Below are 55,515 nucleotides of genomic sequence, written 5' to 3'. Positions count from 1 at the left end.
GTCCAGCCCGATGATCTGAGCACGGATCCCCCGATACACCTTGTGACGCTCAGTCTGACCCATGCTGCGACTCACCATTCCCTCAGTCTACGTCGCCCGACGCCCGTCATAGTCTGCATCGCAACCCTCTCCCCTCGACTTGACATCACTTGATGCAGGTCACACCATACTTGAATACAAGTTCTTGGATACAAGTTGGCGGCAGGCCGTCGAGCAGGCAGTGTCCGGCGCACGGGACCGGAACGAAGCCGTCTGAGGACCGGACCGCGACACCACGACCCGACGGAGGCACCGAGTGAAGGCTGCAGTCGCCCACGGAGCGCAGGATCTGCGCATCGACGATCACCCACGCCCGACACCGGCACCCGACGAGGTGCTGGTGGCGGTCGAATGGGGCGGCATCTGCGGCTCCGACATCGCCTATGTCGGTTCAGGAGTCTCAGGGACCGCGCAGCTTCGTCAGCCGCTGGTCCTGGGCCACGAGGTGGCCGGCCGTGTCGTGGAATGCGGCTCCTCGGCTCCCGCCGACCTGGACGGACGTCCGGTCGCGGTCCTGCCCGCCTCGATCCCGGAGCCCGCGCCGGAGGGACAGACCGCCCCGCGCCGGCACCTGGACCCGCGCTCCCGGTATCTCGGCTCGGCGGCCCATTCCCCGCACACCGACGGAGGCTTCCGCGAGCTTCTCGCGATCCCGGCGGCACAGGCTCTCCCGCTGCCGGAGGGCGTCAGCACGCGGCGCGGCGCATTGGCCGAACCGCTCGCCGTGGCGCTCCACGCGGTGAACCGCGCCGGAACGCCCCTCCACGACGCCCGCCCGGGATCCGACGTCATCGTCAACGGCTGCGGCCCCATCGGGCTGCTGATCATCGCCGCCCTCGCCCACCGCGGAGCAGGCCACCGGATCATCGCCACGGACATCTCGACGCACGGGTTGACCCAGGCGACGCGCCTCGGCGCCGACGAGACCGTCGACCTCTCGCAGACAGCCCTGTCGCACGAGGCGCCGGTCGTCTTCGAAGCCTCGGGAGCGCCCGCGGCGCTCGAGACGGCGCTCGCGGCGACGGCGCGCGGAGGCCGGCTGGTGCAGGTCGGCAACCTGCCGAAGACTCCGTCTCCTGCCGCCCTCGGAGACCTCGTGAGCCGAGAGATCACCTGGCTCGGCTCATTCCGCTTCGAGGACGAGATGGACGACGCCATCAGGCTCCTCGCCGAGGGGCTCGACGTCGAACCGATCATCAGCCACGAGTTCCCCCTCTCCGAGGCGCAGGGAGCATTCGACGCGGCGCTGGATCCCTCCGTGCCGACCAGCAAGATCATGCTCCGCATCGGATGAATCCCGCAGCTGCTCATGTCACGCATCAAGGAGTCACCATGAAGACGTCAGCATCGTTGCTGACCGCCGCGGCGCTCGTCGCCTCGCTCACCGGCTGCGGAGCCGAGGAGTCCGACGGCACGACGACCATCACCCTCGCGAACATCTGGGACACCAAGCATCCCATGTCCCAAGCCATCGAGGACGTGTTCGTCGAGGAGGTCGAGGAACGCTCGGACGGCGCCCTCGAGGTCAAGACGTTCCACGGCGGCACGCTGGGGACCGAGAACGAGCTGTGGGACAGCGTCCGGAACGGTTCCCTGGACATCGCCGTCGTCGGGTCCGGGATGAACCAGGCCTACCCCAAGATGCTGATCTCGGACTGGCCGTTCCTCTATCGGGATCTCGAGCATGCCCAGACCGTCTGGACGGACTCACCGGTGGCCGAGGACCTGGCCGACGACTTCCACGACCAGTTCTCGTCGACGTACGTCCTGGGCTGGGGCCCCAACAGCGCACGGGTCTTCTCCTCGAGCCGTCCTCTGGAATCCGTGGAGGACTTCGAGGGACAGCGCTTCCGCATGCCCGGCAACCCCATCCACCTCGGCATCGCCGAAGAGCTCGGGGCCAATCCGCAGGTCATCCCCTTCGGCGAACTCTTCACCGCTCTCGAGACGGGCGTGGTCGACGGCCAGGACAACGGCATGGTCACGCTCATCGGCGAGGCCCTGTACGAGGTGCAGGACTACGTCTACGAGACGAACCACATCACCGCCGTCCTGCCGCTGGTGACCAATGCCCACTTCCTCGACGAACTCCCCGCCGATCAGCAGGAGATCGTCCGCTCCGCCGCCGCGAAGACGGCGGAGCAGGCCTGGTCCGGCTACGTCGGGGGCATCGACGAGGAGCGGGAGTTCCTCGAGGAGAACGGCGTCACCGTGACCCGGCCGAGCGAGGCCGAGCGGCAGCAGATGATCGACGAGCTGGAGCCTCTCTACCAGGACCTCTACGCCGAGCATGAGTGGGCGGAAGACCTCGTCGCAGACATCGACGCGGTGGAGTGATCACTGTGGGACGGAGCAATGCCATGACGCGCCTCTTCAACGGGCTGTTCAAAGCCGTCGAGACCTTGATGATCATCTTCCTCGTGGTGATGGTCCTCCTGGTCTTCCTCAACATGAGCCTGCGGTACCTCTTCGACTACGGACTGGTGTGGTCGGAGGAGATCGCCCGGCTGTGCTTCATCTATCTCGTCTATCTGGGAGCCGTCGGTGCCTTTCGGGACAACCGCCACCTGGGCATGCAGACCCTGTTGGAGCGGCTCCCCTCCCTCGCGAAGAAGACCCTCTACGTCGTCGTCCAGCTGATCATCATCTGGGTGATGGTGCTCCTGGTCAGCGGCAGCTGGGACCTCGTGGTCCAGAGCGTCGGCGACCGATGGGTCGCGACCCAGTATCCGCGTTCGCTGATCTACGCGATCGGGATCGTCACCGGCGCCGCCATCTCCCTGATCTCACTGACCAACATCTTCAGACTGCTCGTCCTCAAGCTCTCCGTCGAAGAGCTCCTGGCCATCCCTGAAGACGACAGCGATGTGCTGCCGCAGGCGGCGAAGCACAACTAGGAGACACCATGCCTGCACTGGCACAGATGTTCGGATACCTCGTCAGCGCCATCGCGATCGGCGTCCCGATCGCCTTCGCCCTGCTCTTCTGCGCGATGGTCATGGGCCTCCAGCTGGGAAGCGCGGCGGACCAGCAGGTCATGGCCGCGCAGCTCATGCGCGGCGCCGACTCCATCGCGATGATGGCCCTGCCGTTCTTCATCCTCACCGGCGAGCTGATGAACCGCGGCGGCCTCACCCACCGGCTCATCGCACTCTGCCGCGCGACCGTGGGACGGGTCCGCGGCGGGCTGGGCTACGTCACCATCATCGCCTGCCTGCTGTTCGGCAGCCTGGTGGGCTCGGCAGTGGCCAGCACCGCCGCCCTGGGGGCCATCCTCATCCCGATGATGGCCAATGCCGGCTACGACCGGGCACGGGCCACCGGGCTGACGGCGAGCGCCAATCTGGTCACGCCGGTCATGCCGCCGTCGGTGCCGCTCATCGTCTACGGCGCCACAGCCGGCGTCTCCATCCAGTCGCTCTTCCTCGGAGGATTGGCCCCGGCCCTCTACCTGACGCTGACGATGTGCGCCGTCTGGTTCGTCATCTCGCGGACACGCGGATCGGGTGACGGGGAAGCGGTGGAACGCCCCTCCGCGCTGGGCCTGATCAAGCTCGCCCTCGGGGCCGTCTGGGCTCTCCTGCTCCCCGTCATCATCCTCGTGGGACTCCGCGGCGGCGTCTTCACCGCGACGGAGGCCGGCGTCGTCGCTGTGTTCTACGCGCTCATCGTCGGCGGAGTGATCTATCGAGAGCTCACCGTCCGGACCCTCCTCGCCGCGCTCCGCTCGACGGCGAAGATGTCCGCCGTCGTCATGTTCCTCGCCGCGGCGGCGCAGGTCCTGGCCTACTACATGACGATCTCCGGGCTTCCCGACACGATCACCGCGACCTTCGGCGGACTCGCCGAACACCCGACCCTGCTGGTCGTCGGACTGATGCTGTTCGTGATCCTGGTCGGCACCGTGCTGGACGTCGTCCCGACGATCCTCATCGTCACCCCGATCGTCGTGCCCCTGCTGGAGGCGGCCGACGTCGACCTGGTGTACTTCGGCATCATCTTCACCCTCGCGAACGTCATCGGCCTCATCACCCCGCCGATCGGCCCCTCGTTGAATGTGGCCTGCGCCGTGGGGAAGGTCAAGATCGATCAGGTCATCAAGCCGGTCCTGCCCTATCTGCTGGCCCAGACCTGTCTGATCCTGCTCATGGCCGTGTTCCCGCAGCTGATCATGACCCCGCTGGAGTGGCTCTCCCCCTGAGGCAGCCCATCCCTGCGATGGCTCCGTGGGAGGTGTGGGAATGCGCGCGCTTTCCCATACCTCCCACGGAGTCATCCCCCGGCCCGGCGGGCACGGCCAACTCGGCCGGACCGGCGATCAGTAGTACACCGCCAGCGGACCGTGCGGGCCCTCGATGACCTGCACCTCGGTGTGGAAGACGCGGGTGAGCACCTCGTCGGTCATGATCTCGCGCGGGGCGCCGTGCTCGACGACCTGACCGTCCTGCATCGCCAGGATCCTGTCGGCGTAGTGGGCGGCGAAGTTCACGTCGTGCAGCACCACGACCACAGTGCGGCCGAGCTCGTCGGCGGCGCGGCGCAGCTGGCGCATCATCTGCACCGCGTGCTGCATGTCCAGGTTGTTCAGCGGCTCGTCGAGCAGCACGTACTCGGTGTCCTGGGCCAGCACCATCGCCACATAGGCCCGCTGCCGCTGGCCGCCGGAGAGCTGGTCCAGATACCGGTCCTGCAGGTCGGCCAGGTCCAGGAAGTCGATCGCGGCGTCGATGTGCCGCTCGTCCTCCGCGGTGAGCCGGCCCCGCGAGTGGGGGAATCGGCCGAAGCCCACCAGCTGGCGGACGGTGAGCCGGGTGACGAAGTGGTTCTCCTGGCGCAGGATCGACAGCACCGTCGCCAGCGTCCGCGAGCGCGTCGTCGCGATGTCGTGGCCGCCGACCTCGATGCTGCCCTCGTCGGCGCCGAGCAGCCGCCCGATCATCGTCAGCACGGTGGACTTGCCGGCCCCGTTGGGACCGACCAGCGCGGTGATACCGCCGCGGGCGATCTCCACCGAGACCGGCCCGATGGCTACCTCCGAGGAGTAGGTCTTGGTGACTGCGTCGAGGGTGATCACAGGCGCCCCTTTCTCATCAGCACGATCAGGAACACGCCGCCGCCGATCAGCTCGACGATGATCGTCACCGCGCCCTGGGCGTAGAAGACATGGCGCAGCAGGAAGTAGGCGACGGTCAGGATGGTGTAGGCCACCAGCCCCGCCGCCGGCAGCAGCAGCCGGTGCGAGGGCGTGTCGAACAGCTGGTAGGTCAGCGTCGCGGCGAGGAACCCGAGGAAGGTCATCGGCCCGACCAGCGAGGTCGACATGGCCATCAGGACCGAGACCATCAGCAGGATGAGCATGACCTCGCGCCGGTGGTTCAGCCCCAGGCTGGTCGCCGCGTCGGCGCCGAGGGCGACGACGTCGAGCCGGCGACCGCGCAGCCACAGCACGGCGGCGACCACCAGCACCGCCGGCAGCGCATAGGGCAGGTAGGCCGACTCCGCGTTGGCGATGCTGCCGAACATCCGGGCGGTGAGCACGTCGAACTCCGAGGGCGTGAGCAGCCGCTGCATGAACGTCGACAGCGACCCCAGCCCTCCGCCGATGACCACCCCGACCAGCAGCATCAGGTGCATGTTGGAGAACCGTCCGGAGAGCAGCCAGCCGTAGAGCGCGGAGGCGAAGGCCACCATCAGCACCGCCTGCAGCAGGAACTGCGGCAGGCCGACGACCATCGTGGCCCCGGCGATGCCGAAGAGGAACACCGCCCCGGTCTGCACGGCGGTGTAGAGCGACTCGAAGCCCATGATCGACGGGGTGAGGATGCGGTTGTGCGTCGCCGTCTGGAAGGCCACCGTCGCCGCGCCCTGGGCGACGGCGACCACCGCGACGGACACCAGCGTCTCGACGCGCATCTGCGCGATGAGCCAGAACCCCTCGGAGCCGACTGTCATCGGGTTGTTCCAGGTCAGCACGCCCACGGAGGCGGCGACGGCGAGCACCGCCAGCCCGACCAGCAGCCCCAGCCGACGCCGGCGGCCGCGGCGGCCGTCCGGTCGCGTCTCGCGCGCCCGCGAGCGCGGGGCGCCCTCGACGGGCCGCGTCGCGGGAACCGTCGCGGGCGAGGCCGGCGAGGACTGCGGGCTCATGTGCTGATCGCTCCTCTCCGCCGCTGCACCAGCAGCAGCGCCACGAACACGACCGAGCCGACCAGGCCGAGCACCAGGCCGACGGGGACCTCGAAGGGCGCGCGGATCGTGCGCCCCAGCAGGTCGCAGGCGGTGACCACGCTGATGCCGGCCAGGCAGACCCAGGGCAGATTCGAGCGCAGGTCGTCGCCGCGGATCATCGAGACCAGGTTCGGCACCACCAGCCCCAGGAAGGGCAGCGTGCCGACCACAGTGGCGGTCACTCCGGTGGCGACGGCGACCATCGCCGTGCCGAGCAGCACCACCGCGCCGTGGTTCAGCCCGACGGAGGTCGCGGTCTCCTTGCCGAGCCCGGCGACGGTGAACTGATCGGCGACGAAGAAGATGAGCACCGCGACGATCAGCACGATCCACAGCACCTCGTACTGGCCGCGGATCACCGAGGTGAAGGATCCGGCGAACCAGACCCCCAGCGTCTGGAGCATGTCGGTCATCAGCGCCAGGTAGGTGGAGATGGACCCGACGACGGCGCCGAGCATGAGGCCGATGATCGGCACCACCAGCGAGGAGCGCAGCGAGACCCGGCGCAGGAAGAGGAAGAAGACCATCGTGCCGAGGAAGGCCATCGTCGTCGCGCCGAGCATCTTCACCGTCAGGCTGGCCTGCGGGGCGACGATCATCACCAGCAGCAGGCCGAGTCCGGCCCACTCGGTGGTGCCGGTGGTGGTGGGCTCGACGAAGCGGTTCTGCGTCAGCAGCTGCATGATCAGCCCGCACATCGCCATCGAGGCCCCGGCGAGGATCAGTCCGATCGTCCGCGGGATGCGGGTGATGCCGACCATCCAGAAGCCGTCGGCGCTGAAGGCGTCGTACTGGCCGACGGCCACGGAGCAGCCCAGCAGCACCAGCGTGACGGCGACGCCGAGCAGGAACCAACGGCCGCCGAGCCGCCGCCCGGTCGGGCGACGCGCGGCGGCCCGCCCGTCGTCGGCGTCGCGGACGGCCGCGACGTCGGGCGACGACGGACGGGCCGCCTCGGCGGAGGGCCGACTCACTGGTCGGACTCCTCCGACTCGTCGGAGGTCTCGCCGGCGGACTCCAGCGCGTCGGCGAAGTCGGAGAAGAACTCGGTGTAGGCCTGGATGTCCTCGGTGGTGTAGAAGTTCGCCGGCAGGTGGACGATCTGGTCCTCCTCCACCGCGGGGACGTCCTGCAGCGCCTCGGACTCCTCGATGAGCTCGGCGGCCGGAGCGTAGTCGTCCTCGGCGGTGGCGATCTGCGCGTCGCGGTCGAGCACCAGCAGCCACTCCGGCTCGGCGGCGGCGATGGCCTCCACCGAGATGTCGTCGCCGTGGGACTCGTCCTCGCCGGTCTGCTCCAGCGCCGGCTCCAGTCCCAGGATGTCGAAGACCGGTCCGACGGCGCGGCCGGTGGTCGGAGCGACGTAGGAGATGTCGCCGCCGGAGGTCAGCAGCCCCATCGTCGAGGACTCGCCGTCGTAGGCCTCTCTCGCCCGGTCGATCTGTGCCTCGAAGTCCTCTACGAGCCCGGCGGCGGCCTCCTCCTCGCCGAAGACGGTGCCCAGCGCCTCGACCTGACGGATCAGCTCCTGGTCGAAGGGCTCGCCGTCGCGCGGGTCGAACTCCAGCAGCGTCGCCTCCGGGGCGAGCTCGGCGATGTCCTCGCGGTGCTGGGCGAAGCGCTGACCGTTGATGATCAGATCCGGCTGGGCGGCGACGACCTGCTCCAGGTCAGGCTCGCGATGCACCCCCATGTCGAGGATCGACTCGTCGTCCTTGTAGGAGACCTCGTCGGCCATCAGCTGGCGCGGTGCCGCCGAGAGCTCGACGCCGAGCTCCTCCAGGATCCGGAAGGAGCGGTTGTCGGTGGCGATGACCGAGTCGTAGTCCTGGTCGACCTCGTGGGTGCCGTAGTTGTCGGCGACCTCGACGGTGGTCGCCTCGGACCCGCTCGAGGAATCGGACGAGCCGGCCTCGGGGTCGTCGGCCGAGGCCTGTCCGGAGCAGGCGGTCAGCGCCAGCAGGGCGACGGCGGCGGGGACGGCGCTGCGGGATGCGCGAGGGACGAGCACAGTTCCTCCTGAAGGACGAGTGATGATCGGATGCGTCGGGCGGGGACCTGCCGGAGGAGATCCGGCATCGTCGACGTCGCCCCTGGGTGCACCGACGCCTTCGACGAGCTTAGCCTCACCTAATGCCTTAAGAGCATACTCATATGCACCCCTGGACGTCTCGTATATGACGCGACGTTCCGCCCTGCCCCGGAGACCCGCCCCGCGCTAGGGTGGAGCGCGATGACCGAGACCTCCCCGCTGGCGCCGGTGCTCACCCATGACGGGTGGGAGCTGCTGAACTCCCTGCCGGTCTATGACGACGCCGCCTCCATGACGCTGAACCAGCGGCTGCGCGACGCCGGCCACGACGCCGAGCTGGTCGCCGCCGCCCTGACCCAGTCCCGGCTGCGCCGCGACGCGCGGGTCAAGTTCGGCGATTTCGCCGAACGGATGCTCTTCACCGACGACGGCCTGCAGCAGTCCACCCGCCTGCCGGTCGCCGCCCACCACGCCCGCCGCTTCCGCGACGCCGGAGTCACCTCGGTGGCGGATCTGGGCTGCGGTCTCGGCGCCGACGCCATGGCCGCCGCGGCCCTGGGACTGGACGTCGTCGGCGTCGAGTCCGACGAGACCACCGCCGCCGCGGCGACGATGAACCTCGCCGCCTTCCCCGAGGCCCGGGTGGAGCACACCGCCGCCGAGGACTTCATCGCCGCCCGCCGGCTCCTCGAGCCCGGCCGGGCGGCCTCCCTCGGCTGGGGAGTGTGGCTGGACCCGGCACGCCGCGACGTCGACGCCGGCCGCTCCGCCGGCGGACGCACCCGGCGCCTCTGGGATCCCGAGACCTTCTCCCCGCCGCTGAGCCTGGTCACCGAGCTGGCCGCGACCGGCGCGCCGCTGGGCGTGAAGCTGGGCCCGGGACTGCCGCACGAGCTCATCCCGGCCGACTGCGAGGCCGAGTGGGTCAGCCTCGACGGGCAGGTGGTCGAGGTGGTGCTGTGGTTCAACGCCCTGGCCCGCCCCGGGGTCCGGCGTGCGGCGACGGTGCTGCGCACCGCAGGCAACGCGGGCACGGACGACGCGGGCCTCGCCGTCGAGGAGCTGACCAGCGGCGAGGACTTCACCGCGACGCCGGAGGGCGAGGCCGCCGGCGTCGCGGGGCTGACCGGGCTGCTCTGCGAGCCCGACGGCGCAGTGATCCGCGCCGGCCTGGTCGCCGACCTCGCCGAGCGGCTGGGCGGGCGGATGCTGGACGAGCACATCGCCTATTTCTGCGTCGACGCCGAGGAAGTGGAGGAGGCCGCCGCCTCCACCGCCACCGTGCGGGCCTACCGGGTGATCGACGTGCTGGACTTCTCGATCAAGCGCCTCAAGCGCTGGGTCGCCGAACACGGCGTCGGACGGTTGGAGATCAAGAAGCGCGGCGTCGACGTCGTGCCCGAGCAGCTGCGCACCCAGCTGCTCGGCGGGAGGAAGAAGCGCGACGGCGCGGCGGCCACCCTGGTGATCACCCGGCTCGGCGAGGACCGCGTGGCCGCCGTCGTCGAGCCCCTCCCCCGGCGCTGAGACCGCCGACGACGCCTCGGACGATGAGCACGACGTCGGCGTCGCCTCGGTCGATGCCTCGCAGGTGCTCGCCGAGCAGGACTACGAGCCCACACGCGTCGACGGCACCGTCAGCTTCGGGATCCGCCGTTTCGCCCCCACGCTGGTCGACCGCGAGAATCTCAAGGAGTACTCCATCATCACCGAAGGCGCCGCCACGTGGTGGCATGCTGAAGGCCTCGAGACCGGCAACGGCGAGCCGATGGTGTGGTGGGGCGTCTACGCCGCTCCCCAGGATCAGATCGACAGCGTGGACGTCCGCCTCCGGTCCGACATGTCGGAGTTCACCGACGTGCCGATCGAGGAGTCCGCAAGATCGGCGCGACAGGCCTCCGCATCGGTGCGACAGGCCTCCGCATCGGTGCGACGGCGCTCGTGGGAGTGGTCGCCGGTGTTATCGGGACCGTCGCGGACCCGACCTCGCCCGAGGATCTCCCCGACCCGAGTTCCTCGGCGTTCGATGGCTCGGTCCACGCATGGACGCAGAGCGGGATCGACGCGTCAGTCCACCAGTGGACGACGGAAAGCCTCGAAGACTCCGTCCAGCCGCTGGAACAGACCCGCGAGGAGGAGGGGACGACGGTCATCGACCTGGCGACCGACATCCTCTTCGAGGTCAACGCCTGGGAGCTGCCGGGCTCCGCGGAGGAGAGCATCGCCGAGCTGATCGCCGACGTCCCCGACGGCGCCGCCGTGACGATCACCGGCCACACCGACTCCACGCCCACCGGCGAGACCTTCGACAACGGCGAGCTCTCCGAGAATCGGGCCCAGGCAGTGGCCGACGCAGTCTCCGGCGCCGGCGACTCGGATCCCGCCGTCTCCGAGGACCCGGAGGAACCCAGCACGCTGGCGGCCAACCGCCGCGTGGAGATCCGCTATTCCGGCGACTGACCCGCCCTCGTGACACCGCCGCGACGCTGAACAGGCGGGACCGGACCCTGTCCCCGCCTGTTCGGCGCAGTCAGCAGCCGCCGTCGCCGACGGCCAGCTCGCCGACCGACGCCGGCAGCCGCCCGGGGGCCTCGGCGCCGGAGAGCACCTCGACCAGTGCGGCGAAGGACTCCTGCGTCCGTCCGTAGAGGGCGATCCGCGTCGCGGCGTCGGCGTCCTCCAACGACGACGGCCGGTCCAGCGCGACGGCGACGTCGCCGCCGGGCGCGCCCTGGCCGCCGCCGATCAGCCGGACGGTGATCCCCTGTCCAGTGGGGATCCCGGCGTCCTCGGCCGCGGCGGACAGCCGCGCGCGATCCTGCGCGTCCCCGCCGAGGATCCGGATCCCCTCGCTCGCCAGGTCTTCGCCGCAGGTCCCGGAGACCAGCGTCACCGCCTCCTCGGCCAGATCGCCCGCGACGTCGGCGGACCCGCCGGAGTCGGCGGACCCGCCGGAACCGCCCTCGGCCTCCTCGGAGAGCACCTCCGGGGCCTCCACGCCCGGCCCGGCGGCGAGCTCGCCGTCGGCCAGCTCCTCCCGCCAGAGCTGCAGCGCGATCACCCGCTCGGCCGCCTGCCGCAGCCGATCCTCCGACACCTCGCCGGAATCCACCGCGTCGACGATCGCGGCATGGGCGGTGGTCACATCCGAGGGCATCAGCAGCAGGTCCGCTCCGGCCTGCAGCGCCAGCACCGGGGCTCGAGCCGGCCCGTAGCCGTCGACGATCGCCCCCATGTTCAGCGCATCGGTGACGATCACCCCGTCGTGGCCCATGTCCCGGATCTCTCCATAGGCCGCCGCGGACAGCGACGTCGGCACGCCCTCCTCCAGGGCCGGCACCTCGAGGTGGCCCATCATCACCATCGGCACCCCGGCCTCGATCCCTGCGGCGAAGGGCTTCCAGTCCCGCTCGCGCAGCTGCTCCCGCGAGCCGTCCTGTCGCGGCAGCGCCACATGCGAGTCCTCCTCCACCGAGCCGTGCCCGGGGAAGTGCTTCAGCGAACCGGCCAGCCCGCCCGCGGCCAGGCCGCGGGTCGCCGCCAGCGACAGCTCGCCGACCAGCTGCGGATCCGTGCTGAACGACCGTGCCCCGATCGTCGGATCCGCCGGTCCGACGGTGACGTCGGCGGTCGGGGCGAAGTCCATGGTGAAGCCCAGCTCGGCCAGATCCGCGGCCATCGCCCGGTGTCCAGAAACGGCCAACCCGGAGCCGTCGGCCGCGTCATCCTCGGACCCGTCGCCGGCGGCCGCGGCCCCGTAGGCCATCGGCGTCGGCCACTCGGTCAGCGGCTCCCCGACCCGGGTGACCAGCCCGCCCTCCTGGTCGACGGCGACGATGCCGGGGACCTCGTCGTCGGTCGCGGCCTGGAGCCGCTCCAGCTGTCCGCCCAGCGCCTCGACGTCGACGCCGCCGTCGGCTCCGGTCGGCACGTTCGGCGGCATCACGATGGCCCCGGCCAGATGCAGCCGCTCGATCTCCTCGGCCATCGTCGAGGCGTCGACGCCGTCGTACTGGCCGACGAGCACCTGTCCTGCCCGCTCCTCCGCGCTCATCCCGGAGACCAGCTCCTCGGCCTGCTCCCGATGCTCCTCCGCCGGACCAGCCAGCGCATCCTCGCGCTGCTGCTGCGCCTCACGACGGCGCTGCTCACGACGCTGCTCGGCGCTGAGCCCCTGGTCGGATCCTCCGTCGCCGGCCGTCGTCGTCTCCGACGGGCCCGGCGAGCTCGAGCCGTCGCCGCCGGCCGCGCAGCCGGTGAGCAGCAGGGACAGGGCCAGGCCGACGGCGGCCGCGCGCCGGCGCGGGAGGGTGTGCGTCATGCCGACCACTGTAACGAGCCGAGCCTGGTCGCGGCGCCGTCGCCGGGCACTGCGGCGGGGCCGGTATCGTGAGAGCCTGCACATCCGCCGGCGCCGTCGCCGCACCGCTGCCGAATCCGCCGCGCCGTCCGGTCCCCGATCTCTCCGGTCCGCGGCCCGACCCGCCGAGGAGCTGCCCGTGGACCTGCCCTTCGCCCCATCCGAGCGCTCGACCCTGGGCCTGGAGTGGGAGCTGGCCCTCGTCGACCGCGAGACCGGCGATCTGCGCTCGGTGGCCGACCACATCCTCACCGCCTGCCACGACGAGATGCCGAGCCTCGGGCCGGAGGACGACCACCCGTATGTGAAGCGCGAGCTGCTGACCAACACGGTCGAGGTCATCACCGACGTCTGCGACACCGTCGACGAGGGCATCTCCTCGCTGCGCGAGACGGCCCGCGGCGTGCAGCGGCACTGCGACCCGCTCGGCGTCGAGCTCTACTCGCAGGGCTCGCACCCCTTCGCCCCGCCGCGCGAGCAGCCGGTGACCGACAAGGAGCGCTACGCCGAGCTGATCCGCCGCACCCAGTGGTGGGGCCGGCAGATGGTCATCTACGGCGTCCACGTCCACGTCGGGCTGACCGACCGGCGCCAGGCGATGCCCGCCGTGGACGGGCTGCTGAACTACTATCCGCATTTCCAGGCGCTCTCGGCCTCCTCGCCCTACTGGTCCGGCGAGGACACCGGCTATGCCTCGCAGCGGGCGCTGATGTTCCAGCAGCTGCCCACCGCCGGGCTGCCCTTCCAGTTCGACGACTGGTCGGGCTTCGAAGGCTGCGTCGAGGACATGACCCACACCGGGGTCATCGACGACGTCTCCGAGGTCCGCTGGGACATCCGAGCGGTGCCGCGGCTGGGGACGGTGGAGATGCGCGTCTGCGACGGGCTGGCCACGCTGGAGCACATCGCCGGCATCGCCGCGCTGACCCAGTGCCTGGTCCACTCCATCGTCCGCGACGTCGAACAGGGCCGGAGGATCCCTACGATGCCGCCCTGGCACACCCAGGAGAACAAGTGGCGGGCGGCCCGCTACGGCCTCGACGCGATCATCATCCTCGACGCCGCCGGGACCGAAGAGCTGGTCACCGACCACCTGATGCGCGAGCTGAACCGGCTTGAGCCCGTGGCCGCGGAGCTGGGCTGCGCCGACGAGCTCGGGCTGGTCGAACAGATGATGCGCGACGGCGCCGGATACCAGCGCCAGCGCGAGGTCGCCGCGGCCCACGCCGGCGATCTGCACCCGGTGGTGGTGGACTCGGCGGCGCTGACCCGGGCCTCGATCGAGGGGACGCTGCGCCGCGGCCCCGACGGCACGCTGGGGCGCTGAACCCGGCCGGCGCCGCTCAGCCGACCAGCAGCACTCCGCCGAGCGCGACGGCGGCGACGAGCAGCGTCGACAGCCCGGCCAGGATCAACGGTCGCGGCCCCACTGCGACCAGTGCGTGCAGCCGCACCCCGCAGCCCAGGGCGAACATCGCCGCGGCGAGCAGCAGCGTGCGCGCCGCCGCGGCGACGTCGAGGACGACCTCCGGAGGCGGGACGGTGGAGCGCAGCGCGACCATCGCCAGGAAGCCGAGGACGAAGGGCGGCACGATCGGCGGGCGCCGCCCGCCGGCCGAGACGGCCCTGCGGCGGCGCAGGTGCAGGCCCAGCACGGCGACGGCCGGCGCGAGCATCAGCACCCGGCCGAGCTTGGCCACCACAGCCGTCTCCGGCGCGTCGCCGCCGAGCACCGCCCCGACGGCGACGACGTGCGCGACCTCGTGGACCGCGGCCCCGGCCCACAGCCCGGCGTCGGCGGCGTCGAGTCCCAGCGACGCGGCCGCCAGCGGCAGCAGCGGGATCATCAGCGTCCCGCACAGCACCACCAGGGCCACAGCGGTGACCACGTCCTGGTCGCGCTCCCTCCGCGGATCCGCGACGCCGGCGGCGGCTCCCACCGCCGCCGCGCCGCAGATCGAGAACCCGCAGGCGACCAGCAGCGTCAGCGACGGCGGCAGGCGCAGCGCCCGACCGATCAGCAGCGTCCCGAGCAGCCCGCAGACGACGACGGCGACCAGCACCGCCGAGGCCCCCGCCCCCAGCGCGAGGATGTCGCCGAGGACGATCTGCAGGCCCAGCAGCACGATGCCGGCGCGCAGCAGCGTCTGTGAGCAGAACGTCAGCCCCGGACCGGCCGCGGCCGGCGGGCCGACGGTGTTGGCCAGGACCACGCCGGCGACCATGGCCAGGATCAGCGGACTCGCTCCGGGCAGCAGCGGGCCGCACGCGGCCGCGAGCCCCGCGACGGCGCCGCCGAGGAGGATGCCCGGGATCCGGCCTTTCCCCGCGCTCCGGACGCTCCCGGAATCGGCGGTCCGGGGCGACGGCGCGGCAGTGGTCATGCTGAGCACTCTGCCAGCCGGCCGGCGTCTCTGGTAGACGGCCGATCGGCACCGGGGCATATGATCCTGATATGACCGATGACCTCCCCGATCTCCCCGCGCTCGCGCTGTTCGTCGCCGTCGTCGAGGAGGGGGGCCTGGGAGCCGGGGCGCGTCGCCGCGGACTGCATCAGCCCAACGCCAGCCGGCTCATCGCGCGGCTGGAGTCCCAGGTCGGCGCGCGGCTGATCGACCGGCACCCGCACGGGGCGCGCCCCACCGAGACCGGCCTGCGCTGTCTCGCGCAGGCGCGCCGGCTGCTCGACGCCGCCGGGACCTTCATGGACTGGCGGCGCACCATCGAGCAGCAGGGCGATGTGGCGGCGCTGCGCGTCGGGGCGAGCCTGACCATCGCCGAGCATCTGATGCCGGCCTGGCTCGCCGCGCTGCGCCGTCGCGCCCCGGCGATCTCCGTGGACCCGAGCGTGCAGAACTCCGCGGCCGTGCTCGCCGGCGTGCGCGAGGGACGACTTGCGCTGGGATTCGTCGAGACCCCGCATCTGCCCGGGGATCTGCAGGCGCGCACCGTCCGCGACGACGAGCTGGTCCTGGTCATCGCCCCGGACCATCCGTGGGCCGAGCGCTCGGCCCCGGTGACGCTGGACGAGCTGGTCGCCACTGCGCTGGTCGTCCGCGAGGACGGCTCGGGCACCCGGGAGGCGCTGGAGGCGGTGGTCGGCGCCCGCGGCATGACCGCTCCCGCCCAGATCCTGCGGAGCAATGCGGCCGTGCGCATCGCCGTGCGCTCCGGCGCCGGACCGGCGGTGCTCAGCGCCCTGGCGGTGCAGGACCAGCTGCGCACCGGCGAGCTGCTCCGCGTGCCGCTGGCCGGAGCGCCGGTGCGGCGGCCGCTGACCGCAGTGTGGAACGGGCCGCGGCGCCCGCCCGGAACCGCGGCCCAGCTGCTGGAGGTCGCCGAGGCCGGGTGAGCCGCGGCTCCTCAGACGCTGATGCGCTCCACCGCCTGGGAGGAGTCGGCGCCGATGTCCAGCGCCGAGGGCGCGACGCCGGCGGCGACCAGCTGGGCGCCGAGCGCGGCGACCATCGCCCCGTTGTCGGTGCACAGGCTCACCGGCGGGATGCGCAGCTCGAGGCCGGCCGCCGCGCAGCGCTGCGCGAGCAGCTCGCGCAGCCGGCGGTTGGCGGCCACTCCCCCGCCGAGCAGCAGCGTGGTCAGCTCGTGCTCGGTCGCGGCGCGGACAGCCTTGGCGGTGAGCACGTCGACCACCGCCTCCTGGAAGCTCGCGGCGATGTCGGCGGTCGGCACCTCGCGGCCGGCGGCCTCGAACTGCTCCACCGCCCGGGCCACGGCGGTCTTCAGGCCGGAGAAGGACCAGTCGTGCCGATGCTTCCCGGGCTCCTCCGCCGTGCCGACGAACTTCGGCATGGTCAGCGCCCGCGGGAAGCGGAAGGCCGCCGGGTCGCCGTCGGCGGCCGCCCGGTCGATGGCCGGCCCGCCCGGGTAGCCCAGGCCGAGCAGCCGGGCGACCTTGTCGTAGGCCTCGCCGGCGGCGTCGTCGATGGTCGCGCCGAGCAGCTCGACGTCGTCGGTCAGCGAGCCGACGCGCAGGATCTCGGTGTGCCCGCCGGAGACCAGCAGCGCGCCGGTGCGCGGCGGCAGCGCCGCGGCGGCCTCGTCGCCGCCGGCGCCGTCTGCGCTGTCCTGGCCCACCAGCAGCCCGACACCGACGTGGGCGACGAGATGGTTGACCCCGTAGAGCGGCTTCTCGGCGGCCAGCGCCAGCCCTTTGGCCGCCGAGACGCCGACCATCAGCGCTCCGGCGAGTCCGGGCCCGGCGGTGACGGCGACGGCGTCGACGTCGTCGAGCTCCACTCCGGCGGCCGTCAGCGCCCGGCGCAGCGTGGGCAGGAAGGCCTCCAGATGGGCGCGGGCGGCGATCTCCGGGATGACCCCGCCGAAGCGGACATGTTCCTCCATCGAGGAGGAGACCGCGTTGGCCAGCAGCTCGGTGCCGCGGACGATGCCCACTCCGGTCTCGTCGCAGGAGGTCTCGATGCCGAGCACCAGCGGGGCTTCCGGCGCGCCGGCGGCGCCGGACGTCTCTTCGGTGGCAGCGGGGGTCATCTCAGCTCCTCAGCGTCGAGGCCGACGTCGGCGCGTCGAGATCGCGCAGCGGCTTCTGCATGATCAGCGCGTCCGCCCCGTCGGGGTAGTAGCGCGGGCGGGTGTGGATGGCCGCGAAGCCTTCGCGGGCGTAGAGGGCCTGGGCCCCGGGGTTGTCGGCCCGGACTTCGAGCAGCACCTGGTCGGCGCGGCGCGCGGCGGCGGTGTCCACCAGCAGCCGCAGCAGCCGCGTGCCCAGCCCGCGGCCCTGGGCCTCGGGGGCCACCGCCAGCGTCTGCACGTCGGCCAGCGGCAGCACGCACATCAGTCCGGCGTAGCCGAGCACCGCCCCGTCGGCGTCGACGACGACCCAGTACTGCCGGGTGCCGGAGGCGACTTCGGCGAGCTCCTCGCGGAAGAAGGACTCCGGCCAGGCGTCGTGCGGGAAGAGTCGCTGCTCCAGCGCCAGGACGGCGGCGACGTCGTCCTCAGTCATCGCGCGGACGGTCGTGGCGGCGGGCTCCTCGTGCGTTCCGGTGCTCATGAGACCGCCTTCCGCGCCGTCGGCGCCACCGCGTCGGATTCGCGCAGGTACAGCGGCAGCGGATCGCGCAGCACCGCGCCGGCGGCGGCGAGCTGGCCCAGCTCGGCGGCGTCGGCGGTCCAGCGGGCGGCGTCCTCGGGAAGACCCGGCGCCGGGGCCAGGTCCTCGGGGTAGAGCGAGACGCCGCGGCCGACGGCCGGCAGGTCGCCGAGGCCGCGGGCGGCCGGGTCGGGGGCCGGGCCGACGTGCGGGCCGTCGAGCAGCTCGGCGGCGCCGGCGGCGGCGCGGCAGCGCGCCCAGTGGACCTCGCGGCGTCGGGCGTCGGCGGTGACGAGGAACTCGCCGGTCAGCCCGTGGCGGGCCGCGCGTCGGGCGAGGGACTCCAGGCTGCCGATGCCGTGCAGCGGCAGGTCCCAGGCCTCGGCCAGGCTGTGGGCCAGCACCAGCCCGACGCGCAGACCGGTGAAGGGTCCGGGCCCGACGCCGACGACGACGCCGTCGAGCTCCGCGCCGCGGATCCCGGCTTCGATCAGCACCTCACGCACGGCCGGGGCGAGGACTTCGGCGTGGGTGGTGGTGGCATCGGTGCGCCGATGGGCCAGCACGGTCTCGCCGTCGGTGACGGCGGCCGAGGCCCCGGCGGAGGAGTCGATCGCGAGCAGCACCCCTCCATGCTATCGGCTCGCCGACGTCGCCCTTCACTCGGGGATGACTCCGCGGAAAGCGTGGGGATGCCGTCACATTCCCACCCGTCCCGCCGAGTCATCGCCTCCGGGAGGGATGCTCAGAGCACCATCGCCGCGACGACCCCGCCGAGGAACAGCGGGATGTTGTAATGCAGGAAGGTCGGCACGCAGGTGTCCCAGATGTGGTTGTGCTGGCCGTCGGCATTCAGCCCCGACGTCGGGCCCAGCGTGCTGTCCGAGGCCGGGGAGCCGGCGTCGCCGATGCCGCCGGCCGCCCCGATGAGCGCGGCGGTCGCCAGCGGGCTGAAGCCCAGACTCGCCGCCAGCGGCACGAAGATCGCCGCGAGCACCGGCACAGTGCCGAAGGAGGTGCCGATGCCCATGGTCACCAGCATGCCCACCAGCATCAGCGTCACCGCGGCGAGCAGCTGGCTGCCCCCGATCCAGTCGCCGGCCGCCGAGACCAGCGACTCCACGGCGCCGGTCTCGGTGAGCACCCCGGCGTAGCCGGAGGCGATGAGCATGATGAAGGCGATCGTGCCCATCATGGCCACGCCGCGGTCGATGATCGGGTCGCCGTCGCGCCAGGACTCTGCGCGCAGCAGGAAGATCACCAGGATGCCGGCCAGAGCGGCGATCACCAGCGAGCTGTAGACCAGCTGCAGCACCAGCGTCACCGCCAGCCCCAGCAGCACCACGACGTCGCCGCGCCCCCAGCGCGTCGTCGGAGCCTCGCCCGCCGCGGTGGACTCGGGATCGGGCAGCGCCGCGCCGCCGGAGCCGGCGGCGACCGTCGAGTACACGCGCGGCTTCCGATAGGTGATCAATACGGCCACCGCGAGGCCGACGACCATCCCGCCCACCGGGATGGCCATGGCCAGCGGGATCCGTCCGACCGAGATCTCCATGCCGTGTTTGGTCATCTCGTCGGCGACGATGCCCTGGAAGATGAGGCCGAAGCCCAGCGGGACGAGCAGGTAGGGCGCCTTCAGCCCGAAGGTCAGCGCCGTGGCGATGGCTCGCCGGTCGACCTGCAGACGGTCGAAGACCGCCAGCAGCGGCGGGATCAGGATGGGGATGAAGGCGATGTGCACCGGCACGAGGTTCTGCGAGAGGCTCGCCAGCCCCGCGATGGCGAAGAGCACCACCGCCCGCGGGCCCTTGAGCAGCGGCAGGACCCTGCGGATGAGCTTCTCGGTCAGCCCCGAGCGGGAGACCATCACCGCCAGCGTGCCCAGCAGGATGTAGCTCAGGGCGGTCTCGCCCTGGCCTCCCAGGCCCTCGACCAGCGTGTTGAAGGTCTCTTCGATGGACAGCCCTCCGGTCAGACCGGCCACCAGGGCGGCGATCAGCAGGGCGACGACGACATTGACCCGTGCCAGGCTCAGCACGGCCAGGACCAGCACGGAGAGCACGACCGGGTTGAGGAGTTCGGACACTCTCGGCTCACCTCGTTCTCGACGGTGTATGGGAAGGGCTGGCGTGATCGACCGCCCGGGGGCGCAGTCGCCACGTCATGACGTGACCCACATCAATTTCATCAAGTGGTACTCACGTCCTGACTATTGAAAATGTGATCCGGAACATACGCAACCTCGGCGACTCGATGCGGCACCGTGCGAGATTCCCGAGGCTCGAGGCGGCGCGGGATCGCCGGGCGCGGTGCAGGACTGCGAGGGAGCGTCAGAGACCATGCCGGACGCCAGCCCTGACGCGACGGCCCGGCGCTCCGAACCTCGCCGATGCCGTGGGCCGCGGCCGGGCCGGCATCCCTCAGGCGGCGTCCCTCAGGCAGCGTCCCTCAGCCGGCGTCCTCCCGTGGACGCCCCTCAGCGGGCGACCCTCAGCCGGGCAGACCGGCCGGCGGGGCGGACCAGCGGGGGCCGTGGCCGCACAGCACCGCCCGACGGCTGCGGCCGAACACATCGGCCTCCGACTCGGAGAAGTCGGTGATGATCTCCGGGGCGTCGTCACCGTCGGAGGGCGCGGAGCCGTTCCCGGAGCCGGCGGCCTGCGGCGTCGTCGTGCCGGGGGCGGCGGGAAGGGCGGGATCCACCAGCTCCAGGTCGAGCCAGGAGCCGTCGACGCCGACCAGCGCCTCCTCGACCACGCCGCGGCCCCACTCGACCACGGTCACCGACCGCTCGCGCGTGGAGACCAGGTCCAGGCCCTCCACACCGGCGGCGTCGGTGCGATAGGCGTCGACGTGGACCAGGTCGGGCCCGTCGTGCTCCGCGCGGTGGATCCGGCTGAGCACGAAGGTCGGCGAACTCACCCGCCCGGAGACTCCCAGCGCCGCGGCCAGCGCCTGGGTGAAGGTCGTCTTGCCCGCACCGAGACCGCCGGTGAGGATCAGCACGTCGCCGGCGCGCAGCTCCGCGGCCAGCGCCTGCGCGAACTCTTCGGTGGACTGCAGATCGTCGAGCCGCCGCTCGAGCCGCCACTGCGGATCCGCCGGCGTCGCGGCCCCGCTCACCACGCGCCCCCGGTCGTGCCGCCCGACGTCGTGCCCGATGCCGGGCCCGATGCCGTGCCCGTCGGCACGTCGTCGGGCCGGCCGCGCTCGGAATCGATCACCTGCCGGGGCACGCGGGAGCCGATGCGGGTGATGATCTCGTAATTGATCGTCTGCGCGGCCGCGCCCCAGTCGGCGGCCGAGATGCCGGAGTCGCCGCCGAAGAGCACGACGTCGTCGCCCACCGAGACCTCGGTGTCGACGTCCTCGAGGTCGACGACGAACTGGTCCATCGCCACACGGCCGGCCGACTGGTACGTCCGTTCCCCGATCCGCACCGGGGCGTGGACGGCGATCCGCGGCACGCCGTCGCCGTAGCCCATCGGGATCAGCGCCAGGGACGTCGGCCGGTCCACCCGGTGGGTCAGTCCGTAGCTGATGCCCTGGCCGGCCGGGACCTGCTTGACGTTGGCCACTGTCGTCCGCAGCTCCATCGCCGGCTCCAGCCCGAGGTCCTCGGCCGAGCGGTCGACGAAGGGGCTCTGCCCGTAGACGCCGACGCCGACGCGGACCATGTCGAAGTGCGCATCCGGCCGGGACAGCGCGGCCGGGGTGTTGGCCACATGCCGCAGCGAGACGCTCAGCCCCGCCTCTTCGGCGGTCTCCACCGCCCAGCGATAGACCTCGAGCTGCTCGTCGGTCTCCCGCCGATCGGGCTCGTCGGCGACGGCCAGATGGGTGAACAGTCCCACCACGCTCATCAGCCCGCGGTCCTGGAACTCGACGGCGCGGGCCACCAGCTCCGGCCAACGCTCCGGAGTGCAGCCGTTGCGTCCCAGACCGGTGTCGACCTTCAGATGCACATGCGCCGGCGTCTGCAGCTGCTCGGCCGCGGCGGCGACCTCGTCGATCTCCCAGCCGGAGATCCCCAGGTCCACGTCCTGGGAGATCGCCTCGGCGAAGTCGGTGCGGGCCGTGTGCAGCCAGGCCAGCATCGGCGCCTCGATCCCGGCGGCGCGCAGCTGCAGCGCCTCGGTGACGTGGGCGACGCCGATCCAGTCGGCGCCGCCGTCGACGGCGGCGTGCGCGGCGGTCACCGCCCCGTGGCCGTAGCCGTCGGCCTTGACGGCGACCATGACCTTCGCGGGCCGGACGTAGGCGGCGATCGTGGCCACGTTGTGCCGGATGGCGGCGGGATCGATGATCGCCGCGCGCTCCGGGGCGTGGACCTCGGGCACGGCTGTGCCGCTGACGGTACTCATGCCCTCTACTCTACGAGGAGCGGCCGTCATGACTGCGGCCGCCCCCGCCGGTCGGCGTGCCAGCTGGCCCACCCGGCGGCGAGGCCGATCACGACGATCCACAGCACCTGGAGCACGGCGATCAGCGGCGACCAGAGCAGCGCGAAGGTGGCCAGCAGCGGCACCGCGGCCGCACTGATCCCGGAGACCATCGCCGCGGCTCGGGGCGTGGAGGCCGAGAGCCACTGCGAGGCCGTGCCCACTGCCGCGCCGAGGAGACCGGAGACGGCCGCGACCGGAGTCAGCAGCCAGAGATAGCCGCCGAGCCCGGACAACAGAGTCTCCGGGGCCAGGAAGCCGGTGATCAGGTCCACCGGCAGCGCGATCACCACCACGACCAGAGTGGCGACCAGCACTGCGACCAGTGCGGTGATCAGGCGGCGCAGCAGGTGGCGAGGTCCGGGGCGAGCGGCGGCAGATGTCATCGTCATCACATTCTTCCAGATCGGGGCGGCCGCGCCGTTCAGGCCCGGTGGTCGACGCCGACGGCGACAGTGCCCGACGTCGGGCTGACCGCCTCGACCAGGCGTCCGGCGCCGAAGGCCCCGCACCCGAAGGGGTCGATCCGACCGGCCGCCTGGGCATGGATGCGCACGCCCAGCGCGGCGGTGCGCCACATCGGCTCCTCGGGCCGCACGGCGGCCAGCGCGCCGATGATGCCGGTGAGCACGTCGCCGCTGCCGGCGGTCGCCAGTCCCGGGGCGTCGACGCGGTGGACCACTGTCGGCGCGTCCGGGGCCGCGATGACGGTGCTGGGGCCCTTCAGCAGCACGGTGACCTCCAGCTGCTCGGCCAGCTGCTCGACGGCGGCGGCCGGATCGGACTCCAGCAGCTCGATCAGGTCGTCGCGGTCGAGGTCGGCCATCACCCCGCGGATCTCGCCGAGGTGCGGGGTGAGCAGCACATGCGGACCGAGCTCGACGTCGGTGAAGGAGGAGTCGTTGAGATGCGACAGCGCCGAGGCGTCGATGACGCAGGGTCGTCCCGGCCCCGCCCATTCCAGGGCGCGGCCCAGGGCCGCCAGCTGGAAGACGTCGCGGCCGATGCCCGGGCCGACGGCCGCCGCCGTCGCCCGCTGCAGCACCGAGCTGCCCCGGCCGGAGGTGGTGACCACCTCCGGCATCATCGTCACCAGCCGGTCGCGGACCTCCTCCGGCGCCTGCAGCACGACCATGCCCACTCCGGTGGACACCGCCGCGGCCGAGGTCAGCTGCGCGGCGCCGGGGAACTCCCGGGAGCCGGCGATCACGTGGACCGCCCCCCGCGAATACTTGTGGTCGCCGTCCGCCGGACGCGGCCGCACCAGCGGAGCCGGCCGCTCGTCGCCGCCCGGGGCGCACTGGCCGCGCCGACGACGCTGACCGGCCTCGGAGCCCACCGACTGGTCCTCGCCGACCAGCCAGCGGACCGGCAGCTCGAGATTCGCCTCGATGCCGATGGGCACGGTGCGCACCACGCCGGCGGCCTGCGACCCGGCGCCGATCACCAGCCCGGTCTTGCAGCCGCCGAAGGTCACCGTGCAGTCGGCCTCGATGACGTCGCCGGCGACGGTGCCGGTGTCGACGTCGACCCCGGAGGGCACGTCGCAGGCGACGACCTGGGGTCGGCGCTCGTCGACGATGGACTCCCGGCGGCACTCCAGCAGCTCGGCGAGCCCTTCGACGTCCGGAAGGGTGAAGCCGCTGCGCGATCCGGTGCCGATGATCGCGTCGAGCAGCACCTCGGTGCTCGCCGGGATCACCTCGACGATGCGTCCGCCGACGGCGCGGAAGGCCGCCAGCCCGTCGGGATGCACATCCTCGCGCAGCAGCACCGCGCGGGCGTCGACGCCGCGGCGGCGCAGCTTCGCCAGCGCGTGCAGCCCGTCCCCGCCGTTGCTGCCGGACCCGATCAGTCCGACGACGACGGCGCCGTAGACCCGCCCGCAGCCGGTCTCCAGGCGATCCAGGACCTCCTGGGCGAGGGCGTGGGCGGCTCGGCGCATCAGCGTCTCGCCGTGGCCGGCCTCGACCAGCGGGGCCTCGGCCGCCCGAACCTGCGCGGCGGTGTGCAGCGGGATCAGCGGGACCTCGGCGCGTCGGGGTCCACCCCCGGCTCCGCCGGGCGCGGCGGACGCTCCGGACCGGCCCGCGCCGCCGGGTGCGATCGGCGCGGGGGCCGGCGTCGGACGCGGCCTCGACGCCGTCGTGCGCGTCGCAGGCCTGCGCCTCATCGGCATGCTCATGATCAGCTCCTCCCCTCGGCGACCACCATCGCGGTCGCGACGTCGCCGTCGTGCGACAGCGACAGATGCCAGTATGCGACGCCGCGCCGCTCGGCGACGGCCTCCACTGTGCCGGTGACGGCCACGCGCGGCGCGCCGGAGGCGTCGACGACGATCTCGCAGTGCTGCCAGGACATCCCCGCCGGGGCGCCCAGCGCCTTGGCCACGGCCTCCTTGGCCGCGAAGCGTGCGGCCAGCGAGCGCAGCGGAAGCCCGCGCTCGGCGTCGGTGAACAGTCGCTCGCGCAGCCCCGGCGCACGGCCCAGCTGGCCGCCGAAGCGACTGACCTCGACGACGTCGACGCCGATCCCGATGATCACGTGTGGTCCTCCCTCGACATGGTCGTCGGGCGCGCTCGCCCGACCTGCGCTCCCGCACGGCGACGCCGGGCCCCGCGCCGCCGACGGTCGTCGAGGGTCTCGACGACGGCGGGCGGTGCGGGGCCCGGCGGTCCGGCGCGTCAGCGCCCGGTCACCTGCTCGAGATCACTCGACGGTGACAGATTTGGCCAGATTGCGCGGCTGATCGACGTCGTAGCCCTTCTCCGCGGCCAGCGCGCAGGCGAAGATCTGCAGCGGCACCGTGGTCAGCAGCGGCATCAGCAGCGGCTGGGTCTCCGGCACCCGGAAGACGGACTCGGAGAAGTCCTCGACCGTCGCGTCGCCCTCCTCGGCGACGGTGATGGTCCTCGCCCCGCGGGCGCGGACCTCCTGGATGTTGGAGACCACCTTGGAGTGCAGCGAGTGGCGGCCCCGCGGCGAGGGGACGACGACGAAGACCGGCTGGCCCTCGTCGATCAGCGCGATGGGGCCGTGCTTGAGCTCGCCGGCGGCGAAGCCCTCGGCGTGGATGTAGGCCAGCTCCTTGAGCTTCAGCGCACCCTCCATCGCGACCGGGTAGCCGACGTGGCGGCCCAGGAACAGCACCGACGGGGTCTCGGCCATGTCCCGGGCGAGCTGCTTGATCTGCCCCGAGTCGTCGAGGATCTGCTCGATCTTGGCGGGGATGCTGTGCAGGTCGGCGAGGATGTCGGTGATCTGGCCCTGGAAGAGCTGGCCGCGCAGCTGGGCGAGGTACAGGCCCAGCAGGTAGGAGGCCGCGATCATCGCCAGGAAGGCCTTGGTGGAGGCCACGGCGATCTCCGGGCCGGCATGCAGGTAGAGCACCGCGTCGGACTCGCGCGGGATGGTCGAGCCGTTGGTGTTGCAGATGGCCAGCGTCTTCGCGCCCTGCTCCTTGGCGTAGCGCACCGCCATGAGGGTGTCCATGGTCTCGCCGGACTGCGAGATGGACACGACCAGCGTCGTCTCGTCGATGATCGGGTCGCGGTAGCGGAACTCGTGGGCGAGCTCGACCTCCACCGGCACGCGGGTCCAGTGCTCGATGGCGTATTTGGCCACGGTGCCGGCGTAGGCGGCGGTGCCGCAGGCCAGCACGATGATCTTCTGCACGGCCTTCAGGTCCTCGGCGTCGATGCGCAGCTCGTCGAGGACCAGGCGGCCGTCGGCGTCGGTGCGGCCCAGCAGAGTGTCCTCCACCGCCTTGGGCTGCTCGTTGATCTCCTTCTCCATGAAGGTGTCGTAGCCGCCCTTCTCGGCGGCCGCGGCGTCCCAGTCGACGGTGAAGCGCCGGCCCTCGGCGGGCCGGCCGTCGAAGCCGATGATGTCCAGCTGCTCGCTGGTGATCGTCACGATCTGGTCCTGCGCGAGCTCCACGGCCTCACGGGTGAAGTCGATGAATCCAGAGACGTCGGAGCCGAGGAAGTTCTCGCCCTCGCCCAGGCCGACCACCAGCGGCGAGTTGCGGCGGGCGGCGACGACGCGGTCGGGCTGGTCGGCGTGGACGGCGAGCAGGGTGAAGGCGCCCTCGAGCTGCCCGCAGGCCAGACGCATCGCCTCGGTCAGGTCCCCGGCGGCGTCGCCGGCGAAGTGGTGACCGATCAGCTGGGCGGCGACCTCGGTGTCGGTCTGCGAGGCGAAGGTGATGCCCTCGGCGGTCAGGCCGGCCTTCAGCTCGGCGAAGTTCTCGATGATGCCGTTATGGATGACGGCGAGCTTGCCGCCGTCGCCCAGGTGGGGGTGGGCGTTCAGGTCGTTCGGCCCGCCGTGGGTGGCCCAGCGGGTGTGACCGATGCCGACCGGGGACTCCGCGACCGGGCTGGAGGCGATCTCGTCCTCCAGGTTGACGAGCTTGCCGGCCTTCTTGCGAGTCTCGACGCTGCCGGCTGAGACGGTCGCGACGCCTGCAGAGTCGTAGCCTCGGTACTCGAGACGGCGCAGTCCTTCGAGCAGGACGTCGAGCGCCGCGTGGTCAGATGTCTTCTCGGGGCGGCCGATGTAGCCGACGATTCCACACATGTCTCATAGCGTATCGTGTTCCCGTGTCTTCGCACTCGAACGATGATCCGCGCCCCGCGGCGCCGATCCCCAGCGAGCCGCACCCCACGGGGCCGCTCCCCGCGGAGGTCGCCGGCACCGCCCCCTGGGCCGGCTCTCCGGCCCGCGGCGGCTCCGAGCATTACAGCCCGTTCGTCGAGCTGGCCCGCCGCGACTGGGCCCGGCTGGCCCACCGGCTTGAGCAGCCGCTGAACCAGGACGACGTCGACCGGCTCCGCGGCATCGGCGAGCACCTCTCCCTGGATGAGGTCGCCCAGGTCTATCTGCCGCTGAGCCGGCTGCTGTCCATCTACGTCGAGTCGGCGGCCCATCTGCGTGCGGCCACCAACGACTTCCTGGGCGGGACCACCCGGCGGACGCCCTTCGTCATCGGCGTGGCCGGCTCGGTCGCCGTCGGCAAGTCCACCAGCGCCCGCGTGCTGCAGGAGCTGCTGCGCCGCTGGCCGTCGACTCCGCGGGTGGAGCTGGTCACCACCGACGGCTTCCTGCACCCCAATGCCGAGCTGCGCCGACGCGGACTGATGGAGCGCAAGGGCTTCCCGGAGGCCTATGACCGGCGGAAGCTGCTGCGCATGGTCTCGGAGGTCAAGTCCGGCAAGCCCGAGGTCCGCGCCCCGTGGTACTCGCATCTGCACTACGACATCGTCCCGGACCGCGAAGTCGTCATCCGCAGCCCCGACGTGCTGATCGTCGAAGGGCTCAACGTCCTGCAGCCGGCCAGGGTCCGCGCCGACGGGACCACCGGGCTGGCGCTCAGCGACTTCTTCGACTTCTCGATCTACGTGGACGCCAATCCGGCGCACATCGAGCAGTGGTACGTGGACCGCTTCATGCGGTGGCGCCACGGCGCCTTCGCGAACCCGGAGAGCTACTTCCACCAGTACTCCTACCTCTCCGACGAGGAGGCCGTGCAGCGGGCCACCGACATCTGGAACCGGATCAACGGGCCCAACCTGCGCGAGAACATCCAGCCGACCCGGTCGAGGGCCCGACTGGTGATGAGCAAGAGCCGCGACCACTCGGTCTCGCGGGTGCTGCTGCGCAAGGTCTGAGGCCCCGCCTGCGGCGCACGGCGCCCCGAGGCGCGGGCCCGGCGTCGACCCCATGGCATAGCGCGGGGCCTGTCGGACTCTGTTCGTCGACCTGGCGGTCGCGCTGGGTCTCGGAGCCTGAGGGCTGGTCGCCGGCGGCACCGATGCCGCCGCGGACGCGGTGAGCTCGGCCTCCCGAGATCCGGAGTCGAAGCATGTGCTGGTCGACCGGCGCGATCCGCTGCAGCCGCAGGACTACGTGCCCGAGGTCCGCGCCCTGGACGTCGAGATGGTCTACCCCGACCAGGAGATGCGGCCGCAGGCCGCCGACGCGCTGGAGGAGCTCGTCGCCGCGGCGGAGCAGCAGGGCCATGTGTTGAAGGTGACCACCGCATACCGCACCTACGACCACCAGAAGGCGCTCTAGGATCAGCGGCTGGAGGCCTCGGGCCGCGAGGTCGCCGACGAGTACGCCGCACGGCCGGGCTACTCGGAGCACCAGACCGGCCTGGCGATGGACGTCGCCGCGAGCCATGACTGCCAGCTGAAGGGCTGCTTCGGCGACACGCCGGAGGGCGAGTGGGCGGCCGAGCATGCGACCGAGCGCGGCTTGGTCGTCCACTACCCGGAGGGCGCGGCCGACATCACCGGCTACTCCTACGAGCCCTGGCATCTGCGCTATGTCGGCGTCGAGACCGCCCGGGCGGTGCATCAGGCCGGCGTGACGCTGGAGGAGTGCTGGGGCGAGCCGGCCGCGGCCGAGTACCCCGGCGCCGAGGGCTGACCAGCTCGGACCGCGCCCGCCGCCGGCGCCGTCGCCCGGCCCCGCCTCGCGGCACCGCGGTTCAGGGGCGCGGCTCGACTGCAGGTTCCGGTCCGGTCGGCTCGGGCGGGGCGGTGCGGTGGCGCTGCTCGCCCATCACCTCGACGATCCCCTCCAGCCGGGCGCGCACCCGCTCCTCGCCGAGCTGCAGCTGCTCCGGTACGCCGTCGGCGACGAGCTCGTCCAGCGGCCAGATGCCCCGGTGGGAGCCTTCGTCATGGGGGCCGCGGTCCGCTGTCACCGGGGTCCAGTCCATGGCGGTGACCTGCGGATCGCCGTCCTCGGGCACAGTGATGGTCGTCAGCACCGCCGCGCCGGTGGCCGTGGCCTGCACGCAGCATTCCTCGTCCTGGTTGGTCAGGAAGTTCCCCATCGACCAGACGGTCTGCATGCCCTCGCCGTCGGGGCCGCCGTCGAGCACCTCGATCGGCTGCGGCGTGTGCGAATGGCTGCCCAGCACGACGTCGATCTCGCCGCCGGCGGCCAGCTCCTCGCCGTAGGAGCGCTGCGCCGCCGTCGGGCCGTCGGTGTACTCCTCTCCCCAGTGCACCGAGGCGAGGACGACGTCGGCCCCGGCCTCGCGGGCGGCGCGGGCGCGGGCGGTCAGCTCCTCGGGCGAGGACTCGTCGAGCGCCCAGTCCCGCCCCTGGGGCAGCTCGTGGGCCCCGTTGCGGTTGCGCGTGGCGGACAGATGGGCCACGGTGACCTCCTGTCCGCCGCGTTCGAGCCTGTAGGTCTGCGGGGCCGCGGCCTCCTCGGCGCTGCGGGCGGTGCCCACATGTCCCAGCCCCTGCTCGTCGAAGACCTCCAGCGTGCGCTCGAGCCCGGCGATCCCCTGGTCCATGGAGTGGTTGGTCGCCGTGCTGCAGCCGTCGAAGCCGAGTTCGGCGAGGTCGGAGACCAGGGTGGCCGGGGCGCCGAAGACCGGGTAGCCGATCGGCTCCTGGCCCCGCGGGGCCACCGGGACCTCCATGCCGCAGAGCGCCAGATCCGCGCCGGAGACCCAGTCCTGCATCTCCGCCATCATCGGGCTGAAGTCATAGGCGCCGCCGTCGGTCTGCGCTGTGGCCAGGACATTGCCGTGGGGCAGCACGTCCCCGGCGGCGAAGACTGTGAACTGCTCCGCGGCCTGCGCCGACGATGAGCCCGAGGGCGCGCCCGTCGACGTATCTGAGGAGGAGCTCGAGGGCGAGTCCGAGGGCGGCACCGCGGTCGAGGGCTCCTCCCCCGTGCCGCCGTCGGGGGCAGCCGCGCAGGAGCTCAGCAGAACGAGCCCGGTGAGCAGCCCGGCGCACGCCGTCGCCACCGATGCGGGCCGGGGCGAGGAGACGGGGGCGGGGTGAACGACACGGGCGGCCATGGATCGAGCGTAGGCCACGACTCTAGGTGACCGCATCGGGCCCGCCGACGAGCCTCCGCCGAGCCGTCCCGGGGCGACGGGACGGCCCGGACGCGGTGCGGGGACCCCGTCGACGCCGCGCGGCGGCTAGCATCGGAGGATGCTCACCGGATTCAGAGATTTCATCATGAAGGGGAACGTCGTCGACCTCGCGGTCGCCGTCGTCATCGGGGCCGCCTTCGGCACAGTGATCACCGCACTCGTCGAGCACGTGCTGATGCCGCTGATCTCGGCGCTGGTGGGCTCGCCGAGCTTCGACGACTTCGCCGTCGTCGAGATCAACGGCAATCTGCTGCAGTTCGGGATGCTGCTGACGGCGCTGGTGAACTTCCTGCTGGTCGCCGCGGCCGTCTACTTCGCCGTGGTGCTGCCGATGACCCGGTATCGCGAAGCGCGCGAACGCCGCCGGGGCGACGCGGCCGCCGAGGACGTCGACCCGAACCTCCAGGTGCTCCACGAGATCCGCGATCTGCTCGCCGAGCAGCGCGAGACCGGCTCCTCCGGATCCTCCCGCGACCGGTCCTGAGGCCTCAGAGGGCGAGCTCCGCGCGGACCACCTCGGCCAGCGACTCGGACTCGGACTGCGCGATCTCCGCCGTGGTGGCCTCGACCATCACGCGGACCACCGGCTCGGTCCCCGAGGGACGCAGCAGCACCCGGCCGGCCTCGCCGAGCCGGCCTTCGACCTCGGCGACCGCGCTCCGGACCGCCTCATGGGACTTCACCCGCGCCTTGTCCACGTCCTTGACGTTGACCAGCACCTGCGGCAGGCGAGTCATCGCCGCATCGGCGAGCTCGCGCAGCGACGACCCGGTGGAGGCGACGCGGGCGGCCAGCTGCAGACCGGTGAGCACGCCGTCGCCGGTGGTGGCGTGCTCGGAGAGGATCAGATGGCCCGACTGCTCGCCGCCGAGCGAGTATCCCCCGGAGCGCATGGCCTCCAGCACGTAGCGGTCGCCGACGCCGGTCTCGACGATCTGCACGCCGGCGGCCCGCATGCCGAGCTTCAGGCCCAGGTTGCTCATCACCGTGACGACGAGCGTGTCGTCGGCCAGCCGGCCCTCCGCCTGCAGCTTGGCGGCCAGGATGCCCATGATCTCGTCGCCGTCGACCATGGCGCCGGCGTGGTCGACCGCCAGACAGCGGTCGGCGTCGCCGTCGTGGGCGATGCCCAGGTCCGCGCCATGGCTGACCACCGCCTCCTGGAGATTATCCAGGTGGGTCGAGCCGAAGTCGTCGTTGATGTTGAGGCCGTCGGGGTCGGCGCCGATCACCACGACCTCGGCGCCCGCATCGGTGAAGACCTGCGGCGAACAACCGCTGGCGGCGCCGTGGGCGCAGTCCAGCACGACCTTCAGCCCGTCGAGCCGCGTGCCGTCCAGCGTGCCGAGCAGGTGGACCAGGTAGCGGTCCTCGGCGTCGGCGAAGCGCCGCACGCGCCCGACGTCGCCGCCGGTGGGCCGCGGCGGGTCCTGGCCCATGCGCTCTTCGATGGCGTCCTCGGCGGCGTCGTCGAGCTTCTGTCCGCCGCGGGCGAGGAATTTGATGCCGTTGTCCTCGGCCGGATTGTGCGAGGCCGAGATCATCACGCCGAAGTCGGCGTCGACGTCGGCGACCAGGAAGGCGGCCGCCGGAGTCGGCAGCACGCCGGCGTCGTGGACGTCCACCCCGGAGCTGGCCAGTCCGGCCTCGACGGCGGCGGCGAGGTAGTCGCCGCTGATGCGCGGGTCGCGGGCGACGACAGCCAGCGGGCGCCGCCCCTCGGGGACGTCGGCGCCGAGGACCGCGGCGGCCGCCTGGGAGAGTCTGAGCGTGAGTTCGGCGGTGAGCAGCTCATTGGCCACCCCGCGCACTCCGTCGGTTCCGAAGAGTCGTGCCATGGAGATCAAGTCTAGCGCCGACCGAGGGCCGGAGCCGCGCACGGCGCGGGGGCCCCGCCCCACACGCCCCTCCGGCCGACGCACGAAGGCCCCGAGGACCGGAGTCCTCGGGGCCTTCGTCGATCCGCGAACGCGGTTCAGCGCCTGTGGATCCCAGCGATGTTCAGCGCTTGGGGATCCGAGCGATGAGCCGGGCCGCGAGGCTCCCCACGACGAAGCCGTGTGGAGCAGGCGCGGTTCATCGCTTGGAGTACTGCGGGGCCTTGCGGGCCTTCTTGAGACCGGCCTTCTTGCGCTCGACGGCGCGGTCGTCGCGGGACAGGAAGCCGGCCTTCTTCAGCGCCGGACGGTTGTGGTCCCGGTCGATCTCGTTGAGCGCGCGGGCCACGCCCAGGCGCATCGCGCCGGACTGGCCGGAGGGGCCGCCGCCGTCGATGCGGGCGATGACGTCATAGGCACCCTCGAGGCCCAGCAGGGTGAAGGGGTCGTTGACCTCCTGCTGGTGCAGCTTGTTCGGGAAGTAGTCCTCCAGGCTGCGGCCGTTGATGGTCCACTGGCCGGTGCCGGGCACCAGGCGGACGCGGGCGCGAGCACGCTTGCGACGACCGACGGCGGCGCCGCCGATGGTCAGCGGGGCGCGCTCGGTCTCGCCGGCGGTCTCCTCGGCGGCGGGGCCGGTGGACTCCGAGGTGTACTGCGACAGGCCCTCGGCTTCGTTCAGCTCTTCAGTGTTCTGAGCCACGGTTCTCCTTGAAAATGTTTCGTGATCGGGTGGCCAGGACTACTGAGCGACCTGGGAGATCTCGTACGGCTTCGGCTTCTGGGCCGTGTGCGGGTGCTCCGAGCCGGCGTAGACGTGCAGCTTCTTCAGCTGGACCGCACCGAGCTTGTTGTGGGGCACCATGCCCTTGACGGCCTGCTCGACCGCGCGGGTGGGATGACGCTCCATCAGCTGCTCGAAGTTCGCCGAACGGATGCCGCCCGGGAAGCCGGAGTGCCGCCAGTAGGTCTTCTTGGAGGCCTTGTCACCGGTGACGGTGACCTTGTCGGCGTTGATGATGATGACGTGATCGCCCATGTCCTGGTGGGGGACGAAGGTCGGCTTGTGCTTGCCGCGCAGCAGGGCGGCGGTCTGGCTGGCGAGACGACCCAGCACGACGTCAGTGGCGTCGATGATGTGCCACTGAGCGTCGGCGTCGCCAGGCTTGGGGGTGTACGTACGCACGGTGATGATGCCTTCGGTCGGTGTTCTACGGTTCAGCTCGCCGGACGCCCGATGGTGTGAGAGACACCGCGCGTCGGCGACTGTTTCTTCGCGAGTGCGCCGTCCGGCTTCTCGGGTGAGGACCGAGAAGATGCCGGGCCCGTGGTTTCCCCTGCCGCTCGTGGAGGCATCCGGCCATGCAACTGAGCCGCCTCGACACGAGTGCCCGCGGGGGTGGACACGCACAACAGGAATAGAGTATAGCCGTTCGGGCCGGGCGGGGCAAAGACTGCCCTCCGCCCCGCTCCGCTCCCTCTCCTCCCACCTCGGGATGACTCGGCGGAAAGTGCGGGAATGCGAGTATTCTCCCACGCTTTCCGCCGAGTCATCCTGAGGGCGTCAAGTCTGGTGGCGGGCCATCAGCTCCTGCACCCGCGGCGCCAGCGGATGCTCGTCCTCCAGCCCGGTGATCCGCGCGACCAGCTCGCCCGGCGGCAGCTCGGCGAGCAGCCGCGCCAGCTGGCCGGCCTGCTCGTCGCCGGCGTCACGGAAGGCCAGCGCGGCGTCGACGACGGCGAGCAGCCCGTCGACCGAGAACCCCCGCTCCGCGGCCGCGGCGGCCGGGCCGATGAGCCGCTCGTGCCGGGAGAGCTTGCGCAGCGGTTGGCGCCCCACCCGGCCGACGGTGTCGGGCAGGGCCGGGTTGGCGAAGCGCCGCAGGATCGTGGCCCGGTAGTCTGCCATCTCCGCCTCGCTGAACCCGTGCTGGGCGTGCAGCACCGCCGAGGTCTCCTGCAGCGCGGCGGCGACGCCGGCGGCGACCCGCTCGTCGGCCAGCGCCTCGGCGACGGTGCCGTGTCCGGCCCGTGCGCCCAGGTAGGCCGCGGCGGCGTGGCCGGTGTTGACGGTGAACAGCTTGCGCTCGATATAGGGACCCAGCGCGTCGACGAAGTGCGCCCCGGGCACCTCAGGCGGCCGGTCACCGAAGGGACCGCGCTCGATGGCCCATTCGTAGAAGGGCTCGACCGTCACGTCCAGTCCGGCGTCCTCCGGCTGGCCGGGGACGATGCGGTCGACCGCCGTGTTGGCGAAGACCGCCTTCGCCGCGAGCTCCGCCCAGTCCGCACCGACGTCGGCGGCCGCGGCGACCATGTGCTCGCGCAGCGTGTCCGTCGCGCCGATGGCGTTCTCGCAGGCCATGATCTGCAGCGGCTCGGCCGAGGCGTCGCGCCGGCGCAGCCCCTCGACCAGATGCGGGGCGATGAAGCGCAGCACCGTCGGGCCGACGGCGGTGGTCGCCGCGGCGGCTCCGGCGAGCTCGGCGGCGACGGCCTCCGGGTCCTGCGCAGAGTTGACCGCGCGGAACCCGGTGACCTCGCGGTCGACGCCGCCCGTGCCCACCTCGTGGACGGTGTAGGAGTCGGCCGCGGCCAGCGCGTCGACCAGCGGCGCGGCGACGTCGGAGAAGACGACCTCGTAGCCGCCCTCGTGCAGCAGCATCCCGACGAAGCCGCGGCCGATGTTGCCGGCGCCGAAATGGACCGCCGTGGGCCGGGCGGCGCTGTTCGTGCTGTCAGCCATGATCGTGCTCCTCAGCTCTGCTCGATCGACGAGAGCAGCTCGTGCAGCTCCCGCTCGGTGGTCGCGGCCTTCAGCTGCTCGACGGTCTCGACCTTCGAGAAGAGCTTCGCGATCCGCGAGAGGATCTGCAGATGCTCGTCCCCGACGCCCGCGATGCCGATGACGAAGATGGCCCGCTGGCCGTTCCAGTCGACGCCGCCGTCATAGCGGGCGACCGAGAGCGCGGAGGCCTTGACCGCGTCCTTGGCCTCACCGGTGCCGTGCGGGATGGCCAGCTCGTTGCCCATGAAGGTCGAGACGGTCTCCTCGCGGGCCTGCATCGCCGCCAGATAGTCCTCGGTGACCGCATCGGCGGCGACGAGGACCTCGGCGGCCTCGGCCATGGCCTCCTGCTGAGTGGCCGAGCCGGAATGGATGCGCACCCGGTCCAGAGTGAGGATCTCGCCGGGGCCGTCCTGGGCGGCGGGCTCGTCCGCCGCGCCCCGCGCAGCGGCCTCGGCCGGCTCGGCGCCGCCGTCCTCGGCGGACTGCCGGACCATCTCGACGACCTCGTCGTACTCGGGGGCGTCCATGAAGCTGTCCACCGAGACGTGGACGGCATCGGGCTCCTGGCCCTTCGCCCGGTCGGTGAGCTGCTGCTGGGTGATGACCAGGTCGGTGTCGCCCGGCAGGGCGGCCACGGCCTTGTTGGTCACCGAGACGCCCCCGATGCCGGCGTCCTTGATCTTGTTCCGGAGCACCGAGGCGCCCATGGCCGAGGAGCCCATGCCGGCGTCGCAGGCGAAGATGATCCGCTCGATCTTCTTCTGCGCGACGGCGGCTCCCCCGGAGGCCTGTGCGGCGAGGCCGGAGAGCGCCGCCGAGGACTTGCCCTTGGTGGCCTCGGTCTTCGCCACGGCCTCGGCGAAGTCGTCCGCGCTCTCCAGGTCCTTCTTCCGCCCGGCCAGCAGGATCAACGAGGCGACGACGAAGGTCACCGCCGCGGCGAGCACCACGGAGAGGATGACACCCAGGTAGCTGCCCGAGGCTGTCTGCCCGACCACGGCGAAGATCGATCCCGGAGCCGCCGGTCCGCGCAGACCGGTGTCGAAGAGCACGTTGGTGCCCACGCCGGTGGCGCCGCCGACGATCACCGCGATCAGCAGCGTGGGCTTCATCAGCACGTAGGGGAAGTAGACCTCGTGGATGCCTCCGAAGAACTGGATGATCGCCGCGCCCGGGGCGGAGCCTCGCGCCGCACCGACGCCGAAGACCGAGAACGCCAGCAGCAGACCCAGCCCCGGACCGGGGTTCGCCTCGAGGAGGAACAGGATCGACTGGCCGGCCGAGTCGACCTCCGAGACGCCCAACGGCGTGAGCACGCCGTGGTTGATGGCATTGTTGAGGAAGAAGACCTTGGCCGGCTCGATGAGGACGCTGGTCAGCGGCAGCAGGTTCGTGGAGATGAGCCACTCCACGCCGCGGCCGAGCACGTCCATGATCATGTTGACCAGCGAAGCGACGCCGAAGAAGCCCACCAGGCTCATGCCGAAGGCGAGGAAGCCCCCGGAGAACATCGAGACCAGCATCTCGAAGCCGGCCTTGATGCGGCCGTCGAGGACGCCGTCGACCTTCTTCATCGCCCAGGCGCTCAGCGGGCCCAGGATCATCGCCCCGATGAACATGTGCACCTCGCCGAGCGCGTCCTCGCCTTCGGGCAGCGAGGCGTTGAACTGCGCGATGAGGTGATCCGACCCGGCGATCGCGCCGAAGGTGGCCACGGCGCCGACCACGGCGCCGCGGACGTCGTGGACCATCTTGCCGCCCTGCATGGCGATCAGCACCGGCAGCAGGTAGTGGATCATCGGCCCGACCACCGTCGCCAGGGCGGCGTGCGGGGTCCACCCGACCTCGATGAAGAACGCGGTGAAGAGTCCCCAGGCGATCAGCGCGGGGATGTTGGGCATGATCATGCCCGAGAGGAAGGAGCCGAACTTCTGGACGCCGACACGCAGGCTGCCCGGCGACGAGCCGCGCTCGGGGGATTGGGTGGTCATCGTCGACCTTTCATATCAGTGGGTGTCGGGAGTGATCGGAGGGCGGACGCCCTGACCGGTGCGGGACAGGACCCCGGCGGGGCGGGGAGGAACGGTCTCCCCGCCCCGAGGAGGAAGCCGAGCAGGTCCCCGGCGGGCTCAGCCCTGCGCGGCCTCGCGCAGGACCTGCTGCGCAGCGCCGCGCGCGCCCGCGGCGTCTCCCGCCGCGAGCGCCGCCTGCGCGGCGGCCCGAGCGGTCTCGGCAGTGTGCCGGCGCAGCTCGAGGCGGACGTCGGCCAGCGCGGCCGGGGCCATCGACAGGCTGGTCGCCCCGAGGCCGACGAGCACCAGGGCCAGCAGCGGGTCGGCGGCGGCCTCGCCGCAGACGCCCACCGGCGAGTCGGTGGCCGCTCCGGCGGAGCCGACCTCGCCGACCAGCCGCAGCACCGCGGGGTGCCACGGGTCCTGCAGATCGGCGACCGAGCCGAGCAGCCGGTCGGCGGCCATCGTGTACTGGGTCAGGTCGTTGGTGCCGATCGAGGCGAAGTCCGCATGCCTCAGGATGGGCTCGGCCACCAGCGCCGAGGACGGCACCTCGACCATCACCCCGGCGGTGCGCAGCCCGTGCTCGCGCGCGAGGGCGACGAACTGCTCGGCCTCGGCGACGGTGGAGACCATCGGGGCCATCACCCAGACGTCGGCCTCGCTCTCCGCCTCCGCCTCGGCCAGCGCGGTCAGCTGGTCGCGCAGGATCTGCTCGTGCGCCAGCAGCGCCCGCAGCCCGCGACGACCCAGCGCCGGGTTCTCCTCCTCCTCGGTGAGGAAGGGCAGCGGCTTGTCCGCCCCGGCGTCGAGCGCGCGGACGACGACCTTCTTCCCGGGGAAGGCCTCCAGCATCCGCCGATAGGCCTCCCGCTGGGTCGCGACGTCGGGCGCCGCGTCGGCGGAGAGGAAGAGGAACTCGGTGCGGAACAGGCCCACGCCCTCGGCGCCGAGCTCCACGGCCTCGGCCGCGCCGTCGGGCGAGCCGAGGTTGGCCAGCAGCGGGATCTCGCTGCCGTCGGCGAGCGCCCCGGGGGTCACCGGTGCGGCCACGGCGGCGGCGCGCTCGTCGATGCGCCGCTGCACCTCGGCGCGCTGCCCCTCGCTCACCTCGGTGAGCACCGCCGAGTCGGCGGCGTCGACGATCACCGTCTGTCCGTCGTGCAGCTGGTCGGCCTCGACGGCGCCGACGACGGCGGTGATCGCCTTCTCCCGGGCGAGGATCGCAGTGTGCGAGGTCGGCCCGCCCTGGATGGTCACCACGGCGAGCACCTGATCCAGGTCCAGCAGCGCAGTGTCGGCCGGGGCGAGGTCCTCGGCGACCAGCACGAACGGGTGGCCCGGCGTCGGCACGCCCGGAGCCGGCAGCCCGCGCAGCCGGGCGATGACCCGTTGCGAGACGTCGGCGAGGTCGGCGGCGCGCTCGGCCATGTAGCCGCCCATGCCCTCCAGCGTGGCGCGGAACTCGGCGAAGGCGTCGTGGACGGCGAACTCGCCGGTCAGTCCCTTCTCCAGCCGCGCGGCCGCGGCCTTCTTCAGCGTGGGGTCCTTGGCCATCATGGCCTGGGCCTGCAGCACGTCGCGGGCGGAGCCGCCGGCGGCCTCGCCGCGGGCCTTCAGGTCCTCGGCGACGGCGGCCACGGCTTCCTCGACCCGGGTCGTCTCCTGCTCGGCGGTGAGCGCGGACTGCTCCTCCCCCGGAGCCTCGGGGACCGGGGCCATGCGGGCCACCGGTCCGTGCGCGACGCCCTGGCCGACGCCGATGCCCTCCAGGCGCGCCATCAGCGGCTCACCTCCGAGGGCGTCGCGGCCGAGGCGGCCGTCGGGCGGTCATGGGTGCGGATGATCATGGGGAATCCTCCTGAGCAGAGTGATCGGCGTCAGCGGTGTCGGCAGTGTCGGCGGGGCCGGCGGGGCCGGCGCCCGCCCGGACGGCGGCGAGCTCGCGGCGGGCCAGCTCGAGGGCGGCCGTCCCGTCGGGATCGCGGAAGACGTTCTCCGGCAGCACCGCCGCGGCGGCGCCGACGAGCGCGGCGCGGCGGCGGATCTCCGGGGCGCGGTCCGCCAGCTGCGGCCCCAGGAGGACGACGTCGACGGTGTCGACGGCCCCGGGCAGCATCGCCTCGGTGCCGGCGGACGCGCGGAGATCCAGGCCCTCGGCCTCCGCGCCGCGGCGGATGCGCTGGGCGACGAACGTGCTGGACGCGCCGGCGCCGCAGACCACCAGGATCTCCATCGATCGCTCACTCCTCCTCTTCCTCTCAGATTCTCTGCCCCGGCGACCTGGGTCACAACCATGGCTGTTTCCCCGGGGGCGGAAATCTGCAGGCCACGCGCCCGTCTCCCCGCGTCCATCCGCCGCTCGCCGCGCGGTCACCCGGACCTCTCCCGCCCTCGGACCGGCCCGCGGCACGGGCGGTAGGGTGGAGGCCGTGGAGTGGAGCGCATGACCGGCCAGCGCCGGGAGAAGCTGATCAGCATCCTGCTGCACGGCGACGGCTGGATCACCGCCGCCGCACTCGCCGACCGGCTCGGGGTCACCCCGCGCAGCGTGCGCTCCTACATCGCCCGGATCAACGCCCGCGCCGCACACGCCGGCCAGGGCGAGGCCGTGGAGTCCGGCCCGGCCGGCTACCGAGCCGACCGGGCCGTGCTGGCCACGCTGCGCGGCGAACAGCGCGCCAGCCCGCGCGACCGGCTGCACCGCCTGGTGCGCGAGCTGCTCGACGCCGATCAGGGCCTCGACGTCTTCGCCGCCGCCGAGCGGCATCACGTCAGCGACGCCACCGTGGAGGCCGACCTCGCCCGCATCCGCGGCCTGCTGGAGGACACGGCACTGCGACTGCGCCGCAGCGGCTCGATCGTGACGCTCGACGGCGACGAGATCTCCCGGCGTCGGCTGGTCTCCCGACTGGCCCACGACGAGATGGAGGAGGGCACCTTCGACGTCGGCGTGCTGCGCCGGGCCGCCGGACTGGAGACGGTCGACGACCGGGCCTTCGGCCCCTTCACCCAGCAGCTGGGCGCCGAACTGGCCGCCCTGGGCTACTACGTCAACGAGTTCGCCGCCGCCGACGTCGCGCTGCACATCGCGATCGCCGCCGACCGCGTCTCGCGCGGCCGGGCGCTGGAGACCACCCGCGGCGAGGCCGACGAGGACCAGCGGCGCCTCGCCGAGGTGCTCGACACTCTGTGCCTCCGACACTTCGACGTCGCCATGGGCTCCGGCGATCTGCAGCATCTGACCTCGCTGGTGCTCACCCGCGTCGTCGCCCCCGGCGGCGCGGCCGAGGAGCGGGTGCGCCTGGATCCGACGGTCGAGGAGGCGGTGCGCACGGCGGTGACCCGGGCCGCCCACGGCTACCTGGTCGACATCGCCCATGAGGACTTCATCCGCCGGCTGACCCTGCATGTACAGAACCTGGTGCTGCGCGCCCGGGAGCACGCGCCGTCGCGGAACCCGCTGACCCGCTCGCTGAAGTCCGACTTCCCGATGATCTTCCAGGTCGCAGTCTCCATCGCCAGCGACGTCGGCGAGCAGCTGGAGGTGACCATCCACGACGACGAGATCGCCTATATCGCCATGCACGTCGGCGGGCGCCTGGAGCGCAGCCGGCAGGCCGAGACGGTGCTGACCGCCACGATCGTCTGCCCCGGCTACTACGAGCTGCACGAGCTGCTGCATTCGCGCATCGCCCGCTCGCTGGGTCCCTCCATCGAGGTCACCGAGGTGCTCACCGGCGTCGACCCGGACTGGGAGGCGGTGGACACCGACCTGGTGCTGACCACCATCGAGCCGCCGCAGCCCGACGAGCGGACCGTGCGGCTGCCGCCGTTCCTCTCCGAGGGGGACCTGGGGCGGATCTCCGCGGCGGCCGCCCGACGGCGGCGGAGCCTGCGGCTGGCCCGGCTGCGCGCGGAGCTGTCGCGGTACCTGAGCGAGGACGCCTTCATCCGCCCGCTGGTCGCCGCCGACGAGGAGGAGGCGATCCGCGCGCTCGCCGAGCCGCTCGTCGCCCGCGGGGTCATCGATCAGCAGTACGTGGAGAACACCGTCGAGCGCGAGCAGCTCTCCTCCACCGCCTTCACCGAGACGCTGGCGGTGCCGCACGCGCTGCGGATGACCGCCTCGCGGACGGCGATCTCCATCGGGATCGCCGACGGCTCGCTGCCCTGGGGCGACTCCCGGGTCCAGGTGGTGGCGCTGACAGCATTCAGCGAGGAGGAGCGCGAGGCCTTCCAGACCGTCTTCGAGCAGCTCGTCGAAGTCTTCAGCGAACGCGACAGCGTCACCCGGATCATCCGCCGCGGCGAGGGCTTCGCCGGCTTCCTGGACGAGCTCGCCGCCGTCATCGACGGCTGAGCACCGTCCCACCCCGGCGCGGCCCGGCCGCTGCAGGCCGCACACAGGACGATGGCTCTGGAGTTCGGGCCGGACCCCCGGCCGGAACCGGGGAGCCCGGGCACGAACTCCAGAGCCATCGGTGGTGGGGACGGCGCGGGTCAGTGCGACCGCTCGTAGGCCCCCTCGGACATGTCCTCGAGCTCGCGGCCCTTGGTCTCCGGGACCCACTTGAGCACGAAGACCAGCGAGAGCAGCGCCGAGACGGCGTAGAAGCCGTAGGCGAAGACCAGCGAGAGGTCCGCCATGGACGGGAAGACTGTCGAGATGACGAAGTTCGCCAGCCAGTTGGCCGCCGCCGAGACGCCGAGGGCGATGGCGCGGATGCGGTTGGGGAACATCTCGCCCAGCAGCACCCACATGAACGGTCCCCAGGTCGCGCCGAAGAACAGCACGAAGACGTTGGCCGAGATCAGCGCGATCATGCCCCAGGCGCCGGGCAGCTCGAGCTCGCCGCCGACGGTGACCGCCTGGCTGAAGGCCACCGCCATCATGCCCAGGCCCACGGCCATGCCGGCCGAGCCCGCGGCCAGCGGCATCCGCCGCCCGACCTTGTCGACGATCAGGATGCCGATCACGGTGGCGAGGATGTTCACCGAGGTGGTGATCACCTGGATCAGGAAGGACTGGTCCTCGGTGAGGCCGACCGCCTGCCACAGCGTGTTGGAGTAGTAGAAGATCACGTTGATGCCGACGAACTGCTGGAAGACCGCCAGGCCGAGGCCCACCCAGAGGATCGGCATGATTCTGCCGCCGGCGACGAGGTCGCGGATCTTCTGCCGGGACTCGAGGTTGATCGTCCGGGAGATCTCGGCGATCTTCTCGCGGACCTCGGACTCCTCGGAGAGGCCGACGACTTCGCGCAGCACCTGGGCGGCGCGGCGGTCGTCGCCGCGCGAGACCAGGTAGCGCGGGGACTCCGGGATGGACGTGGCCAGCAGGCCGTAGATCAGCGCAGGGGCGGCCTCGATGATGAACATCCACCGCCAGGCGTCCATGCCCAGCCACAGCGCGGAGTCCGAGGCGCCGGCGAGATTGGCCACGAAGGCGTTGGAGACCGCCGCGGCGAAGATGCCGACGACGATGGCCAGCTGCCACAGCGAGCCGAGCCGGCCGCGAAGGTTCGTCGGGGCGACCTCGGCGATGTAGGCCGGGGCGATGACCGAGGCCATGCCCACCCCGACGCCGCCGAGCAGGCGCCAGGCGATGAGGTCCACCGGGCCGACGGAGAGCCCGGAGCCGATCGCGGAGACGAAGAAGGCCGAGGCGGCGATCAGCATCGCCCCGACGCGACCGAGCCGGTCGGAGAGCGAGCCGCCGACCCAGGCGCCGACCATGCAGCCGAGCAGGGCGGAGGAGACGGCGAAGCCGATCAGCCAGTCGGAGAGGCCGAAGGCGGATTGGATGGCCGAGACGGCACCGTTGATGACGGCGGTGTCGAAGCCGAAGAGGAAGCCGCCGAACGCGGCCACCAGCACGACCCAGGCCACTGAGGTGGCCGCGAGGTCCTGTGAGCGGGAGTTGATGCTCATTCTGGTCGTCGTTCCTTCAGGTTGCGGGTGTCACGTGGGGAGGGCCTCGCCGCCGGGAGGTGAATCCGTGCAGAGGCCGCCGGTCGTCGCTCATGGTGAGAGCGCCCGCACGAGTATGCGCCTCAGACGTGCGTCCCGCCACGCGGCATCCGACGACATGATCGGCGTCTCGTGGGCTGGCTCACCGGCGGATCCCCGACATGAGGCGGAACGCGCCGAGCGGGCGGCCCGACAGTCGACCTCAGGGCCGTGAGGAACCTCACGTCTGCCCCGGGGTTCCGCCGGCCGAGGGCGCGTCGCGCAGCGCCCGCGTCAGTGCGGCGCGGGCGGCCAGCTGGTCGTCGGGCGGGTAGCTCACCGCCTCCAGCACCAGACCGTGCGGCGGGGCCAGGCGGACCTCGGCGTCCCAGCTGCGCCGTCCCAGCCGTTCGACGAGCCATCCGGGCGCGCGTCGCCCCTCGCCCACCTCCAGGCAAGCGCCGACCAGCGCGCGGACCATGTGGTGGCAGAAAGCGTCGGCGGTCAGCTCGGCGATGATCACGCCGTCGGCGTCGCGGCGGATCCGGAAGTCCTGCAGCTCGCGGACGGTGGTGCCCGTCTCCCGCGGCCGGCAGAAGCTGGCGAAGTCGTGCAGCCCGGTGACGAGGGCGGCTTCGGCGTCCATCAGCGTCACGTCCAGCCCCCGGCGATGCCACACCGTGTGCCCGCGGCTCAGCGGGTCACGCTGTGCGTCGTCGTCGACGATCCGGTAGCTGTAGCTGCGGCTCAGCGCCGAGAAGCGCGCGTCGAAGGCCGGCGGGACGCGACGGGCGGCACGGACGACGACGGCGCCCTCCTGACGCGCCAGCACACCGGCGATGCGGCGCAGCAGCGCATCCTGCGGGGCGATGTCCCGCCCGCGGGAGAGCCCGGCCCATTCCTCCGCGCTGAGGTCGAAGTGCACCACCTGGCCGCGGGCGTGGACGCCGCTGTCAGTGCGCCCGGCGACGACGACCGGCACCTCCCGCCGGATCAGCGTGGCCAGCCCTTCGCGCAGCGCCCCCTCGACAGTGCGCAGTCCCGGCTGGGCGGCCCAGCCGTGGTACGCCGCGCCGTCATAGGCGAGGTCCAGGCGGACGCGGACCGGAGTCACGATCTCCTGCGGGGCACTGACATCTGCGGCGGAGGACATGATCTCCAGCCTATCGAGCACTCACCCCGCCTCGGGCTCACCGCTCCCGTCCCGAGACTCCCCTTCCAGGTCCCGGCCCCGGACGCACTGAGGCCCCCGACCCGTCACGGGTCGGGGGCCTCAGTGCGGCGACGTCGCCGGCGGACCGGCGACGGTCGAGGATCAGGCGAGGATCACTTCTCCTCGGAGGTCTCCTCGGACTCCTCGCCCTCAGCCTGCTCCGACGGCTCGGCGGCCTCAGCCTCGACGGCCTCGGTCTCCTCGGCCGGCTGCTCGGTCTCCTCGGCCGGGCTCTCCTCGGCGGGCGCGGTGGCGGCGGCCTGCTCGGCCTCCTGGACCACGGCCTGCTTCGGGGACACCGGCTCCATGATGAGCTCGATGACGGCCATCGGGGCGTTGTCGCCCTTGCGGTTGCCGATCTTGGTGATGCGGGTGTAGCCGCCGTGACGGTTCTCCATCGCCGGGGCGATCACGGTGAACAGCTCGTGCACCACCGCCTGGTTGGTGGAGTTGCGCGCGCTGATCTTGCTGACCACCTGACGACGAGCGTGCAGGTCGCCCTTCTTGGCGATGGTGATCAGCCGCTCGGCGTAGGGGCGCAGCCGCTTGGCCTTCGTCAGCGTCGTGGTGATCGAGCGGTGCTCGATCAGGTTCGCGGACAGGTTCGCCAGCATCTGCTTCTCGTGCGTCGGGCTCCCGCCCAGGCGCGGTCCCTTGGTGGGGGTAGGCATGGTCTCGTTCTCCTTGGATGGGGCTCCGGACGCCCCGAGAGCTCAGCTCGGCGCGGCCGGCGCGCAGAATGATGTGGTCGTCGCCGAACTTACAGCTGCTCGTCGACGGAGGGCTCCTCGTCGCCCGCCTCCTGGAAGCGGGCCGCCGTCGGGTCGAACCCGGCCGGGGAGTCCTTCAGCGACAGACCGAGCTCGGTCAGCTTGTCCTTGACCTCGTCGATGGACTTCGCACCGAAGTTGCGGATGTCCATCAGGTCGGCCTCGGACCGGGCCACCAGCTCGCCGACGGTGTGGATGCCCTCGCGCTTGAGGCAGTTGTAGGAGCGCACGGTGAGCTCCAGATCCTCGATCGGCAGGGCCATGTCCTGCGCCAGGGCGGCGTCGGTCGGCGAGGGGCCGATCTCGATGCCCTCGGCGGCGATGTTGAGCTCGCGGGCCAGCGAGAACAGCTCCACCAGCGTGGTGCCGGCCGAGGCCAGCGCGTCCCGCGGGGCGACCGACGGCTTGGTCTCGACGTCGACGATCAGCTTGTCGAAGTCGGTGCGCTGCTCGACGCGCGTCGCCTCGACCTTGAAGCTGACCTTCAGCACCGGCGAGTAGATGGAGTCCACCGAGATCCGGCCGATCTCGGCGTCGGCCGTCTTGTTCTGCTCCGCGGAGACATAGCCACGGCCGCGCTCGACGGTGAACTCGACGTCCATCCGGCCTTCCTCGTTCAGCGTGGCGAGGTGCAGGTCCGGGTTGTGGACCTCGACGCCGGCCGGCGGAGTGATGTCCGCGGCGGTCACCTGGCCGGGCCCCTCCTTGCGGAGGTAGGCCACGACCGGCTCGTCGTGCTCCGAGGAGACCGAGAGCTGCTTGATGTTCAGCACCAGCTCGGTGACGTCCTCCTTGACACCGGCGACCGTGCTGAACTCGTGCAGCACGCCGTCGATGCGGACGCTGGTCACCGCCGCCCCCGGGATGGAGGAGAGCAGCGTGCGACGCAGCGAATTGCCCAAGGTGTAGCCGAAGCCCGGCTCCAGGGGCTCGATGACGAAGCGCGAACGGTCATCTGCGACAACTTCTTCGGTCAGCGTGGGGCGCTGTGCAATGAGCACTGATGATTCCTTTCAGAGTGCATCCGCTATATGACGCATTCTCACTGATGATGATGCTCTCACCCCGCCGCGGCCCGCAGGCCGCGGCGGAGGCGCTGTCTGTAGAAGGTCGCTCAGACGCGACGACGCTTCGGCGGGCGGCAGCCGTTGTGCGCGCTCGGCGTGACGTCCTGGATGGAGCCGACCTCGAGGCCGGCGGCCTGCAGAGAGCGGATCGCGGTCTCGCGCCCGGAGCCCGGGCCCTTGACGAACACGTCGACCTTCTTCAGGCCGTGCTCCTGCGACCGCTTGGCGGCCTGCTCGGCGGCCATCTGCGCGGCGTAGGGGGTGGACTTGCGGGAGCCCTTGAACCCGACCTCGCCGGAGGTCGCCCAGGAGATCACCGCACCGGTGGAGTCGGTGATCGAGACGATGGTGTTGTTGAAGGTCGACTTGATGTGGGCCTGACCCTGCGTGATGTTCTTGCTTGCCTTGCGGCGCGGCTTGCGGGCCGCTGCGCGGTTCTTGGGGGGCATATCTTCTCCGTGACTCGAGTTGGTCGGATCAGCGGGGGATCCTCAGGGATCCTCGGCGCGCCGAACTACTTCTTCTTGCCTGCGACGGTCTTCTTCGGACCCTTGCGGGTGCGGGCGTTGGTCTGCGTGTGCTGACCGCGGACCGGCAGGCCGCGGCGGTGCCGCAGACCCTGGTACGACCCGATCTCGACCTTGCGGCGGATGTCGGCGGCCACCTCGCGGCGAAGGTCGCCCTCCACCTGGAAGTTGCCCTCGATGTAGTCACGCAGTGCGACCAGCTGCTCGTCCGTGAGGTCCTTCACGCGGGTCTCCGGCGAGATGCCCGTGGCCTCGACGGTCTCTGCTGCACGGGTCTTGCCGACGCCGTAGATGTAAGTGAGTGCGATCTCCGTGCGCTTCTCGCGCGGGATGTCCACACCTGCCAGACGTGCCATCGTGGCAGTCCTCCTTGCTGTCGTCCGAAGGTCTTCGACAGTGCGCTCCCATCTGGACCGCTCGCGGCCGACGTCGGAGGCGACGCCTTCAGCGGGTCCCCGGCCTTCGGCAACCGGGGGTCTGTCCGTCCAGCTCATCGACGGACTGCACTGCCGTGCTGGTATTGAGCTGTCGAGGCGCTCGGCGCGCCCTCACGCGTTCTACGTCGAGAAGGTGAGGGTCAGCCCTGGCGCTGCTTGTGACGCGGGTTCTTCTTGCAGATCACTCGGATCACACCGCGGCGGCGGATGATCTTGCACTCAGAGCAGACCTGCTTCACGCTCGGGTGAACCTTCATGGCTTTCCTCTTTACTTGTAGCGGTAGACGATTCGTCCACGGTTGAGGTCATACGGGCTCATCTCCACCACGACCCGGTCCTCGGGGAGGATCCGGATGTAGTGCTGACGCATCTTGCCCGAGATCGTGGCGAGCACCACGTGCTCATTCTCCAGACGCACGCGGAACATCGCATTGGGGAGAGCCTCGGTCACCCGGCCCTCCACCTCGATCACACCTTCTTTTTTACCCATATGCTCCACACCGTTCGCGATCCCTCCGATCCCGTCGACGCCGCCGCTCGGAGCGGGGTCGGCTCGGACGGCGGCCGCGGCGCGCGCACGAGGGCACGTCGCCGCACGGCCGACGCAGAGCGCCGTCATCGTCGGGGCAGACCGGGGAGAATCTGGTTCAGTTTCTGGTCAGACGTCTCTGCATGCTCGACGGGAGAGGACCCGTCGGCGCGCATGAGGGCACAGTCGACCCACAGAGACAACCAGCAGTCAATAGTACCCGAATCCGACGGGCTCGGGCAATTCCCCACCCGCGCCCTCCTCACCGGCGCGGGTAGGGCCGCCGCGAGCCTCGCCCCGGCCGCTCGGAGACCCCGGCGCGGCCGACGGCGCCGCTCAGCCCTGCGGGATCGGCGTCGGCGTCACGCCCAGCGGCTCGAGCTCGGCGGCCCCGCCGTCGTGGGCGGTGAGCACCCAGATGCCGTCGTCGTGGCGGGCCACCGAGTGCTCCCACTGGCTGGCCCGGGCGCCGTCCTCGGTGACCACGGTCCAGTCGTCGTCGAGCACGCGGGTGGCGATCCCGCCGCGGGTGAGCATCGGCTCGATCGCCACGGCCATGCCCGGACGGACCCGCGCGCCGCGGAATCCGGCCGCATAGTTGAACACGTCCGGCGCCATATGCATGGCCGAGCCGATGCCGTGGCCGACGTACTCCTCGAGGATGCCCAGCCGCTCCCCCTCCTGGGAAGCCACGAACGCCTCGATCGCCTCGCCGACCTCGCCGATGTGCTTCGCCTCGGCGAAGGCGGCGACGCCGGCCCACATCGCCCCGCGGGTGATCGCCGAGAGCCGCTCGTCGCCGGCGTCGGCGGTTCCCTGCGCGGAGGAGCCCAGCACCACGGTGCGGGCCGAGTCGGAGTGCCAGCCGGAGATGATGCAGCCGGCGTCGACGGTCAGCACGTCCCCGGAGGCGAGCACCCGCTCCCCCGGGATGCCGTGGACGACCTCGTCGTTGACCGAGGCGCAGATGCTGCCCGGGAAGCCGTAGTAGCCCAGGAAGTTCGGCGTCGCGCCGCGCTCGGCGATGAAGGCGGCGAACACCCGGTCCAGCTGCCCGGTGGTCACCCCGGGGACCGCGGCCGCGACGACGGCGTCCAGCGCGCCGGCCAGCACGGAGCCGGCGGCGTCCATGTGTTGCAGCTGCTCCGGAGTCTTCAGCTCGATGCGCCGGCGCGAAAGCATCCCCATCAGCCCTTCAGCACGTCCATGATGCGGGCGGTGACCTCGTCGATGTCGCCGAGGCCGTCCACACGCCGCAGCAGGCCGCGGGACTCGTACTCGGCGATCATCGGCGCCGTCTCGGTGTCGAAGAGCTCGAGGCGGCGACGGATGGCGTCCTCGTCGGCGTCGTCCTCGCGGCCCTCGATCTCGGCGCGCCTCGTCAGCCGCTGGATCAGCTCCTCGCGGTCGGCGGTGAGCTCCAGGACCACGTCGAGCGAGACGTCGAGACGCTCGAGCATCTCGTCCAGCGCGCTCACCTGGCTCAGGTTGCGCGGATAGCCGTCGAGCAGGAAGCCGGTGGCGGCGTCGTCCCAGGACAGCCGGTCCTCCACCATCCGGTTGGTGACCGAGTCCGGCACCAGCTCGCCGGCGTCGACGTACTGCTGGGCCTCCCGGCCCAGCTCGGTGCCGCCCTTGATGTTGGCGCGGAAGATGTCCCCGGTGGAGATCGCCACGATCCCCAGGGCCTGGCAGATGCGCGTCGACTGGGTGCCCTTGCCCGAGCCGGCCGGTCCGACGATCAGCATACGTGTCATCGCAGAAGTCCTTCGTAGTTTCGCTGTTCCATCTGTGCGTTGATCTGCTTCACCGTGGTCAGCCCCACGCCCACCATGATGAGGATCGAGGTGCCGCCGAACGGGAAGCTCTGGCTCACCCCGAGGAGCACCATCGCGATCATCGGGATCAGCGCGATGAAGCCCAGGTAGAGGGAGCCGGGGAAGGTGATCCGAGAGATCACGTAGCTCAGGTAGCGCTCCGTGGGGCGGCCGGCCCGGACGCTCGGGATGAAGCCGCCGAACTTACGCATGTTCTCGGCGACTTCGTTCGGGTTGAAGGTGATCGTCACGTAGAAGTACGTGAAGAAGATGGTCATCAGGAAGAAGCAGATCATGTACACCGGGTGCGTCCCGCCGGAGAAGTACTGCTGGATGAACTGCATCACCGGGCCGACGTCCTCGCCGGGAGCCGGCTGGTTGAACTGCGCGATGACCGAGGGCAGCGTCAGCACCGAGGAGGCGAAGATGACCGGGATCACGCCGGCCATGTTCACCTTGATCGGGATGTAGGTCGAGGACCCGCCCAACGTGCGGCGGCCGACCTGCCGCTTGGCGTACTGCACCGGCACGCGGCGCTGCGACTGCTCGACGAAGACGACTGCGGCGATGGCCACCAGACCGATGAGCAGCACCAGCGCGAAGATCCGCCAGCCCTGGGTCGACCAGATCTCGCCCATCGCACCGGGGAAGCCGGCGGCGATGGAGACGAAGATGAGGATGGACATGCCGTTGCCGACGCCGCGCTCGGTGATCTGCTCGCCGAGCCACATGATCAGCGCGACGCCGGTCACCAGAGTCAGGATCATCAGCAGGATGACGCCCAGGCTGTCGTCCGGCACGATCGGCAGGTCGCAGCTGAGCAGGGCCCCGGAGCGGGCCATGGTGACGATGGTGGTCGCGTTCAGCGTGCCCAGCGCGATGGTCAGATAGCGGGTGTACTGAGTGAGCTTCGCCTGCCCCTGCGGGCCCTCCCGCTGCAGATTCTCGAAGCGCGGGATGACCACGCGCAGCAGCTGCACGATGATCGCCGCGGTGATGTAGGGCATGATGCCCAGCGCGAAGATCGACACCTGCAGCATCGCCCCGCCGGAGAACATGTTGACGAAGGAATAGGCTCCGCCCTCGGTGTTGCCCAGGGCCAGGCACTGCTGCACAGTCCCGTAGTCCACTCCTGGCGCGGGGATGAAGGCACCGATGCGGTAGATCGCGATGATCCCGATCGTGAACCAGATCTTCCGGCGCAGGTCAGGTGTCCGGAACACCCGGGCGATTGCGCTGAACAAGCGTCCTCCTGTGGGGCTGAAGCAGTCCGTGCGGCGACCGTCGGGCACGCTGGGCGCCGCGGTCCGGCTCCGTCGTGGACGGATTCCGAGCCTGCGGCGCGCCCCGGTGTCTGCCGAGGTGTGCGGTCACACAGACAGCCATACTAACGCCCGTGACGCGGGCGGGATGAATCGTGGCACGGACACGCGTGCCCGCAGATGCACGACGGCCCCCGCCGGACCCTCCGCAGCCCCGCGTCAGCGGGATCTGCGGAGGTCGACGGGGGCCGTCATGTCAGATCGGCGAGAGGACTTCTCAGCCCTGCTCGATCGTGGTGACCGAGCCGCCGGCGGCCTGGATCTTCTCCACGGCCGAGGACGAGAAGGCGTGCGCCGTCACGTTCACGGCCACGGAGATCTCCCCGGAGCCGAGGACCTTCACCGGCCGCCCCTTCTTCGCCACGCCCTGGCCGACGAGGTCGTCGACGGTCACGTCGCCGCCGGACGGGTACAGCTCGCCCAGCTTGGAGAGGTTGACCGGCGAGTACTCGACGCGGAACGGGCTCTTGAAGCCGCGCAGCTTCGGCAGACGCATGTGCAGCGGAAGCTGCCCGCCCTCGAAGCCTGCCGGCACCTGGTAGCGAGCCTTGGTCCCCTTCATGCCACGGCCTGCGGTCTTGCCCTTCGACGCTTCGCCACGACCCACACGCTGGCGGGACTTCTTGGAGCCGGGGGCCGGACGCAGGTCGTGGACCTTGAGGACGTCGGACTCTGCAGCGTTGTTGTCTGCCATCGTCACTTCGCCTCCTCGACGGTCACGAGATGCTTCACGGAGTTCAGCATGCCCACGGTCACGGCGTCGGCGTCGCGGACGACAGTGTGTCCCACGCGCTTCAGGCCCAGCGACCGCACCGTCTCGCGGTGGGCCGGCGTGGCGCCGATGGTGGACTTGGACTGGGTGATCTCCAGCTTCGCGTCGCTGGCGACCACGTTCTTCGCGGTGGTCTGGATGTCGTTCATCCTCATGCACCTGCCTTATCTGCCCGGGCGGCACGGTCCGCCTCCATAGTGCGGAGCATCGGCGCCGGAGCGACCTCGTCGAGCGGCTTGCCGCGGCGGGCGGCCACAGCCTCGGGCTCCTCGAGCTGCTTCAGCGCGTCGATCGTGCCGTGCACGATGTTGATCGAGTTGACCGAGCCCATGGACTTGGTCAGCACGTCGTGGACGCCCGCGCAGTCGAGGACCGCACGCACCGGGCCGCCGGCGATCACACCGGTACCCGGCGAGGCCGGACGCAGGAGCACGACGCCGGCGGCGTCCTCTCCCTTGACCAGGTGCGGGATGGTGGAGCCGACGCGGGGGACGCGGAAGAAGTTCTTCTTCGCCTCCTCGACGCCCTTCTGGATGGCCGCGGGGACCTCCTTGGCCTTGCCGTAGCCGACGCCCACCATGCCGTCGCCGTCGCCGACGACGACCAGCGCGGTGAAGCTGAAGCGACGACCGCCCTTGACCACCTTGGAGACGCGGTTGATGGTGACGACGCGCTCGAGGAACTTGTCCCGGTCGTCGTCCCGGCCGCCGCCGCGGCCGCCGCCGCGACCGCCGCCCTCGCCGCGACCGCGACCGCCGCGGCCACCACGGCCGCCGCGGTCCTCACGGCCGCCCTGGGACGAGCTGTTCTGGTCGGCCTGCTGGGTGTCGCCGCCGCCCTGAGCCTTCTCGGCGGCCTCGACGGAGTTGTCGTTGGTCTCAGTCACAGATGAAACCTTCTCAGTGTTGTCGGTGTTCTCACTCACAGCTGCAGACCACCCTCCCGGGCGCCGTCGGCGACGGCGGCCACGCGACCGTGGTACTTGTTGCCGCCGCGGTCGAAGACCACGGCGTCGATGCCGGCCGCCTGAGCGCGCTCGGCGATGAGCTCGCCGACCTTCTTCGCCTTGGCGGTCTTGTCGCCGTCGAAGCTGCGCAGGTCGGCCTCCATCGTGGTGGCCGAGGCCAGCGTGTGGGACTGCTGGTCGTCGACGACCTGGGCGACCATGTGCCGGGAGGACCGGGTGACCACCAGGCGCGGACGCTCGGCGGTGCCGTCGATCTTCTTGCGCAGGCGGATGTGGCGGCGGCCGCGGGCAGCGGACTTGGACTTGCCCTGGATACCAATAGCCATGGTTTACTTACCTGCCTTTCCGGCCTTGCGGCGAATCTGCTCGCCCTCGTAGCGGACGCCCTTGCCCTGGTACGGGTCGGGACGGCGCAGCTTGCGGATGTTCGCGGCGACCTGTCCGACCTGCTGCTTGTCGATGCCGGAGATCGAGAGCTTGTTCGCGCCCTCCACCTGGAAGGAGATCCCCTCGGGGGCCGCCATCTCGATGGAGTGCGAGTAGCCCAGCGCGAACTCGAGGTCCGAGCCCTTGGCCTGGACGCGGTAGCCGGTCCCGACGATCTCGAGCTTCTTGGTGAAGCCCTCCGTGACGCCGTGGACCATGTTGGCGACCAGCGTCCGGGTCAGGCCGTGCAGCGAGCGGGACTCCCGCTCGTCGTCGGGACGGGTCACCGTGATGGTGTCCTCTTCGAGGGACACCTCGATGCCCTCGGCCAGAGTGCGGGCGAGCTCGCCCTTCGGTCCCTTGACGGTGAGGTCGCGACCCTTCAGGTCGACCTCGACGCCGGCAGGAATGGTGATCGGAAGCTTACCGATGCGTGACATAGTGCTTCGACTCCCTTCGCGTCACCAGACGTAGGCGAGGACTTCCCCGCCGACGCCCTTCTTGGCTGCCTGCCGGTCGGTCAGCAGACCGGAGGAGGTGGACAGGATCGCGATGCCCAGGCCGCCCAGCACGTGCGGGAGGTTCGTGGACTTCGCGTACACCCGGAGACCGGGCTTGGAGATGCGACGCAGGCCGGCGATGGACCGCTCGCGGTCGGGACCGAACTTGAGGTCGATGGCCAGGGTCTTGCCGACCTCGGCCTCCTCCTCGCGCCAGTCGGTGATGTATCCCTCGGCCTTCAGGATGTCGGCCACACGCACCTTCAGCTTGGAGCTGGGCATGGAGACCTCGTCGTGGAAAGCCGAGTTGGCGTTGCGCAGACGCGTGAGCATGTCTGCGACTGGGTCAGTCATTGTCATGAGGGGCGTTCGCCCTTCCCCGCCACGGTTTCCGATCTCCGAAGGAACTCTGGGCCCGCCGCCCGGAGGGGCGGCGACCCGACAGAACCTCTGGTGAAAGGACCTGCGGCGTAGTGCTTACTGGTCGGTCTTGAACGGGAAGCCGAGCGCCTTCAGCAGCGCGCGACCCTCGTCGTCGGTCTTCGCGGAGGTCACGACGGTGATGTCCATGCCGCGCGGGCGGTCGATCTTGTCCTGATCGATCTCGTGGAACACCGACTGCTCGCTCAGTCCGAAGGTGTAGTTGCCGTTGCCGTCGAACTGCCGGTCGCTCAGCCCGCGGAAGTCGCGGATGCGCGGCAGCGCGAAGGTCACCAGACGGTCGAGGAACTCCCACATCCGGTCGCCGCGCAGCGTGGTGTGCGCGCCGATCGGCTGGCCCTCGCGCAGCTTGAACTGCGCGATCGACTTCCGGGCCCGGGTGATCTTCGGCTTCTGGCCGGTGATGTTGGTCAGGTCCGCCACGGCGGCGTCGATGATCTTGGAGTCGCGGGCCGCCTCGCCGACGCCCATGTTCACCACGACCTTCACCAGGCCGGGCACCTCCATGACGTTGCCGTAGGAGAACTGCTCCTGCATCGTGCCGCGGATCTCGTCGCGGTACTTGGTCTTCAGTCGGGGGGTGATCTTCTGCGTCACGCTCTGCACCTCGGTCATCACAGGTCCTTTCCGGAGGCCTTGGCGTAGCGGACCCGCACGGTCTTGGTGCGGCCGTCACGCTCGACGGTCTCCTCCCGGTGGCCGACGCGGGTGGGCTTGCCCGTCTCCGGGTCCACCACGGCCACGTTGGAGATGTGCAGCGGGGCCTCGGACTCCACGATGCCGCCCTCGGTGCTGCCGGCCTGGCCGGCGCGCAGGTGGCGCTTCATCCGGTTGACGCCCTCGACGACGACGCGCTCCTCGCGCGGCCGCACCTCGAGGACCTTGCCCTGCATGCCCTTGTCCTTGCCGGACAGGATCTGGACGAGGTCGTCCTTCTTGATGTTTGCCATGAGTCAGAGCACCTCCGGCGCGAGCGAGACGATCTTCATGAACTTCTTGTCGCGCAGCTCGCGGCCCACGGGGCCGAAGATGCGGGTACCACGCGGGTCCTGGGTCTCACCCTTGAGGATGACGGCAGCGTTCTCGTCGAAGCTGATGTAGGACCCGTCGTGGCGACGGGACTTCTTCCGCGACCGCACGACCACGCCCTTGACGACATCGCCCTTCTTGACGTTGCCGCCGGGGATGGCGTCCTTCACGGTGGCGACGAAGATGTCGCCGATGCCTGCATAGCGGCGTCCGGATCCGCCGAGCACACGGATGACCAAGAGTTCCTTGGCCCCGGTGTTGTCAGCGATCTTCAGCCGCGATTCCTGCTGAATCACTTGTCTACTCCTGTCGTCTCGCCGGTTCTCCCCGCTGGTGCGGCGAGCCTGGCGGAACTTCCGAATGAACCTCCCCCGGCCGCTTACCCACGTGGACTGCGTCGTGCCGGCCGGAACGAGTCCGGCCGCAACGACGCGGCGCCTGATTCACGAGGCCGAGGCGGCATGGATGGGGGACGTGCGCTGTCCTCCGACCCTCCCCGCGATGATCACCGCGGGAGGACTGCGGGGTGGAGGCCCCGCATACAAGGGCGCACAGCCTCAATAGCATACCTGAAAACAGCTCGGGGCCCAACTCAGCAGGTGAGTCGGGCCCCGAGCCGTCATGCTAGGCCGCAGCGTCGAGCGGTGACGCGGTGATGCCGGAGAGTCCGGAGATCACTTCGCCTTCTCGATGATGCGCACCAGGCGCCAGCGCTTGGTCGCCGAGAGCGGACGAGTCTCGGCGAGCTGGACGGTGTCCCCCACGCCGGCCTCCTCGTTCTCATCGTGCGCGGTGAACTTCGAGTGCCGCTTCATCACCTTGCCGTACAGGGAGTGCTTATTGCGGTCCTCGACGGCGACCACGATGGTCTTGTGCATCTTGTCGGACACCACGACGCCGCGCAGGTTCTTGCGGTAGGCGCGCTCGGTGCCCTGTGCCTCGGTGTTGGTTTCGCTCATGATCAGTCCTCAGCCTTCTC

Annotated in this window: 57 protein-coding genes and 1 pseudogene (1 of these 58 only partly in view); 12 read left to right on the top strand and 46 right to left on the bottom strand. The window is 71.3% G+C overall.

Annotated elements, in window-relative coordinates:
- Positions 1–78, bottom strand: the 5' portion of a protein-coding gene (locus tag GCL72_RS01350) for a GntR family transcriptional regulator (RefSeq protein WP_153142919.1). 636 nt of this gene lie to the left of the window's left edge; the window shows 78 of its 714 coding nt (coding positions 1–78); it begins with the start codon at positions 76–78; its stop codon lies off the left edge, out of view.
- 217 nt (positions 79–295) lie between these two features.
- Between GCL72_RS01350 and GCL72_RS01345 the strand changes: the two genes are divergently transcribed.
- Genes GCL72_RS01345 through GCL72_RS01330 form a run of 4 tightly spaced genes read left to right on the top strand, consistent with a single transcriptional unit; the run spans position 296 to position 4,240 of the window.
- Complete coding sequence (locus GCL72_RS01345; RefSeq protein WP_153142918.1) at positions 296–1,333, top strand: zinc-binding dehydrogenase; 1,038 nt, start codon at positions 296–298, stop codon at positions 1,331–1,333.
- A 38-nt stretch (positions 1,334–1,371) separates the two neighbouring features.
- Positions 1,372–2,376 carry a TRAP transporter substrate-binding protein gene (locus tag GCL72_RS01340; RefSeq protein ID WP_153142917.1) on the top strand — a complete coding sequence of 335 codons (1,005 nt, stop codon included), beginning with the start codon at positions 1,372–1,374 and terminating at the stop codon, positions 2,374–2,376.
- Positions 2,377–2,399: 23 nt separating this feature from the next.
- Positions 2,400–2,936, top strand: a complete 537-nt coding sequence (locus GCL72_RS01335) for a TRAP transporter small permease (RefSeq protein WP_153142916.1) — start codon at positions 2,400–2,402, stop codon at positions 2,934–2,936.
- A gap of 8 nt (positions 2,937–2,944) precedes the next feature.
- Entirely contained in the window at positions 2,945–4,240 is a 1,296-nt protein-coding gene (locus GCL72_RS01330) for a TRAP transporter large permease (protein ID WP_153142915.1), read from the top strand.
- 117 nt (positions 4,241–4,357) lie between these two features.
- On the opposite strand, the gene GCL72_RS01325 is transcribed toward GCL72_RS01330, so the two are convergent.
- Genes GCL72_RS01325 through GCL72_RS01310 form a run of 4 tightly spaced genes read right to left on the bottom strand, consistent with a single transcriptional unit; the run spans position 4,358 to position 8,278 of the window.
- On the bottom strand, positions 4,358–5,113 hold the full coding sequence (locus GCL72_RS01325; protein WP_153142914.1) for an iron ABC transporter ATP-binding protein: 756 nt from the start codon (positions 5,111–5,113) through the stop codon (positions 4,358–4,360).
- Positions 5,110–6,186 carry an iron chelate uptake ABC transporter family permease subunit gene (locus tag GCL72_RS01320; protein ID WP_153142913.1) on the bottom strand — a complete coding sequence of 359 codons (1,077 nt, stop codon included), beginning with the start codon at positions 6,184–6,186 and terminating at the stop codon, positions 5,110–5,112. The genes GCL72_RS01325 and GCL72_RS01320 overlap by 4 nt, the downstream gene beginning before the upstream one ends.
- Positions 6,183–7,241, bottom strand: coding sequence for an ABC transporter permease (locus GCL72_RS01315; protein ID WP_153142912.1), 1,059 nt, complete (start codon positions 7,239–7,241; stop codon positions 6,183–6,185). The genes GCL72_RS01320 and GCL72_RS01315 overlap by 4 nt, the downstream gene beginning before the upstream one ends.
- Complete coding sequence (locus tag GCL72_RS01310; RefSeq protein WP_153142911.1) at positions 7,238–8,278, bottom strand: siderophore ABC transporter substrate-binding protein; 1,041 nt, start codon at positions 8,276–8,278, stop codon at positions 7,238–7,240. Before GCL72_RS01310 ends, GCL72_RS01315 begins: the two co-directional genes overlap by 4 nt.
- 222 nt (positions 8,279–8,500) lie before the next feature.
- Here GCL72_RS01310 and GCL72_RS01305 point away from each other — a divergent pair, with 222 nt between their 5' ends.
- Positions 8,501–9,826 carry a THUMP-like domain-containing protein gene (locus GCL72_RS01305; protein WP_153142910.1) on the top strand — a complete coding sequence of 442 codons (1,326 nt, stop codon included), beginning with the start codon at positions 8,501–8,503 and terminating at the stop codon, positions 9,824–9,826.
- A 420-nt stretch (positions 9,827–10,246) separates the two neighbouring features.
- Complete coding sequence (locus GCL72_RS01300; protein WP_170289519.1) at positions 10,247–10,759, top strand: OmpA family protein; 513 nt, start codon at positions 10,247–10,249, stop codon at positions 10,757–10,759.
- Between the two features lie 70 nt (positions 10,760–10,829).
- Here GCL72_RS01300 and GCL72_RS01295 read toward each other — a convergent pair whose 3' ends face one another.
- Positions 10,830–12,620: a glycoside hydrolase family 3 protein gene (locus GCL72_RS01295; protein ID WP_246160954.1), complete on the bottom strand. Its 1,791-nt coding sequence runs from the start codon at positions 12,618–12,620 to the stop codon at positions 10,830–10,832.
- Positions 12,621–12,798: 178 nt separating this feature from the next.
- Between GCL72_RS01295 and GCL72_RS01290 the strand changes: the two genes are divergently transcribed.
- Positions 12,799–13,986 (top strand): glutamate--cysteine ligase, encoded by a 1,188-nt coding sequence (locus GCL72_RS01290; RefSeq protein WP_153142908.1) that lies wholly within the window; start codon positions 12,799–12,801, stop codon positions 13,984–13,986.
- Between the two features lie 16 nt (positions 13,987–14,002).
- Here GCL72_RS01290 and GCL72_RS01285 read toward each other — a convergent pair whose 3' ends face one another.
- A complete protein-coding gene (locus GCL72_RS01285; RefSeq protein WP_246160953.1) occupies positions 14,003–15,043 on the bottom strand; it encodes a YeiH family protein in 1,041 nt (346 codons plus the stop codon).
- Between the two features lie 71 nt (positions 15,044–15,114).
- On the opposite strand from GCL72_RS01285, the gene GCL72_RS01280 reads away from it, so the two are divergent.
- Positions 15,115–16,011: a LysR family transcriptional regulator gene (locus tag GCL72_RS01280; protein ID WP_153142906.1), complete on the top strand. Its 897-nt coding sequence runs from the start codon at positions 15,115–15,117 to the stop codon at positions 16,009–16,011.
- A gap of 11 nt (positions 16,012–16,022) precedes the next feature.
- Here GCL72_RS01280 and tsaD read toward each other — a convergent pair whose 3' ends face one another.
- The 10 genes from tsaD to glmS form a co-directional block, all read right to left on the bottom strand.
- Entirely contained in the window at positions 16,023–17,168 is a 1,146-nt protein-coding gene (gene tsaD / locus GCL72_RS01275) for a tRNA (adenosine(37)-N6)-threonylcarbamoyltransferase complex transferase subunit TsaD (protein ID WP_153142905.1), read from the bottom strand.
- A gap of 1 nt (position 17,169) precedes the next feature.
- A complete protein-coding gene (rimI, locus tag GCL72_RS01270; RefSeq protein ID WP_153142904.1) occupies positions 17,170–17,691 on the bottom strand; it encodes a ribosomal protein S18-alanine N-acetyltransferase in 522 nt (173 codons plus the stop codon).
- Positions 17,688–18,356 carry a tRNA (adenosine(37)-N6)-threonylcarbamoyltransferase complex dimerization subunit type 1 TsaB gene (gene tsaB, locus GCL72_RS01265; RefSeq protein ID WP_153142903.1) on the bottom strand — a complete coding sequence of 223 codons (669 nt, stop codon included), beginning with the start codon at positions 18,354–18,356 and terminating at the stop codon, positions 17,688–17,690. Before tsaB ends, rimI begins: the two co-directional genes overlap by 4 nt.
- A gap of 119 nt (positions 18,357–18,475) precedes the next feature.
- Positions 18,476–19,816: a Na+/H+ antiporter family protein gene (locus GCL72_RS01260; RefSeq protein ID WP_153142902.1), complete on the bottom strand. Its 1,341-nt coding sequence runs from the start codon at positions 19,814–19,816 to the stop codon at positions 18,476–18,478.
- A 404-nt stretch (positions 19,817–20,220) separates the two neighbouring features.
- Entirely contained in the window at positions 20,221–20,853 is a 633-nt protein-coding gene (gene tsaE, locus GCL72_RS01255) for a tRNA (adenosine(37)-N6)-threonylcarbamoyltransferase complex ATPase subunit type 1 TsaE (protein WP_153142901.1), read from the bottom strand.
- A complete protein-coding gene (gene alr, locus GCL72_RS01250; RefSeq protein WP_246160952.1) occupies positions 20,850–22,094 on the bottom strand; it encodes an alanine racemase in 1,245 nt (414 codons plus the stop codon). Before alr ends, tsaE begins: the two co-directional genes overlap by 4 nt.
- 26 nt (positions 22,095–22,120) lie before the next feature.
- Positions 22,121–22,558 carry a hypothetical protein gene (locus tag GCL72_RS01245; protein WP_153142900.1) on the bottom strand — a complete coding sequence of 146 codons (438 nt, stop codon included), beginning with the start codon at positions 22,556–22,558 and terminating at the stop codon, positions 22,121–22,123.
- 38 nt (positions 22,559–22,596) lie between these two features.
- Positions 22,597–24,357, bottom strand: a complete 1,761-nt coding sequence (locus tag GCL72_RS01240; RefSeq protein ID WP_153142899.1) for an NAD(P)H-hydrate dehydratase — start codon at positions 24,355–24,357, stop codon at positions 22,597–22,599.
- Positions 24,358–24,359: 2 nt separating this feature from the next.
- Positions 24,360–24,716 carry a holo-ACP synthase gene (locus GCL72_RS01235; RefSeq protein WP_153142898.1) on the bottom strand — a complete coding sequence of 119 codons (357 nt, stop codon included), beginning with the start codon at positions 24,714–24,716 and terminating at the stop codon, positions 24,360–24,362.
- 165 nt (positions 24,717–24,881) lie between these two features.
- A complete protein-coding gene (gene glmS / locus GCL72_RS01230; RefSeq protein ID WP_153142897.1) occupies positions 24,882–26,753 on the bottom strand; it encodes a glutamine--fructose-6-phosphate transaminase (isomerizing) in 1,872 nt (623 codons plus the stop codon).
- A gap of 23 nt (positions 26,754–26,776) precedes the next feature.
- Between glmS and coaA the strand changes: the two genes are divergently transcribed.
- Both coaA and GCL72_RS01215 read left to right on the top strand, forming a co-directional pair.
- Positions 26,777–27,844 carry a type I pantothenate kinase gene (gene coaA / locus GCL72_RS01225; RefSeq protein ID WP_153142896.1) on the top strand — a complete coding sequence of 356 codons (1,068 nt, stop codon included), beginning with the start codon at positions 26,777–26,779 and terminating at the stop codon, positions 27,842–27,844.
- 268 nt (positions 27,845–28,112) lie between these two features.
- Positions 28,113–28,607 (top strand): annotated as a pseudogene (locus GCL72_RS01215) (M15 family metallopeptidase).
- Between the two features lie 61 nt (positions 28,608–28,668).
- On the opposite strand, the gene GCL72_RS01210 reads toward GCL72_RS01215, so the two are convergent.
- Positions 28,669–30,006, bottom strand: coding sequence for a CapA family protein (locus GCL72_RS01210; RefSeq protein ID WP_153142893.1), 1,338 nt, complete (start codon positions 30,004–30,006; stop codon positions 28,669–28,671).
- A gap of 139 nt (positions 30,007–30,145) precedes the next feature.
- On the opposite strand from GCL72_RS01210, the gene mscL reads away from it, so the two are divergent.
- On the top strand, positions 30,146–30,571 hold the full coding sequence (gene mscL / locus GCL72_RS01205) for a large conductance mechanosensitive channel protein MscL (RefSeq protein WP_153142892.1): 426 nt from the start codon (positions 30,146–30,148) through the stop codon (positions 30,569–30,571).
- A gap of 4 nt (positions 30,572–30,575) precedes the next feature.
- On the opposite strand, the gene glmM is transcribed toward mscL, so the two are convergent.
- The 7 genes from glmM to GCL72_RS09920 all read right to left on the bottom strand — a co-directional run bounded on the left by glmM (position 30,576) and on the right by GCL72_RS09920 (position 39,003).
- A complete protein-coding gene (gene glmM / locus GCL72_RS01200) occupies positions 30,576–31,925 on the bottom strand; it encodes a phosphoglucosamine mutase (protein ID WP_153142891.1) in 1,350 nt (449 codons plus the stop codon).
- A 238-nt stretch (positions 31,926–32,163) separates the two neighbouring features.
- A complete protein-coding gene (gene rpsI, locus GCL72_RS01195) occupies positions 32,164–32,667 on the bottom strand; it encodes a 30S ribosomal protein S9 (protein WP_010524159.1) in 504 nt (167 codons plus the stop codon).
- A gap of 39 nt (positions 32,668–32,706) precedes the next feature.
- Positions 32,707–33,150 (bottom strand): 50S ribosomal protein L13, encoded by a 444-nt coding sequence (gene rplM / locus GCL72_RS01190; RefSeq protein WP_153142890.1) that lies wholly within the window; start codon positions 33,148–33,150, stop codon positions 32,707–32,709.
- A gap of 378 nt (positions 33,151–33,528) precedes the next feature.
- On the bottom strand, positions 33,529–34,710 hold the full coding sequence (locus GCL72_RS01185) for a mannitol-1-phosphate 5-dehydrogenase (RefSeq protein ID WP_153142889.1): 1,182 nt from the start codon (positions 34,708–34,710) through the stop codon (positions 33,529–33,531).
- An 11-nt stretch (positions 34,711–34,721) separates the two neighbouring features.
- On the bottom strand, positions 34,722–36,746 hold the full coding sequence (locus GCL72_RS01180) for a PTS mannitol transporter subunit IICBA (RefSeq protein WP_153142888.1): 2,025 nt from the start codon (positions 36,744–36,746) through the stop codon (positions 34,722–34,724).
- A 138-nt stretch (positions 36,747–36,884) separates the two neighbouring features.
- On the bottom strand, positions 36,885–38,549 hold the full coding sequence (gene ptsP / locus GCL72_RS01175) for a phosphoenolpyruvate--protein phosphotransferase (protein ID WP_153142887.1): 1,665 nt from the start codon (positions 38,547–38,549) through the stop codon (positions 36,885–36,887).
- A 64-nt stretch (positions 38,550–38,613) separates the two neighbouring features.
- Positions 38,614–39,003 (bottom strand): PTS sugar transporter subunit IIB, encoded by a 390-nt coding sequence (locus GCL72_RS09920; RefSeq protein ID WP_153142886.1) that lies wholly within the window; start codon positions 39,001–39,003, stop codon positions 38,614–38,616.
- Positions 39,004–39,213: 210 nt separating this feature from the next.
- On the opposite strand from GCL72_RS09920, the gene GCL72_RS01165 reads away from it, so the two are divergent.
- Positions 39,214–41,130, top strand: coding sequence for a BglG family transcription antiterminator (locus GCL72_RS01165; protein WP_153142885.1), 1,917 nt, complete (start codon positions 39,214–39,216; stop codon positions 41,128–41,130).
- A gap of 140 nt (positions 41,131–41,270) precedes the next feature.
- Here the strand turns inward: GCL72_RS01165 and GCL72_RS01160 are convergent, their stop codons facing one another.
- The 21 genes from GCL72_RS01160 to rpsQ form a co-directional block, all read right to left on the bottom strand.
- Positions 41,271–42,701 (bottom strand): sugar porter family MFS transporter, encoded by a 1,431-nt coding sequence (locus GCL72_RS01160; protein ID WP_153142884.1) that lies wholly within the window; start codon positions 42,699–42,701, stop codon positions 41,271–41,273.
- Between the two features lie 259 nt (positions 42,702–42,960).
- Positions 42,961–43,872 carry a tRNA pseudouridine(38-40) synthase TruA gene (truA, locus tag GCL72_RS01155; RefSeq protein ID WP_153142883.1) on the bottom strand — a complete coding sequence of 304 codons (912 nt, stop codon included), beginning with the start codon at positions 43,870–43,872 and terminating at the stop codon, positions 42,961–42,963.
- A 173-nt stretch (positions 43,873–44,045) separates the two neighbouring features.
- Positions 44,046–44,603, bottom strand: a complete 558-nt coding sequence (rplQ, locus tag GCL72_RS01150) for a 50S ribosomal protein L17 (RefSeq protein ID WP_153142882.1) — start codon at positions 44,601–44,603, stop codon at positions 44,046–44,048.
- A gap of 89 nt (positions 44,604–44,692) precedes the next feature.
- The gene (locus tag GCL72_RS01145; protein ID WP_153142881.1) at positions 44,693–45,703 is read right to left on the bottom strand and encodes a DNA-directed RNA polymerase subunit alpha; all 1,011 of its coding nucleotides are present in this window, start codon (positions 45,701–45,703) and stop codon (positions 44,693–44,695) included.
- A gap of 113 nt (positions 45,704–45,816) precedes the next feature.
- On the bottom strand, positions 45,817–46,218 hold the full coding sequence (gene rpsK / locus GCL72_RS01140) for a 30S ribosomal protein S11 (RefSeq protein WP_010524171.1): 402 nt from the start codon (positions 46,216–46,218) through the stop codon (positions 45,817–45,819).
- A gap of 65 nt (positions 46,219–46,283) precedes the next feature.
- Positions 46,284–46,652, bottom strand: coding sequence for a 30S ribosomal protein S13 (gene rpsM / locus GCL72_RS01135; protein WP_153142880.1), 369 nt, complete (start codon positions 46,650–46,652; stop codon positions 46,284–46,286).
- Positions 46,653–46,873: 221 nt separating this feature from the next.
- Entirely contained in the window at positions 46,874–46,990 is a 117-nt protein-coding gene (rpmJ, locus tag GCL72_RS01130) for a 50S ribosomal protein L36 (protein ID WP_010524173.1), read from the bottom strand.
- A gap of 11 nt (positions 46,991–47,001) precedes the next feature.
- Positions 47,002–47,223: a translation initiation factor IF-1 gene (infA, locus tag GCL72_RS01125; RefSeq protein WP_010524174.1), complete on the bottom strand. Its 222-nt coding sequence runs from the start codon at positions 47,221–47,223 to the stop codon at positions 47,002–47,004.
- 375 nt (positions 47,224–47,598) lie between these two features.
- Positions 47,599–48,444, bottom strand: a complete 846-nt coding sequence (gene map, locus GCL72_RS01120) for a type I methionyl aminopeptidase (RefSeq protein WP_153142985.1) — start codon at positions 48,442–48,444, stop codon at positions 47,599–47,601.
- A gap of 5 nt (positions 48,445–48,449) precedes the next feature.
- A complete protein-coding gene (locus GCL72_RS01115) occupies positions 48,450–49,019 on the bottom strand; it encodes an adenylate kinase (protein WP_153142879.1) in 570 nt (189 codons plus the stop codon).
- Positions 49,016–50,323, bottom strand: a complete 1,308-nt coding sequence (secY, locus tag GCL72_RS01110; RefSeq protein ID WP_153142878.1) for a preprotein translocase subunit SecY — start codon at positions 50,321–50,323, stop codon at positions 49,016–49,018. The genes GCL72_RS01115 and secY overlap by 4 nt, the downstream gene beginning before the upstream one ends.
- Before the next feature lie 295 nt (positions 50,324–50,618).
- Positions 50,619–51,095, bottom strand: a complete 477-nt coding sequence (rplO, locus tag GCL72_RS01105; protein ID WP_153142877.1) for a 50S ribosomal protein L15 — start codon at positions 51,093–51,095, stop codon at positions 50,619–50,621.
- Between the two features lie 2 nt (positions 51,096–51,097).
- Entirely contained in the window at positions 51,098–51,328 is a 231-nt protein-coding gene (gene rpmD / locus GCL72_RS01100; protein WP_211364932.1) for a 50S ribosomal protein L30, read from the bottom strand.
- A complete protein-coding gene (rpsE, locus tag GCL72_RS01095) occupies positions 51,325–52,098 on the bottom strand; it encodes a 30S ribosomal protein S5 (RefSeq protein ID WP_153142875.1) in 774 nt (257 codons plus the stop codon). Before rpsE ends, rpmD begins: the two co-directional genes overlap by 4 nt.
- Positions 52,095–52,466 (bottom strand): 50S ribosomal protein L18, encoded by a 372-nt coding sequence (gene rplR / locus GCL72_RS01090; RefSeq protein ID WP_153142874.1) that lies wholly within the window; start codon positions 52,464–52,466, stop codon positions 52,095–52,097. The genes rpsE and rplR overlap by 4 nt, the downstream gene beginning before the upstream one ends.
- A 3-nt stretch (positions 52,467–52,469) precedes the next feature.
- Positions 52,470–53,006, bottom strand: a complete 537-nt coding sequence (rplF, locus tag GCL72_RS01085) for a 50S ribosomal protein L6 (protein ID WP_153142873.1) — start codon at positions 53,004–53,006, stop codon at positions 52,470–52,472.
- A 21-nt stretch (positions 53,007–53,027) separates the two neighbouring features.
- Positions 53,028–53,426, bottom strand: a complete 399-nt coding sequence (gene rpsH, locus GCL72_RS01080; protein WP_153142872.1) for a 30S ribosomal protein S8 — start codon at positions 53,424–53,426, stop codon at positions 53,028–53,030.
- A 117-nt stretch (positions 53,427–53,543) separates the two neighbouring features.
- Positions 53,544–54,122: a 50S ribosomal protein L5 gene (rplE, locus tag GCL72_RS01075; protein ID WP_153142871.1), complete on the bottom strand. Its 579-nt coding sequence runs from the start codon at positions 54,120–54,122 to the stop codon at positions 53,544–53,546.
- Positions 54,122–54,457, bottom strand: coding sequence for a 50S ribosomal protein L24 (rplX, locus tag GCL72_RS01070; protein WP_153142870.1), 336 nt, complete (start codon positions 54,455–54,457; stop codon positions 54,122–54,124). Before rplX ends, rplE begins: the two co-directional genes overlap by 1 nt.
- A gap of 3 nt (positions 54,458–54,460) precedes the next feature.
- Complete coding sequence (rplN, locus tag GCL72_RS01065; RefSeq protein ID WP_010524186.1) at positions 54,461–54,832, bottom strand: 50S ribosomal protein L14; 372 nt, start codon at positions 54,830–54,832, stop codon at positions 54,461–54,463.
- Positions 54,833–55,210: 378 nt separating this feature from the next.
- On the bottom strand, positions 55,211–55,495 hold the full coding sequence (rpsQ, locus tag GCL72_RS01060) for a 30S ribosomal protein S17 (RefSeq protein WP_153142869.1): 285 nt from the start codon (positions 55,493–55,495) through the stop codon (positions 55,211–55,213).
- Positions 55,496–55,515 lie beyond the last annotated feature (20 nt).

The sequence above is a fragment of the Nesterenkonia halophila genome (genome assembly GCF_009467795.1).
In the GTDB taxonomy this organism is placed as follows: Bacteria; Actinomycetota; Actinomycetes; order Actinomycetales; family Micrococcaceae; genus Nesterenkonia; species Nesterenkonia halobia.
The sequence above is the reverse complement of the archived record's forward strand: the minus strand, read 5'-3'. Positions and strand labels throughout refer to the sequence as shown.

Excerpts from the sequence above, each read along its gene's own strand:
- GCL72_RS01340 (WP_153142917.1), top strand. The coding sequence starts at position 1,372 with ATGAAGACGTCAGCATCGTTGCTGACCGCCGCGGCGCTCGTCGCCTCG.
- GCL72_RS01335 (WP_153142916.1), top strand. The coding sequence starts at position 2,400 with ATGACGCGCCTCTTCAACGGGCTGTTCAAAGCCGTCGAGACCTTGATG.
- GCL72_RS01330 (WP_153142915.1), top strand. The coding sequence starts at position 2,945 with ATGCCTGCACTGGCACAGATGTTCGGATACCTCGTCAGCGCCATCGCG.
- GCL72_RS01320 (WP_153142913.1), bottom strand. The coding sequence starts at position 6,186 with ATGAGCCCGCAGTCCTCGCCGGCCTCGCCCGCGACGGTTCCCGCGACG.
- GCL72_RS01305 (WP_153142910.1), top strand. The coding sequence starts at position 8,501 with ATGACCGAGACCTCCCCGCTGGCGCCGGTGCTCACCCATGACGGGTGG.
- GCL72_RS01295 (WP_246160954.1), bottom strand. The coding sequence starts at position 12,620 with ATGACGCACACCCTCCCGCGCCGGCGCGCGGCCGCCGTCGGCCTGGCC.
- GCL72_RS01285 (WP_246160953.1), bottom strand. The coding sequence starts at position 15,043 with ATGACCACTGCCGCGCCGTCGCCCCGGACCGCCGATTCCGGGAGCGTC.
- GCL72_RS01280 (WP_153142906.1), top strand. The coding sequence starts at position 15,115 with ATGACCGATGACCTCCCCGATCTCCCCGCGCTCGCGCTGTTCGTCGCC.
- tsaD (WP_153142905.1), bottom strand. The coding sequence starts at position 17,168 with ATGACCCCCGCTGCCACCGAAGAGACGTCCGGCGCCGCCGGCGCGCCG.
- rimI (WP_153142904.1), bottom strand. The coding sequence starts at position 17,691 with ATGAGCACCGGAACGCACGAGGAGCCCGCCGCCACGACCGTCCGCGCG.
- alr (WP_246160952.1), bottom strand. The coding sequence starts at position 22,094 with ATGAGTACCGTCAGCGGCACAGCCGTGCCCGAGGTCCACGCCCCGGAG.
- GCL72_RS01245 (WP_153142900.1), bottom strand. The coding sequence starts at position 22,558 with ATGACATCTGCCGCCGCTCGCCCCGGACCTCGCCACCTGCTGCGCCGC.
- GCL72_RS01240 (WP_153142899.1), bottom strand. The coding sequence starts at position 24,357 with ATGAGCATGCCGATGAGGCGCAGGCCTGCGACGCGCACGACGGCGTCG.
- glmS (WP_153142897.1), bottom strand. The coding sequence starts at position 26,753 with ATGTGTGGAATCGTCGGCTACATCGGCCGCCCCGAGAAGACATCTGAC.
- GCL72_RS01210 (WP_153142893.1), bottom strand. The coding sequence starts at position 30,006 with ATGGCCGCCCGTGTCGTTCACCCCGCCCCCGTCTCCTCGCCCCGGCCC.
- mscL (WP_153142892.1), top strand. The coding sequence starts at position 30,146 with ATGCTCACCGGATTCAGAGATTTCATCATGAAGGGGAACGTCGTCGAC.
- glmM (WP_153142891.1), bottom strand. The coding sequence starts at position 31,925 with ATGGCACGACTCTTCGGAACCGACGGAGTGCGCGGGGTGGCCAATGAG.
- GCL72_RS01185 (WP_153142889.1), bottom strand. The coding sequence starts at position 34,710 with ATGGCTGACAGCACGAACAGCGCCGCCCGGCCCACGGCGGTCCATTTC.
- GCL72_RS01180 (WP_153142888.1), bottom strand. The coding sequence starts at position 36,746 with ATGACCACCCAATCCCCCGAGCGCGGCTCGTCGCCGGGCAGCCTGCGT.
- ptsP (WP_153142887.1), bottom strand. The coding sequence starts at position 38,549 with ATGGCGCGCCTGGAGGGCATCGGCGTCGGCCAGGGCGTCGCGCACGGA.
- GCL72_RS09920 (WP_153142886.1), bottom strand. The coding sequence starts at position 39,003 with ATGGAGATCCTGGTGGTCTGCGGCGCCGGCGCGTCCAGCACGTTCGTC.
- GCL72_RS01165 (WP_153142885.1), top strand. The coding sequence starts at position 39,214 with ATGACCGGCCAGCGCCGGGAGAAGCTGATCAGCATCCTGCTGCACGGC.
- GCL72_RS01160 (WP_153142884.1), bottom strand. The coding sequence starts at position 42,701 with ATGAGCATCAACTCCCGCTCACAGGACCTCGCGGCCACCTCAGTGGCC.
- truA (WP_153142883.1), bottom strand. The coding sequence starts at position 43,872 with ATGTCCTCCGCCGCAGATGTCAGTGCCCCGCAGGAGATCGTGACTCCG.
- rplQ (WP_153142882.1), bottom strand. The coding sequence starts at position 44,603 with ATGCCTACCCCCACCAAGGGACCGCGCCTGGGCGGGAGCCCGACGCAC.
- rpsK (WP_010524171.1), bottom strand. The coding sequence starts at position 46,218 with ATGCCCCCCAAGAACCGCGCAGCGGCCCGCAAGCCGCGCCGCAAGGCA.
- rpsM (WP_153142880.1), bottom strand. The coding sequence starts at position 46,652 with ATGGCACGTCTGGCAGGTGTGGACATCCCGCGCGAGAAGCGCACGGAG.
- rpmJ (WP_010524173.1), bottom strand. The coding sequence starts at position 46,990 with ATGAAGGTTCACCCGAGCGTGAAGCAGGTCTGCTCTGAGTGCAAGATC.
- infA (WP_010524174.1), bottom strand. The coding sequence starts at position 47,223 with ATGGGTAAAAAAGAAGGTGTGATCGAGGTGGAGGGCCGGGTGACCGAG.
- map (WP_153142985.1), bottom strand. The coding sequence starts at position 48,444 with ATGCTTTCGCGCCGGCGCATCGAGCTGAAGACTCCGGAGCAGCTGCAA.
- GCL72_RS01115 (WP_153142879.1), bottom strand. The coding sequence starts at position 49,019 with ATGACACGTATGCTGATCGTCGGACCGGCCGGCTCGGGCAAGGGCACC.
- rplO (WP_153142877.1), bottom strand. The coding sequence starts at position 51,095 with ATGGCAGACAACAACGCTGCAGAGTCCGACGTCCTCAAGGTCCACGAC.
- rpmD (WP_211364932.1), bottom strand. The coding sequence starts at position 51,328 with ATGAGGATGAACGACATCCAGACCACCGCGAAGAACGTGGTCGCCAGC.
- rplR (WP_153142874.1), bottom strand. The coding sequence starts at position 52,466 with ATGGCTATTGGTATCCAGGGCAAGTCCAAGTCCGCTGCCCGCGGCCGC.
- rplF (WP_153142873.1), bottom strand. The coding sequence starts at position 53,006 with ATGTCACGCATCGGTAAGCTTCCGATCACCATTCCTGCCGGCGTCGAG.
- rpsH (WP_153142872.1), bottom strand. The coding sequence starts at position 53,426 with ATGACAATGACTGACCCAGTCGCAGACATGCTCACGCGTCTGCGCAAC.
- rplE (WP_153142871.1), bottom strand. The coding sequence starts at position 54,122 with ATGACCGAGGTGCAGAGCGTGACGCAGAAGATCACCCCCCGACTGAAG.
- rplX (WP_153142870.1), bottom strand. The coding sequence starts at position 54,457 with ATGGCAAACATCAAGAAGGACGACCTCGTCCAGATCCTGTCCGGCAAG.
- rpsQ (WP_153142869.1), bottom strand. The coding sequence starts at position 55,495 with ATGAGCGAAACCAACACCGAGGCACAGGGCACCGAGCGCGCCTACCGC.